The organism is Leptothoe spongobia TAU-MAC 1115 (assembly GCF_018739885.1).
Lineage (GTDB): Bacteria > Cyanobacteriota > Cyanobacteriia > Phormidesmidales > Phormidesmidaceae > Leptothoe > Leptothoe spongobia.
The window spans coordinates 113,697-171,046 of sequence record NZ_JADOES010000001.1; the positions used below are offsets into that span (position 1 = coordinate 113,697).

Annotated in this window: 57 protein-coding genes and 1 pseudogene (2 of these 58 cut by a window edge); 35 read left to right on the forward strand and 23 right to left on the reverse strand. The window is 47.9% G+C overall.

Annotated elements, in window-relative coordinates; translation table 11 throughout:
* Positions 1-92 carry the 5' end (the start) of a Uma2 family endonuclease gene (locus IXB50_RS00590; RefSeq protein ID WP_215606983.1) on the reverse strand. 478 nt of this gene lie to the left of the window's left edge, so 92 of the gene's 570 nt are visible here — the first part of the coding sequence; its start codon is at positions 90-92; the stop codon falls past the left edge of the window.
* A gap of 101 nt (positions 93-193) precedes the next feature.
* Here IXB50_RS00590 and purH point away from each other — a divergent pair, with 101 nt between their 5' ends.
* Positions 194-1,738 (forward strand): bifunctional phosphoribosylaminoimidazolecarboxamide formyltransferase/IMP cyclohydrolase, encoded by a 1,545-nt coding sequence (gene purH, locus IXB50_RS00595; RefSeq protein WP_215606984.1) that lies wholly within the window; start codon positions 194-196, stop codon positions 1,736-1,738.
* 27 nt (positions 1,739-1,765) lie between these two features.
* On the opposite strand, the gene IXB50_RS00600 is transcribed toward purH, so the two are convergent.
* The 3 genes from IXB50_RS00600 to IXB50_RS00610 all read right to left on the reverse strand — a co-directional run bounded on the left by IXB50_RS00600 (position 1,766) and on the right by IXB50_RS00610 (position 4,204).
* Positions 1,766-2,257 carry a DUF2996 domain-containing protein gene (locus tag IXB50_RS00600; RefSeq protein WP_215606985.1) on the reverse strand — a complete coding sequence of 164 codons (492 nt, stop codon included), beginning with the start codon at positions 2,255-2,257 and terminating at the stop codon, positions 1,766-1,768.
* A 178-nt stretch (positions 2,258-2,435) separates the two neighbouring features.
* On the reverse strand, positions 2,436-3,500 hold the full coding sequence (gmd, locus tag IXB50_RS00605) for a GDP-mannose 4,6-dehydratase (RefSeq protein ID WP_215606986.1): 1,065 nt from the start codon (positions 3,498-3,500) through the stop codon (positions 2,436-2,438).
* 419 nt (positions 3,501-3,919) lie between these two features.
* A complete protein-coding gene (locus IXB50_RS00610) occupies positions 3,920-4,204 on the reverse strand; it encodes a hypothetical protein (RefSeq protein ID WP_215606987.1) in 285 nt (94 codons plus the stop codon).
* A 33-nt stretch (positions 4,205-4,237) separates the two neighbouring features.
* On the opposite strand from IXB50_RS00610, the gene IXB50_RS00615 reads away from it, so the two are divergent.
* Positions 4,238-4,816 (forward strand): DUF924 family protein, encoded by a 579-nt coding sequence (locus tag IXB50_RS00615; protein ID WP_215606988.1) that lies wholly within the window; start codon positions 4,238-4,240, stop codon positions 4,814-4,816.
* A gap of 56 nt (positions 4,817-4,872) precedes the next feature.
* Here IXB50_RS00615 and queF read toward each other — a convergent pair whose 3' ends face one another.
* Positions 4,873-5,280 (reverse strand): preQ(1) synthase, encoded by a 408-nt coding sequence (gene queF / locus IXB50_RS00620; protein ID WP_215606989.1) that lies wholly within the window; start codon positions 5,278-5,280, stop codon positions 4,873-4,875.
* A 382-nt stretch (positions 5,281-5,662) separates the two neighbouring features.
* On the opposite strand from queF, the gene IXB50_RS00625 reads away from it, so the two are divergent.
* From IXB50_RS00625 to IXB50_RS00635, 3 genes are all read left to right on the forward strand, one after another.
* The gene (locus IXB50_RS00625; RefSeq protein WP_215606990.1) at positions 5,663-6,232 is read left to right on the forward strand and encodes a hypothetical protein; all 570 of its coding nucleotides are present in this window, start codon (positions 5,663-5,665) and stop codon (positions 6,230-6,232) included.
* Between the two features lie 217 nt (positions 6,233-6,449).
* Positions 6,450-6,788, forward strand: coding sequence for a P-II family nitrogen regulator (locus tag IXB50_RS00630; RefSeq protein ID WP_215606991.1), 339 nt, complete (start codon positions 6,450-6,452; stop codon positions 6,786-6,788).
* A complete protein-coding gene (locus IXB50_RS00635) occupies positions 6,788-8,056 on the forward strand; it encodes a bifunctional folylpolyglutamate synthase/dihydrofolate synthase (RefSeq protein ID WP_215606992.1) in 1,269 nt (422 codons plus the stop codon). Before IXB50_RS00630 ends, IXB50_RS00635 begins: the two co-directional genes overlap by 1 nt.
* A gap of 31 nt (positions 8,057-8,087) precedes the next feature.
* Here the strand turns inward: IXB50_RS00635 and IXB50_RS00640 are convergent, their stop codons facing one another.
* Positions 8,088-9,374 (reverse strand): ABC transporter substrate-binding protein, encoded by a 1,287-nt coding sequence (locus IXB50_RS00640; protein WP_215606993.1) that lies wholly within the window; start codon positions 9,372-9,374, stop codon positions 8,088-8,090.
* A gap of 149 nt (positions 9,375-9,523) precedes the next feature.
* Positions 9,524-10,765, reverse strand: a complete 1,242-nt coding sequence (gene purT, locus IXB50_RS00645) for a formate-dependent phosphoribosylglycinamide formyltransferase (protein ID WP_215606994.1) — start codon at positions 10,763-10,765, stop codon at positions 9,524-9,526.
* Positions 10,766-11,386: 621 nt separating this feature from the next.
* On the opposite strand from purT, the gene pilM reads away from it, so the two are divergent.
* The 6 genes from pilM to IXB50_RS00675 all read left to right on the forward strand — a co-directional run bounded on the left by pilM (position 11,387) and on the right by IXB50_RS00675 (position 18,303).
* The gene (pilM, locus tag IXB50_RS00650; RefSeq protein WP_215606995.1) at positions 11,387-12,490 is read left to right on the forward strand and encodes a type IV pilus assembly protein PilM; all 1,104 of its coding nucleotides are present in this window, start codon (positions 11,387-11,389) and stop codon (positions 12,488-12,490) included.
* 3 nt (positions 12,491-12,493) lie between these two features.
* Positions 12,494-13,276 (forward strand): PilN domain-containing protein, encoded by a 783-nt coding sequence (locus tag IXB50_RS00655; RefSeq protein ID WP_215606996.1) that lies wholly within the window; start codon positions 12,494-12,496, stop codon positions 13,274-13,276.
* Entirely contained in the window at positions 13,276-14,088 is an 813-nt protein-coding gene (locus tag IXB50_RS00660) for a type 4a pilus biogenesis protein PilO (RefSeq protein ID WP_215606997.1), read from the forward strand. The genes IXB50_RS00655 and IXB50_RS00660 overlap by 1 nt, the downstream gene beginning before the upstream one ends.
* 104 nt (positions 14,089-14,192) lie before the next feature.
* The gene (locus IXB50_RS00665; protein WP_215606998.1) at positions 14,193-16,253 is read left to right on the forward strand and encodes an AMIN domain-containing protein; all 2,061 of its coding nucleotides are present in this window, start codon (positions 14,193-14,195) and stop codon (positions 16,251-16,253) included.
* Positions 16,254-16,549: 296 nt separating this feature from the next.
* Positions 16,550-16,846 (forward strand): HU family DNA-binding protein, encoded by a 297-nt coding sequence (locus tag IXB50_RS00670; RefSeq protein WP_326520695.1) that lies wholly within the window; start codon positions 16,550-16,552, stop codon positions 16,844-16,846.
* A 146-nt stretch (positions 16,847-16,992) separates the two neighbouring features.
* A complete protein-coding gene (locus tag IXB50_RS00675) occupies positions 16,993-18,303 on the forward strand; it encodes an FAD-dependent oxidoreductase (RefSeq protein WP_215607000.1) in 1,311 nt (436 codons plus the stop codon).
* Positions 18,304-18,307: 4 nt separating this feature from the next.
* On the opposite strand, the gene dcd is transcribed toward IXB50_RS00675, so the two are convergent.
* Positions 18,308-18,901 carry a dCTP deaminase gene (dcd, locus tag IXB50_RS00680; protein ID WP_215607001.1) on the reverse strand — a complete coding sequence of 198 codons (594 nt, stop codon included), beginning with the start codon at positions 18,899-18,901 and terminating at the stop codon, positions 18,308-18,310.
* Positions 18,902-19,489 (reverse strand): cob(I)yrinic acid a,c-diamide adenosyltransferase, encoded by a 588-nt coding sequence (locus IXB50_RS00685; protein WP_215607002.1) that lies wholly within the window; start codon positions 19,487-19,489, stop codon positions 18,902-18,904.
* Positions 19,490-19,937: 448 nt separating this feature from the next.
* Here IXB50_RS00685 and IXB50_RS00690 point away from each other — a divergent pair, with 448 nt between their 5' ends.
* Together IXB50_RS00690 and IXB50_RS00695 are read left to right on the forward strand one after the other, a co-directional pair.
* Positions 19,938-20,600, forward strand: coding sequence for an HAD family hydrolase (locus IXB50_RS00690; RefSeq protein ID WP_215607003.1), 663 nt, complete (start codon positions 19,938-19,940; stop codon positions 20,598-20,600).
* A gap of 111 nt (positions 20,601-20,711) precedes the next feature.
* Entirely contained in the window at positions 20,712-21,014 is a 303-nt protein-coding gene (locus IXB50_RS00695; protein ID WP_215607004.1) for a ubiquitin carboxyl-terminal hydrolase family protein, read from the forward strand.
* 9 nt (positions 21,015-21,023) lie between these two features.
* Here IXB50_RS00695 and IXB50_RS00700 read toward each other — a convergent pair whose 3' ends face one another.
* Positions 21,024-21,935 (reverse strand): cation diffusion facilitator family transporter, encoded by a 912-nt coding sequence (locus IXB50_RS00700; protein ID WP_215607005.1) that lies wholly within the window; start codon positions 21,933-21,935, stop codon positions 21,024-21,026.
* 571 nt (positions 21,936-22,506) lie between these two features.
* A complete protein-coding gene (locus IXB50_RS00705; protein WP_215607006.1) occupies positions 22,507-23,073 on the reverse strand; it encodes a hypothetical protein in 567 nt (188 codons plus the stop codon).
* 729 nt (positions 23,074-23,802) lie between these two features.
* Here IXB50_RS00705 and IXB50_RS00710 point away from each other — a divergent pair.
* The gene (locus IXB50_RS00710) at positions 23,803-24,507 is read left to right on the forward strand and encodes a Crp/Fnr family transcriptional regulator (protein ID WP_215607007.1); all 705 of its coding nucleotides are present in this window, start codon (positions 23,803-23,805) and stop codon (positions 24,505-24,507) included.
* A gap of 119 nt (positions 24,508-24,626) precedes the next feature.
* Here IXB50_RS00710 and IXB50_RS00715 read toward each other — a convergent pair whose 3' ends face one another.
* From IXB50_RS00715 to IXB50_RS00720, 3 genes and pseudogenes are all read right to left on the reverse strand, one after another.
* A complete protein-coding gene (locus tag IXB50_RS00715; RefSeq protein WP_215607008.1) occupies positions 24,627-26,588 on the reverse strand; it encodes a protein kinase domain-containing protein in 1,962 nt (653 codons plus the stop codon).
* A 30-nt stretch (positions 26,589-26,618) separates the two neighbouring features.
* Positions 26,619-26,723 (reverse strand): annotated as a pseudogene (locus tag IXB50_RS22700) (4-Cys prefix domain-containing protein); the annotation flags it as partial.
* 81 nt (positions 26,724-26,804) lie between these two features.
* Complete coding sequence (locus IXB50_RS00720) at positions 26,805-27,845, reverse strand: LysR family transcriptional regulator (RefSeq protein WP_215607009.1); 1,041 nt, start codon at positions 27,843-27,845, stop codon at positions 26,805-26,807.
* A gap of 338 nt (positions 27,846-28,183) precedes the next feature.
* Here IXB50_RS00720 and IXB50_RS00725 point away from each other — a divergent pair, with 338 nt between their 5' ends.
* The 3 genes from IXB50_RS00725 to hrcA all read left to right on the forward strand — a co-directional run bounded on the left by IXB50_RS00725 (position 28,184) and on the right by hrcA (position 30,960).
* Positions 28,184-29,089 (forward strand): hypothetical protein, encoded by a 906-nt coding sequence (locus tag IXB50_RS00725; protein ID WP_215607010.1) that lies wholly within the window; start codon positions 28,184-28,186, stop codon positions 29,087-29,089.
* Between the two features lie 77 nt (positions 29,090-29,166).
* Positions 29,167-29,646, forward strand: coding sequence for a 2Fe-2S iron-sulfur cluster-binding protein (locus tag IXB50_RS00730; RefSeq protein ID WP_215607011.1), 480 nt, complete (start codon positions 29,167-29,169; stop codon positions 29,644-29,646).
* 225 nt (positions 29,647-29,871) lie between these two features.
* Positions 29,872-30,960 carry a heat-inducible transcriptional repressor HrcA gene (gene hrcA / locus IXB50_RS00735; protein WP_215607012.1) on the forward strand — a complete coding sequence of 363 codons (1,089 nt, stop codon included), beginning with the start codon at positions 29,872-29,874 and terminating at the stop codon, positions 30,958-30,960.
* On the opposite strand, the gene IXB50_RS00740 is transcribed toward hrcA, so the two are convergent.
* Complete coding sequence (locus tag IXB50_RS00740) at positions 30,918-31,520, reverse strand: rhomboid family intramembrane serine protease (RefSeq protein ID WP_215607013.1); 603 nt, start codon at positions 31,518-31,520, stop codon at positions 30,918-30,920. The two genes, hrcA and IXB50_RS00740, sit on opposite strands and share 43 nt — an antisense overlap.
* Positions 31,521-31,719: 199 nt before the next feature.
* On the opposite strand from IXB50_RS00740, the gene IXB50_RS00745 reads away from it, so the two are divergent.
* The gene (locus tag IXB50_RS00745) at positions 31,720-32,277 is read left to right on the forward strand and encodes a DUF4126 domain-containing protein (protein WP_215607014.1); all 558 of its coding nucleotides are present in this window, start codon (positions 31,720-31,722) and stop codon (positions 32,275-32,277) included.
* Between the two features lie 161 nt (positions 32,278-32,438).
* Here IXB50_RS00745 and hemH read toward each other — a convergent pair whose 3' ends face one another.
* Complete coding sequence (gene hemH / locus IXB50_RS00750; protein WP_215607015.1) at positions 32,439-33,602, reverse strand: ferrochelatase; 1,164 nt, start codon at positions 33,600-33,602, stop codon at positions 32,439-32,441.
* A 113-nt stretch (positions 33,603-33,715) separates the two neighbouring features.
* On the opposite strand from hemH, the gene IXB50_RS00755 reads away from it, so the two are divergent.
* Positions 33,716-34,921, forward strand: coding sequence for a site-specific integrase (locus IXB50_RS00755; protein WP_215607016.1), 1,206 nt, complete (start codon positions 33,716-33,718; stop codon positions 34,919-34,921).
* A gap of 38 nt (positions 34,922-34,959) precedes the next feature.
* Here the strand turns inward: IXB50_RS00755 and fabG are convergent, their stop codons facing one another.
* Complete coding sequence (gene fabG, locus IXB50_RS00760) at positions 34,960-35,706, reverse strand: 3-oxoacyl-[acyl-carrier-protein] reductase (RefSeq protein WP_215607017.1); 747 nt, start codon at positions 35,704-35,706, stop codon at positions 34,960-34,962.
* Between the two features lie 243 nt (positions 35,707-35,949).
* On the opposite strand from fabG, the gene trxA reads away from it, so the two are divergent.
* From trxA to IXB50_RS00780, 4 genes are all read left to right on the forward strand, one after another.
* On the forward strand, positions 35,950-36,267 hold the full coding sequence (gene trxA, locus IXB50_RS00765) for a thioredoxin (RefSeq protein WP_215607018.1): 318 nt from the start codon (positions 35,950-35,952) through the stop codon (positions 36,265-36,267).
* A gap of 224 nt (positions 36,268-36,491) precedes the next feature.
* Positions 36,492-36,977 carry a 2-amino-4-hydroxy-6-hydroxymethyldihydropteridine diphosphokinase gene (gene folK, locus IXB50_RS00770; RefSeq protein WP_215607019.1) on the forward strand — a complete coding sequence of 162 codons (486 nt, stop codon included), beginning with the start codon at positions 36,492-36,494 and terminating at the stop codon, positions 36,975-36,977.
* Positions 36,978-37,039: 62 nt separating this feature from the next.
* Positions 37,040-37,600, forward strand: a complete 561-nt coding sequence (locus tag IXB50_RS00775) for an NUDIX hydrolase (RefSeq protein WP_215607020.1) — start codon at positions 37,040-37,042, stop codon at positions 37,598-37,600.
* A gap of 408 nt (positions 37,601-38,008) precedes the next feature.
* Positions 38,009-39,382, forward strand: a complete 1,374-nt coding sequence (locus IXB50_RS00780) for a hypothetical protein (protein ID WP_215607021.1) — start codon at positions 38,009-38,011, stop codon at positions 39,380-39,382.
* 43 nt (positions 39,383-39,425) lie between these two features.
* Here the strand turns inward: IXB50_RS00780 and IXB50_RS00785 are convergent, their stop codons facing one another.
* Together IXB50_RS00785 and IXB50_RS00790 are read right to left on the reverse strand one after the other, a co-directional pair.
* Positions 39,426-40,310, reverse strand: a complete 885-nt coding sequence (locus tag IXB50_RS00785; RefSeq protein WP_215607022.1) for an ATP-grasp domain-containing protein — start codon at positions 40,308-40,310, stop codon at positions 39,426-39,428.
* A gap of 61 nt (positions 40,311-40,371) precedes the next feature.
* Positions 40,372-41,025, reverse strand: a complete 654-nt coding sequence (locus IXB50_RS00790; protein ID WP_215607023.1) for a hypothetical protein — start codon at positions 41,023-41,025, stop codon at positions 40,372-40,374.
* Positions 41,026-41,742: 717 nt separating this feature from the next.
* Here IXB50_RS00790 and IXB50_RS00795 point away from each other — a divergent pair.
* On the forward strand, positions 41,743-42,612 hold the full coding sequence (locus tag IXB50_RS00795) for a hypothetical protein (protein ID WP_215607024.1): 870 nt from the start codon (positions 41,743-41,745) through the stop codon (positions 42,610-42,612).
* 347 nt (positions 42,613-42,959) lie between these two features.
* Here the strand turns inward: IXB50_RS00795 and IXB50_RS00800 are convergent, their stop codons facing one another.
* A complete protein-coding gene (locus tag IXB50_RS00800; protein ID WP_215607025.1) occupies positions 42,960-43,145 on the reverse strand; it encodes a DUF4278 domain-containing protein in 186 nt (61 codons plus the stop codon).
* Between the two features lie 189 nt (positions 43,146-43,334).
* Positions 43,335-45,407, reverse strand: a complete 2,073-nt coding sequence (locus IXB50_RS00805) for a S9 family peptidase (protein WP_215607026.1) — start codon at positions 45,405-45,407, stop codon at positions 43,335-43,337.
* Between the two features lie 110 nt (positions 45,408-45,517).
* On the opposite strand from IXB50_RS00805, the gene IXB50_RS00810 reads away from it, so the two are divergent.
* The 7 genes from IXB50_RS00810 (at position 45,518) to IXB50_RS00840 (ending at position 53,229) form a co-directional block, all read left to right on the forward strand.
* Entirely contained in the window at positions 45,518-46,948 is a 1,431-nt protein-coding gene (locus IXB50_RS00810; protein ID WP_215607027.1) for an FAD-binding domain-containing protein, read from the forward strand.
* A 140-nt stretch (positions 46,949-47,088) separates the two neighbouring features.
* Positions 47,089-48,045 carry a hormogonium polysaccharide biosynthesis glycosyltransferase HpsE gene (gene hpsE / locus IXB50_RS00815; RefSeq protein WP_215607028.1) on the forward strand — a complete coding sequence of 319 codons (957 nt, stop codon included), beginning with the start codon at positions 47,089-47,091 and terminating at the stop codon, positions 48,043-48,045.
* A 131-nt stretch (positions 48,046-48,176) separates the two neighbouring features.
* Positions 48,177-49,856, forward strand: coding sequence for an alkaline phosphatase family protein (locus tag IXB50_RS00820; RefSeq protein ID WP_215607029.1), 1,680 nt, complete (start codon positions 48,177-48,179; stop codon positions 49,854-49,856).
* 180 nt (positions 49,857-50,036) lie between these two features.
* Positions 50,037-50,315 (forward strand): TM2 domain-containing protein, encoded by a 279-nt coding sequence (locus IXB50_RS00825; RefSeq protein WP_215607030.1) that lies wholly within the window; start codon positions 50,037-50,039, stop codon positions 50,313-50,315.
* An 8-nt stretch (positions 50,316-50,323) separates the two neighbouring features.
* A complete protein-coding gene (locus IXB50_RS00830) occupies positions 50,324-50,761 on the forward strand; it encodes a DUF2752 domain-containing protein (RefSeq protein WP_215607031.1) in 438 nt (145 codons plus the stop codon).
* Positions 50,762-51,137: 376 nt separating this feature from the next.
* Positions 51,138-52,442: a leucine-rich repeat-containing protein kinase family protein gene (locus tag IXB50_RS00835; protein WP_246564013.1), complete on the forward strand. Its 1,305-nt coding sequence runs from the start codon at positions 51,138-51,140 to the stop codon at positions 52,440-52,442.
* Positions 52,435-53,229, forward strand: coding sequence for an N-formylglutamate amidohydrolase (locus IXB50_RS00840; RefSeq protein ID WP_215607033.1), 795 nt, complete (start codon positions 52,435-52,437; stop codon positions 53,227-53,229). The genes IXB50_RS00835 and IXB50_RS00840 overlap by 8 nt, the downstream gene beginning before the upstream one ends.
* A 22-nt stretch (positions 53,230-53,251) precedes the next feature.
* On the opposite strand, the gene IXB50_RS00845 is transcribed toward IXB50_RS00840, so the two are convergent.
* Entirely contained in the window at positions 53,252-53,917 is a 666-nt protein-coding gene (locus IXB50_RS00845; RefSeq protein WP_215607034.1) for a class I SAM-dependent methyltransferase, read from the reverse strand.
* A 200-nt stretch (positions 53,918-54,117) separates the two neighbouring features.
* On the opposite strand from IXB50_RS00845, the gene IXB50_RS00850 reads away from it, so the two are divergent.
* Entirely contained in the window at positions 54,118-54,303 is a 186-nt protein-coding gene (locus IXB50_RS00850; protein ID WP_215607035.1) for a hypothetical protein, read from the forward strand.
* A 7-nt stretch (positions 54,304-54,310) separates the two neighbouring features.
* Here IXB50_RS00850 and IXB50_RS00855 read toward each other — a convergent pair whose 3' ends face one another.
* Positions 54,311-54,850, reverse strand: coding sequence for an SRPBCC family protein (locus IXB50_RS00855; protein WP_215607036.1), 540 nt, complete (start codon positions 54,848-54,850; stop codon positions 54,311-54,313).
* A gap of 228 nt (positions 54,851-55,078) precedes the next feature.
* Between IXB50_RS00855 and IXB50_RS00860 the strand changes: the two genes are divergently transcribed.
* The 3 genes from IXB50_RS00860 to IXB50_RS00870 all read left to right on the forward strand — a co-directional run.
* Positions 55,079-55,264 (forward strand): hypothetical protein, encoded by a 186-nt coding sequence (locus IXB50_RS00860; RefSeq protein ID WP_215607037.1) that lies wholly within the window; start codon positions 55,079-55,081, stop codon positions 55,262-55,264.
* Between the two features lie 112 nt (positions 55,265-55,376).
* Entirely contained in the window at positions 55,377-55,871 is a 495-nt protein-coding gene (locus IXB50_RS00865) for a sterol desaturase family protein (protein ID WP_215607038.1), read from the forward strand.
* 181 nt (positions 55,872-56,052) lie between these two features.
* A protein-coding gene (locus tag IXB50_RS00870; protein WP_215607039.1) for an alpha-D-glucose phosphate-specific phosphoglucomutase crosses the window boundary here: on the forward strand, positions 56,053-57,350 show its 5' portion. 337 nt of this gene lie beyond the right edge of the window; the window shows 1,298 of its 1,635 coding nt (coding positions 1-1,298); the start codon lies at positions 56,053-56,055; the stop codon falls past the right edge of the window.

Here is a 57,350-nt window from a genome sequence, read left to right on the forward strand (position 1 = left end):
AGCTCAGTATGCTCGGTTGCAGCGAGAATACCGAGTTCGCTCATACGAGTATATTCATCAACGGTAAAGCGACGGGTTTGACTAGCAACCATTGAGAAATTCATAGCGCAACATATCTATTTTAAGGCTGTTATCTATTTGCCTTCACGTTTTAACCTAGTAAGGTTGAACACCCCAAGAATGTATAAATCCCATGACACGCTTAGCGCTGCTTAGTGCATCTGACAAAACAGGAATTGTTGACCTAGCCAAGGTCCTCACCACAGAGTTCGATTTCGATATTATTAGCAGCGGCGGTACGGCCCGCACCCTCACCGAAGCAGGCATCCCCGTCACCAAGGTATCCGACTACACCGGCTTTCCCGAAATCCTCGGCGGTCGTGTCAAAACCCTCCAACCCCGCATTCACGGTGGCATCCTCGCTCGTACCGATCACCCCGACGACCAAAAAGACCTGGCTGACAATGACATTCGCCCCATCGACCTGGTCGTCGTCAATCTTTACCCCTTTGAGCAGACTATTGCTAAGCCTGACACCCCCCTGACTGACGCCATCGAAAATATCGACATCGGTGGTCCCACCATGCTGCGGTCTGCCGCTAAAAACCATGCCTATCTAACCGTTTTGTGTGCCCCCGCTCAGTATGAAAGCTACCTCAGCGAACTAAGAACTAATAACGGTCAACCTTCCTTAGAATTCCGTGCCCAATGTGCTCGCCAAGTCTTCTGGCACACTGCTACCTACGACCAAGCCATCGCCACCTATCTGACTAAGCAAGCAGGCGGTGCCACCAGTGAGCGCTTTGCCCTGAGCGGCACCCAAAAGCAAACCCTTCGTTATGGCGAAAATCCCCACCAGCCAGCGGTATGGTACCAAACGGGCAATCAGCCCAATGGATGGGCTGCTGCGGAAAAACTCCAGGGTAAAGACCTCAGTTATAACAACTTGGTAGACCTCGAAGCTGCCCGCCGGATCATTGCTGAATTCCCCAGTGAAAATGGTCCTGCCGCTGCTGTGCTCAAGCACACTAACCCTTGTGGTGTTGCGATTGGTCAGTCCATGGCATCTACTTACAAACGCGCCTTCGAAGCTGATAACGTGTCTGCCTTTGGTGGCATCGTTGCCCTCAATCAAGACATTGATGTGGAGACGGCTGAGTCATTAACCCAAACCTTTTTAGAGTGTGTGGTTGCTCCTGGCTGTGCCCCAGCGGCACGGGAAATTCTGGCAAAGAAGAAGAACCTGCGGGTACTGGTATTGCCAGATCTACTGAGTGGCCCTGGTCAAACCATTAGAGCTATTGCTGGGGGTTTTCTCACCCAGACGTCTGACGACTTCCAAGAAGACGTGACCCAGTGGAAAATCGTCACCGAGCGCCAGCCAAGTGCAGCGGAACTGACGGAAATGCTCTTTGCCTGGCGTGTGGCCAAGCATGTGAAGTCCAATGCCATCGTGGTGACCAATGAGAGCACAACGGTAGGGATTGGTGCTGGTCAAATGAATCGTGTAGGTGCGGCCAAGATCGCTCTGGAGCAAGCGGCAGAAAAGGCGGTCGGAGCCACCTTAGCTAGTGATGGATTTTTCCCGTTTGACGACTCGGTAAGAACGGCAGCAGCGGCAGGCATTAAGGCAATTGTCCAGCCGGGAGGCAGTATCCGCGATGAGGATTCGATCAAGGCGGCTAATGAGTTAGGGGTGATTATGGCATTGACGGGGACGCGGCATTTCTTGCATTAGGTTCGTATCTCGTTAGGTGCACCCACGTTAATTACCCTTCAACCATTTCTGACCCTTGAGGCGTCGCAGTACATACAACACCATCAGATCCAGCGTAATGCGGCGCTCATCGCCCATAAACTGTTCGATAGTGCTGGGCGTCGCCCCATTGGTCGCAAATGAATAAATTTTAGGACCGGTAATGCTTTCTTCTAGAAAGGCAATATTGAACTGACGTTTGCCCTGGTCCCAACGACCAATGACCTGGGGATAGCTGTCTTTATCCACGCCAATCACATTGATGGGCTGGGTTTCAAAGGAAATCTGTAAATCATCCAGCCCCTCTTCTTTGGCTAGGGCGGTTTTTACTGCAGGCAAAAAGTGCTGTTCGATAAATTCAGCAAACGGTTTGTCCTCTAACTTGGGCGGTTTCGCTTTTTTCGCTTTTGCCGGTGCCTTAGCAGGAGGCTGATCGGGTTTAGCTGCTTTATCGGCGGGCTGCTTCTCTGCAGGGGCCTTAGGAGTCGACTCGTCTGCCATGCTTGTGTCTGTTTGGTTGAATTTGAAGCGTAAACCACGCTCCAAACAAGGTCCTTCCCATATTAATGGAACACCCCCTTAGAGAACAGCTTCTAAAGGGGGGATTCATGTCTTATTTAGCTAAATCGAATCATGGGTAGCAGGTGGGTAAACCCTGAGCGCTACTCAAGCCCCGTCCCTAGGACATTACGCCAGCAATTGCCTGACGTACGGTTGCGGCATCGTCTTGCTTACTCATGGGAGCTAAACCAATTGCTTCCAAATCGGCATCTACCATCAGTTTGACCAGGCCTTCAAAATTGATAGATGGTTCCCAGCCTAGTTTTGCTTTGGTATGAGTGGGGTCACCAATAAGGATATCGACTTCAGCAGGGCGTAGATAACGCGGGTCAAACTTGACGTAGTCATTCCAGTCGAGGTTGACATAGTTGAAAGCAATATCTAGAAACTCTTTGATCGTGTGAGTTTCGCCTGTGGCCACCACATAGTCACCAGGCTCGTCCTGCTGCAGCATTAGCCACATGGCCCGAACATAGTCTTTGGCATAGCCCCAGTCCCGCTTGGAGTCCAGGTTGCCTAGGTAAAGGGATTGCTGACGACCAGCCACAATACGGGCAACGGCACGGGTGATTTTGCGAGTCACAAAGGTTTCACCACGGCGGGGAGACTCGTGGTTAAACAGGATGCCATTGCAGGCAAACATGTTGTAAGACTCACGATAGTTAACGGTTTGCCAGTGGGCGTAAACCTTAGCACAGGCGTAGGGACTGCGGGGGTAGAAAGGTGTGGTTTCTTTTTGGGGAATTTCTTGAACTTTGCCGTACATTTCGGAAGAGCCAGCTTGGTAGAAGCGGACTTCTGCATCAGTACGCTGCTGATAGTCACGAATGGCTTCCATGAGACGTAAGGCTCCCATGGCTACCGTATCAACGGTGTATTCGGGAGAGTCAAAGCTGACACGAACATGGGACTGAGCGCCAAGATTATAGACTTCATCCGGCTTCACTTGCTCTAGAATGCGTCGCAGCATAGTGCCATCATTGAGGTCGCCGTAATGCAAAAACAAGCGAGCCTCATCACTATGGGGATCGACATAGATGTGATCAATACGATCAGTATTAAATGTTGAGGTGCGACGGATAATACCGTGTACTTCGTAGTCTTTTTCTAATAAAAGTTCTGCAAGATAAGACCCATCCTGGCCAGTAATTCCTGTAATTAGTGCACGCTTAGTTTGCGTCATATTGTCAGCTTCCTTTTCTTTTTCTTCTATATAAAGGGCTAGCTAATAGCCACTATTAACCAAAGATGTATCATTCAAGCTAATGCACCATATTTGATGGGACTGTCATAGGGCTTCTGAAGCCATAAAGTCGAAGCAACCTCTCCTTTATGAAAACTTGCATCAAATCATTTTAATGAGCTCAGTATGACAGTTACGTAAGTTCATCTATGGTCAGTTAAGTCATTGGCTCGTGCGTTTAAGATGCCTTTGCGTCACTATACTTCCCACATTGCCTCACTGTGGCAAAGGTATATTCCGTACTGAACTTTGTTTTTGGGACTTGAATGTATCAGGGATTTTGCATTTAGACTCTACGTTAGCTTTAAAATCCCAGAATGTCTTTAAGTCAGGACGGGACTAACTTTGGCTGGACCTGATTAAGCTCTGCGATCGCGTTCGATATCGTAGATCGCCTTTTCCCAACACCATTGCTCTGAGCGGTCTGGATTTTGAGATCGCACCCGCTCCACCAGGCGACTCGCGACAGCCTGATTACCATTGACTAAACGCATAAGTCGCTGCCGAGTAGCCCGAGGGACTGCCGATGGCCCCGTGGGTAGGGACGGTACCGAAAATCGCAGGGGTAGGCGATATCCTGTCAACCAGCAAAAGACAGCCACCACCAAGACCACAGCAAATATGATTGAAAAGATGGATGACATCGTCTACTCTCCCCGTATTTTCTCTATATGCCGATGGACTTAGTTGATAGCCGTAGCCAGGCAATTTTGGACTTTTGGTTTGGTTCACCCGTAGGCCCTTATCGTCAACAATGGTTTCGCAAGAATTCTGAATTTGACGACCAAATTAAGGTCCAATTTATGGATGTTTACTGGGCTATGCTAGCGTCCTCTCCAGAGAAGTGGCTGAAAACGTCCAAAGCCAGCCTAGCCCGGATTATTGTGTTAGATCAGTTTGCCCGCAATATATTTCGCGGTACACCCCAAAGCTTTGCTGCTGACCCCCAGGCCCTTGCGACGGCAGAAATGGCTATTGAGCAGGGCTATGATGCCCAAATGCTGCCTGTGGAACGCTTCTTTTTATATTTGCCGTTCGAGCATAGTGAGCAACTCCCCCACCAACATCGCTCGGTTGAGTATTTTGAATCGCTGGTGTTAGATCAGCCAGACCTGGCCCACGGTCTAGACTATGCTCGTCGTCATCGAGATGTGATCGCCCAGTTTGGGCGATTTCCCCATCGCAATGAGATTTTGGGACGACAGAGCACTGAAGCTGAGTTAGCATTTCTCAAACAGCCAGGGTCTCGATTCTAGATTTGTAGAGTCGTTCCATGGAACGACTCTACAAATGAAATCCCCATGCAACACCTCTACACCGGTTTTTCATAGTCAATTTCAACCGTCATATGTACATTGCCCCTGGGTTGAAAATCACCCTTGATTTTGAACTTTAGCGGATCGGCCACCGCCAAAAAATCATCCATGATCTGGTTGACCGATTCTTCGTGGGAAATGTAGCGATCGCGATAGCCATTGATATAGAGCTTAATGGCCTTGAGCTCGACTACTTTTTCATTGGGAGTATAGGTAATGTAAATGGTGGCAAAGTCTGGATAGCCAGAGAATGGGCACTTGCAAGTGAATTCTGGCAGCGTGATATTGACGTCATATGGGCGACCGGGACGTGGATTGGGAAATGTAATCAGCTCATTTTCCTCAATTGCACGCTCGCCATACTTAACAGATTCGGTAGTGGTGGGAAAGGGGATGTCGGTCATGGAAAAATCTGGAAAATTAAGTTGATGAAAGTGGGTGGTGATTTTTTAGGAAACAGGGTACAACTAGACGTGCAATTACCTCACAATCTGGATTTGGTTGTGATATGGGCAGTTTGAGCAGCGTCCACCAAGGATGTTAATCAGTTGCCCAAGCGCTGGCGGCCTCACTGCAATCGATCCAATCGCTTAGACAGATTGATTATCAGCCTTTGCCTACTTTGAACTTAGAGTAAGTACTTGACGAATGACGTTGACGTTGCTCTAATTTGAACGACCCGATGGGGCAGTTTCCCGCCTGTTTCCAGACTAGCTGTTAGATCCCTTTGGAAAACAGCATAGGGCAGCTGACTTTTGTTTCTATTGGAGATTTTTGGAACTGCTTATGAATCCTTCCTATAATTCTGACTCGGGGAGAAATCCGATGAGATCAGAGTCCAGCTATTCACCTTCGGTACCGGTATCGGTATATCGCGAGCTAGCAGCCGAATTGCAAGCCACGAAGGCCATGGTGGATTCACTGAGTGCTCAGAATAACCATCTCAATAAACAAAACCATCTTCTCCGTCAAAACATTCATCAGATGGTCCAAGTTGCTTTGCAGCTCGGACATCACGCAGGTGTGGCTCATCCTGCAGAGGCAGAAATGTCTTTCTCAACGCCGCCCTTAGATCTGCAACCTCATCCCCAGACAGAATTGCAATCTATGCAGTCAATGCCTGCAGGAAAAGATGAAACTCATCCCCTACCATCGGCTCCCCAGCGTCCGAGAGCCAAAGCTGCACTATCCAAAGTCTTTACGGAACAATCTGGAGAGAATCGTCGCTATAGCCTCGAATCATCAACGAGTGGCAGTTTGAGTACTCTCTGGCTGGTTGCATCTATTGCCATTATCATTCTGACTGCGTTTGGTGCAGGCTTTTTAATTATGCGTCCCTTGATCAGCGATCGCTAGCGTTGGTCAGGATATCGACATGCCTTACGACATTTCAGGACCTTAATGTGTTGTAAGTCAATCGTCGCTTTGATCAGGTTCTACTCTAAAATTGACTACGCAGCAGATGGATCATACCGTATCAATTGTTACGGCAATTAATCTGCGTAACTCGCTAAACCTTGATATCGTGGTCCAATCTTGTTTATTGGTCCCGTGTGTGGAGCTATAAATTCGCATGAAAAAAATCGAAGCCATTATTCGCCCATTTAAACTTGACGAAGTCAAAATCGCACTCGTGAATGCAGGCGTTGTCGGCATGACGGTGTCGGAGGTGCGAGGATTTGGACGTCAGAAGGGACAAACTGAACGTTATCGCGGGTCAGAGTACACCGTTGAGTTTTTACAAAAGCTCAAGGTTGAAATTGTGGTAGATGATGACCAGGTGGATAACATCGTGGAACAGGTAATTGCTGCTGCCCGTACCGGAGAAATTGGTGACGGTAAGATTTTTGTGACGCCGGTGACTGAGGTTGTGCGTATTCGTACTGGTGAGAAGGATTCGGAAGCAGTTTAGTGTCGTTTGACAAGCTGTTGATTGACGATTTCTTAGCAGGTTATGGCCGGTTTGGTGTCAACCTGGGGCTAGACCGGATCCAACATCTGCTAGAGCGTTTAGGCAATCCTCAGAATCAAGTGCCGATTGTGCATGTGGCTGGCACAAATGGTAAGGGCTCTGTCTGTGCTTATCTGACGTCAGTGTTGTCAGCAGCTGGTTATCGTGTAGGCCGCTATACTTCGCCTCACCTATTGACTTGGAATGAGCGTATCTGTATCGGTCCAAAAGCGATTACGGACGATGAGTTGTGGCGACATTTAATGAGCGTCGCCGCTGCCATTAATGTTGAGACTACAGAAACCCCGACTCAATTCGAGGTATTTACGGCGGCGGCTTGGTCCTATTTTGCAGCTCAGTCTGTAGATATTGCTGTCATTGAAGTGGGATTAGGGGGGCGGTTGGATGCAACTAATGTGTGCCCTGAGCCCCTGGTAACAGCTATTGTCTCCCTGAGTCGCGAGCATTGGCAGCGCTTAGGTCCTACTCTGGCGGATATTGCTAGAGAGAAGGCTGGGGTGATTAAGCCTGGGCGACCCGTGGTGATTGGCCCTCTCCCTAAAACCGCTGACACAGTTGTCCGACAGCGAGCGACAGAGCTAGATGCGCCATTGTATGAGGTGCCTCCTGCCACGACTACTGAGGCAGGACATTTGCTTAGCGGCCTCGATGGTGGTGCGCCCATCGAGTATCGGTCTGGGCTATTGGGAGAGCATCAGCGGGTGAATAGTGGAGTTGCGATCGCTATCCTCCAACTCCTACAACGTCAAGGCTGGCATATCCCGACTGAGGCTATCTCCATCGGTATGGCCTCAACCCAATGGCCAGGACGCCTGCAGTGGCTCACCTGGCAAGGACAACAGCTGCTGATTGATGGGGCTCACAACCCCGCTGCGGCTCAAATGCTACGCCGCTACGTCGACCAGCTCCCCCAGCCTGTGACCTGGTTAATGGGGATGCTAGCGACCAAAGACCATAATGAAGTTTTTGCCGCACTGTTACGTCCAGGCGATACTTTGCATTTAGTCCCTGTCCCTGGCCATCAAACAGCAGAAACAGGTGAGTTGGCACAACTAGCGCTCACCGTTTGTCCAGAACTAACAGGTTGTTATACCTACAAAACCTTTGATGCAGCACTCACTGCAGTGGCGAGAATGGATTCCGCCACAAAGGTTCTTTGTGGTTCTCTGTACCTAATTGGGGATTTTCTAGCGCGGCTTAACGGATAATTATTCGGGAGGTCGCCCTCATCCTCCAAAGTTATCGGTTGTTCCATTCTTCGGCGGCATCAGCCACGGCTACGTCTACAGTTTTGTCGCCAAGCATGGCCGCCTGCAGATTGTCGTAAATTGCTTTTTGTAGCTTTTTCACATCCTCAAGTGCAGGAATTAAAACCTCTGCATCAGCTAACTGACTGGCACTGACAGCGCGAGCGACCTCTATGGGCGTAGCCCCCTCAGGAGCCTCGGTCAACGTGCTATCGGCAGCGGCGGCTGTTGATGGCAGTACCTTAGCAGCTTGGGCAAAGGTCACCTGATTCTCATTGTTGGTGATATACAAGGCAAACTTGACCGCTGATTCGGGGACATCCGTGGAACGAGGGACCACCAAATTCATGGCGGCCACATTCTTCTTCCCAGTCTCTCCCGTAATTTGGGGCGCAGTCTTGGTCGCAACGGCAATATCCGGTGCGTTGTTAGCAATGTTGTCGAGAGCTTCAGCTCCAGAGGCCAAAAAGACCGTTTCTCCGGCCTGATAGAGCTCAATGGCGCGACGATGTCCCTGGGTCAGCACTTCACGGGGTAACAGTTCTTGCTGATAGAGATCGGTCCAATATTGAAAAACAGCTCGACCTTCAGGGTTATTAAAGGCTGCATTCCCCTCTGCATCTACGAGGGGAACCCCCATCTGAATAAAGGACTGTAGAACATCAGCAGCATCTTCGGGAACAAAGCTCACAAAAAAGGCGTATTTGCCAGTTTTCTCCTTGATTTGTTTCGCGGCGTCGGCCAGTTCAGCATAGGTGCTGGGGGGAGCACTGAGGCCTGCTTGGTCTAACAGCTCGGTATTAAACAAGGTTACTCTTGTGGTCAAATACCAAGGAAAGCCAAAGCTATCTCCATTAAGCGTTGTTGCTTGCCAAATTTTAGGTAAGTAGATGGCCTGTTCTTCAGGACTAAGCTGATCGTCTAGAGATAACCAGGCATTGCGACTGGCTAGCTGGGAGGCGAAGTCAGGGTTGAGGTTGACCACATCGGGAGCGGTTCCAGCTGAAACCGCCGTCAAAATTTTGCTCTGCATGTCAGCCCACGGCACATCGACCCAGACCACATCCACATCTGGGTTAGCTGCTTCAAAATCAGCAATCAGTTGGTTGAAATAGTCGGTGAATTTTGGCTGCAACTGCATGGTCCAAAATTCTACTTCCTGCTTTCCTCCAGTGTTAGAGCCATTACCACCGCCACACCCTGCCACCGCAAATAGCAGCCCAGCCGCAGCCCAGGATGCCATTCGTGATAAAAAACGCCGACGTTGAAACAGTTTCATGATGTTTTTCGCTTGCCAAGAAAATATGTCTAGGGGTATGTTCCGCCACTTTAGACCAAGACGGTCGTAAGTGGGGCTTTCTCCAAAGGAGCCACGACGGGAACGACTTCGCCCAGCCCGCGATTGGCATTAGCTGAGCGGAGTCAAAGCTATTGCACCGTTACCCGAACGGCACAATCCCTTGCCCTTGCCCGCGCCTCCTCAATGGTATCTCCCACGGCCAGGGCTACACCCATGCGACGATTCTTGTGGGCCCGAGGTTTACCAAACAGTCGCAGCTTGCTGCCAGGGACAGTCAGAGCCTCTGCCACCCCGGTAAATGTAGGGCTATTGCTAACTTCACTGGCCAGAATCACGGCTGAGGCACCGGGGCGCATTTGTTCAATCTCGCCAACGGGCAGACCTGAGATTGCCCGTACATGGAGTTCAAATTCCGACATATTTTGACTCACCATGGTGACCATGCCGGTGTCGTGGGGACGGGGACTGACTTCGCTAAAGTAAACGGTTTGCGATTGACTAGGAGCACCGGTAATAAACAGCTCCACACCAAACAGCCCCACTCCACCCAGGGCATCAGTAATCGCCTTAGCAATCTCTTGACACTTAGCCAGGGTAGTTGAGTTGAGGGCACAGGGTTGCCACGACTCACGGTAGTCGCCATCCTCTTGGCGGTGGCCAATGGGGGGACAGAAGTGAGTGATAGGTTGGGCCTCAGGCAGCTGTGGATGAGACCGCACCGTTAACAGGGTGATTTCGGTGTCAAATTCTACAAAGCCTTCGACAATGACTCGCTGATCCTTGCCACGTCCGGCTTCGAAGGCATAGGTCCAGGCGGCCTCAACATCTTCAGCCGTTTTGACCAGGCTTTGTCCTTTGCCGGAGGAACTCATAACCGGTTTGACAACACAGGGGAGACCGATGGTTGCGATCGCATCTCGATATTCTGACTCTGTCGCTGCAAATCGATAGGGCGAGGTAGGTAATCCCAACTCCTCAGCTGCCAACCGACGAATTCCCTCACGATCCATCGTGAGCCGCGTTGCTAAGGCTGTAGGAATAACTGTCCAGCCCTCCGCTTCTAGCTCAATCAAGGTTTCTGTTGCCAAGGCCTCTACCTCCGGCACGATCAGGTCGGGACGTTCTTGTTCCACCACATGCTTGAGGGCTTGACCATCCAACATGCTGAGCACGTGGGAGCGGTGGGCTATCTGCATGGCAGGTGCATTGGCATACGCATCTACTGCAATCACTTCAATGCCTAAACGCATTGCTTCTAGGGCTACTTCACGCCCTAATTCACCAGACCCTAACAGCAGCAGGCGTTTACCACCACTCGACAGAGGGGTACCCCAGGCGACATTGCTCGGCTGATTTGCCACTTTTGCCATAATTACTCAAAAAAAAACCAACTTTTTTTAGAAATCGTGTGATCAATTTAGCCAATTGCGTGTAATATCGCTCGTAAAAAATCACTTACTTTCTCTCTTGAGGCGATTTTCCTTTTCGTGAGTTGAGGGTGATTGGGTTAAAAGCCGATGTATAAATTAAGGCCTAAGCTAAAGCATTCAAGGGAGTTAAAATCTGCAATGAAATGATTTAGATGGAATTTAAAAGCATGCCAATCAAAAACTTTCAGTTATTGAAGCAGTTAACAATCTGCAATGAAATGATTTGAGCTGGGTGTAAAAACGGTCCATGCTTAAACGTTTAGTTTCAAAGGGACCCTGACTACAGCTGGTTTTTCACTCTTGCAAGGTGGCCAAAAAATCAATTCAAAATGGTGTATGTTTTTTCATCTTTTTAGGGCAGTATTGACACCAACCTCTCTATGCTTTGGCGATAGCTGGCCATTCCTGCACAAATTGTGTACGATGCGTGAGCAAAAATTCATATCAAAGTATTAGTCTCCGCCAAACTAAAGAATTGGGCTCTGCTTAATTTAAATTGCTTGGCTCTGCCTCATGCAAATTGCCTTCCACAACCGGATAACATTTTGACCGGATAACGCTGTGAATAGTTTAAAGTCGCTATTTTCAAGAAAAGCCCCAGGCGTTGGTGTTGAACTCACGCCCGAACGGGTCAACGTAGCCCGCTTGCGGAAGCAAGGGCAGAAGTTAAAATTAGAAACTCTCGCCTCTGCTGAGATTCCAGAAGGCATTTTTGAGGAGGGTCAAATCATTGATACGGCAGCGATGGCTGATGCCATTCGGTCTGCTTTGACAGAAAGCAAGTTAAGGGTGAAACGGGCCACGACGGCTGTTCCTGGTCGGGCAATTACGCGGGTAATTCCGGTACCAGCAGAGTTAGACGATAACGAACTGCGTGAGATGGTACTCAACCAGGAAGCCAGTCTATATCTGCCGTTTCCTCGAGAAGAAGCTGATGTGGATTATCAAAAGCTGGGCTTCTTTGTCGATGAGGATGGGATTGAGAAAGTTCAGGTGTTGTTGGTGGCAGTCAAAAAAGAGGTCACCGATGCTTACATGGAAACATTTCAGCAGGCTGGCCTCAATCTAGATGTGGTTGAGACCAGCAGCTTTGCGCTGATTCGAACCATCCGTGAGCAGTTGCGACAGTTCACTCCCCAAGAAGCGGCTGCCATTGTTGATATTCAGTTTGAGAGTACCGAAATCTCAATTGTTGTTGACGGCATTCCCCATTTCTCCCGGACAGTTCCTATTGGGACGTTTCAGATTCAAAGCGCACTCAGTCGCGCGATGAATTTACCCCCAACTCGCAATACAGAATTGCTGCAAGGGATGACTGTACCGGCAACGCCGATGGATAGTATGGGGGCTCCCCAGATGGCTGGTGGGACTAACCCAGGTACAGCGGCCATGCTCAGAGTATTGGGTGAGCTATCCGATGAGCTCCGACGCTCCATTGACTTTTACTTAAATCAGGGAGAAGACATGGAGGTTGCCCAGCTGCTATTGGCAGGGCCAGGCAGTGCCATTGGTCAACTGGATGAGTTCTTTGCCCAACGGTTGAGTTTGCCAGCTAGCCCGATCGATCCGATTGAGGCGCTATCGCTGGAGTTGGGTGATGATATTGCCGAAGCTCAGCGTCCTGGGTTAGCAACAGTTCTTGGATTGGGTCTGCGGGAGGTTTAGAACATGTACAGCATTGATATCAACTTTCTCAATGATCGTGAAGAGCGGCCTGTATTGGCAACTCAATCGTCGGCTGTTGTTAGGCAGTCAACTAGCGATCGCACTCCCATTGCCATTGGTGTTGGGGTTTTGGTAGCCGCGTTAGCCGGTGTAGGTGGATTTTTTGGATTCCTTAAATATCAAGAATCTACTTTACAGACAAAACAGGCTGAGCTGGATGCTCAACTCACTGAGCTACAGGCAAAGCTAGCCCAAGTCGAGCAGATCAAAGCAGAAACAGAAGCAGCGCGCTCAGAAAGCCGTGCTTTAGCAGGAGTCTTTACTAAGATTCGACCCTGGTCAGCCATAGTGAAGGATATCCAAAATCGAATCCCGACCCGAGCTCAGTTGTCACAAGTCAGTCAGACCGGTGGCGAAGCAATCACTCCCCCCGGAGGGGAAGCTCCTGTAGCGCCTGAAGCAGGGGGCATTAGCATTAATGGCACGGCCTGTTCTTTTGACGATGTCAATGATTTTCTTCTGACACTCAAAAACTCCCCCTTCCTAGAGAGTGAAACCGTTAAATTAAATACCTCCACTCTGGGCGGTGATGTCTTGGGTCGTTGTCCAGGCGAAGCTCAGCGTGACGAGCCCACTCAGCTAGTCGACTATACGATCGCTGGCAATATCAAAAGTGTATCTACCGAACAGTTTGATCGTCTACTTGCTGAACTGGAAAATCAGCAAGCGTCTGTAGGTCTTTCCTCTAGGTTAAAAGCCCTTTTAGAAACAGGAGTGCTCGAATAATGACATTAAGCGGAGACTTTATCCCAGCCGAAGATGACCTGTATGATGAGCCGTCAAATCCTGTTGTCTTTGGTATTGAGCTAACCCCCAAAGTGTTAGGCATTTTGGCTGCGTTAGCTGGTATAGGTTTAGCTATATTCTTGTTTCAACGATTTGTACAGCCTGTACGGCAAAGCAATCAAGAACTGAGAACCGATATTGCTGAGAAAGAACAACAGCTAGCTAACCAAGCGGAACGACTAGAGGAAATTGCCAACCTTGAGGAAGAACGCGATGCCGCCCTGGTACAGCGTCGTAATGTCTACTCCTTATTTGCGGATGAGTCCTCTATGGATACCCTGCTACTAGATATCAATCAGCGGATCAAAAATAGCAATGCTTCGATCGGTGCTGCCCGTAACCAGATTAAGGCTCGGGGTATTCCTCCAATTTTGATTGAGGCTCAGCTGAAAAGATTTGACCCCGCTGGAGAAGTTATTGTCCAAGACGGTAGTCTAGGCGCAGAGGTTGACGGTAAGCTCAAGCGTCAAACCTACAGTGTTGATTTTTCGGGCGATTTTGCTCAGACTCAGTCGATCCTGGGCAATATTGAGCGATTAGAGCCTTTGCTATTGCTCAAAGATTTTTCTCTCTCATCATCTGAGGCTGTGACTGAAACCGTTCTTAACAACCAAGGTCAAGTGGTGGGGCAGCCAAAACAGCAAATAACCTCAACATTTGCCGTGGATGCGCTAATTCCCACTGGTGATCCCTCGGTTCCACCGGTGATAGCTCCACCGCCTCCGCCGGCTGAGGGTGAAGCAGCCCAATAGGCAAAATATAAACAGCCCATAACGTTTGTAACCCCTGTCCCCAATTTCCCGAGATTTTATTCCCCAGGCATTGACGTACGCTAATTAAGATTAAGGAGTGAACTGTGAAACGCTTTTTCAAACTTGGAAGTTTAATTGTTGGCGGAGCGCTGAGCGTCCTCACAGCCCAGTCTGCTGAAGCCGCTGCTACAGCCATTCAGGATGTTGAACTCAAAGCAACTAAAACTGGTATGGAGCTGCTGCTTTCAACCAAAGGCGGTGACACTCCTCAGATCTTTGCTGTCCGGCGAGACAATCTTCTGCAGGCAGATATTACGAATACTCAGTTAGCGTTACCCCGGAGTAAGGCTTACAACAAGCAAAGCCCTGATCCTGCTATTCAGTCGATTCAATTAGAAACCCTGAATGAGAATACGGTGCGATTGACAATTAAGGGGGCGGACAAAGCTCCAGTTGCCGATTTGCAGAAGGTCAATGGTCAGGGATTACTGGTTAGTTTGGATACTCGACCAAATGCTACTCCACAGCCAAGTGAGCTTCCTGATGCCATTGAAACAGTAACTGACGAATCACTGTTGCCAGCTCACATTGCTCAGGCAGACACAGACACAGATACACCGGATGTCCTGGTTCCTAACCCTGAAGTGATTATTGACGGTAATCCAGTGGCAGCTCCTTCGTTAAATGGCGCACCCCCGTTTTTACCCCAGGCTGTTCCGCCACCAGTAGGTGATATTGCTGTATCTGAAATTGGTGCGAGTTTAGATGTGATTGACTTGGGTACGGCTGAGCGTGTGCCTCGGTTGGTCCTGAGGGATGCAACTGCTCGTGAGGCATTATCCTTGTTGGCTCGTGCTGCTGGGCTTAACCTGGCATTTACTGAAGCAGGTGCTGGTGGAGAAGGGGCTGCTGCTGTCGATACCCAGATCACCTTGGACATTGAAGATGAGCCCGTGCAAAATGTTTTCAATTATGTCTTACAAATCTCTGGATTGGAGGCAAATCGTATCGGTCGGACGATTTTTGTCGGTCCTCGATTGCCCCAATCTGCACGTAATTTGACCGTGCGCAGTGTTCGTCTGAATCAGGTGGATGTAGCCAGTGCCGTGAACTTCTTAGTGTTCATGGGAGCTGAAAGTGCATTTACCGACGTGCAAGAAATTGAAACAGTTGAATCAACGATCGATGTGGGTGAAGAAGTCGAACAAGTTGAAAGAACTGAGCTAGAGACAAGCATTGAAATCTTGCGGGCTGATTATGAGGATTCACCGCCTCTATTGCGGGGATTGCAGGTGATTGGTGATGCTCGTACGAGTTCTGTAACGCTAGTGGGTACGCCTCGTCAAGTTGAAATTGCGACAACGCAGCTCGTGCAGCTGGATCTACGTCGGCGTCAGGTTGCTGTTAATGTCCGTGTGATCGATGTGAATCTTTCAGCGATGGAGCGATTTGACACTAGCTTTTCCTTTGGTGTCGATGACACCTTTGCTGACCAAACGAATGGGCTTCTAACGCTGGCCTTTAATAATAACCCTTTGAATGTTGCGAGAAACTTTATTGCAGCTCTTGAGGCCACCATTACCAATGGTAATTCCAAGATAATTACCGATCCAACACTGATTATTCAAGAAGGCCAGGACGCCTCAGTTAACTTAGTTGAGGAGGTCATTAACGAAAGTGTGACTAACGCTGTCATTAGTGATAGTGGCGTCGTCACTAATGAAAGAGCGGTTCAATTGGTAGATGTAGGACTGACTCTGGCGGTTAATGTTGATCGCATCGATGATAATGGCTTTGTGTCTTTGTCTGTTGCACCCACCATTTCTTCTCCAGGAGCACAATTTGATTTAGGCGGAAATGATTTTGTAATTCCAATTTCCACCCGAGCATTATCCTCCGGCCAAATTCGGGTGCGTGATGGTCAAACTCTAGTTCTGTCTGGGATTATCCAGGACACCGATGCTACCAGTATTCGCAAGGTGCCAATCTTAGGCGATTTGCCGATCATTGGTGCGCTGTTCCGTGACACTGATACTACGAATGAGCGTCAAGAATTGATTGTCCTGTTGACGCCTCAAGTTTTGGATGACTCAGATCAAAGTATCTATGGCTATAGCTACACACCTGGGGAAGATGTGCGAGAGCTATTGGGAGAAGATGAGTAATTTTCGTTAGTCTCCGTAACATTTAAAAAATCCTCTGAAACTCTTTTATAGAAGGGCTTTCAGAGGATTTTTCATGAGATATCATACCTTGACTAAGGATAGATCCTATGAACTTTCCTAAAAATCGCTGAAATCCATATAAATTCAATGTTTTATAGATCCATACGGGTAAAGCACCCCTTAGAATAGTGCAGAGAAAACATGAGGCTTCAAGGGTTTCAGCGATTTGTTGAGATTTTCCTTATGTTTCTTTAACGATTTGTCCAACGGTGGGCATAGTTCATTCATTGGTTTTAATCTGCGAGGAGACAAAGATGAATAAAGGTGAACTTGTGGACAAGGTGTCTGAAAAAGCCTCTGTTACTAAAAAACAGGCTGACGCAGTCATTTCTGCAGCAATTGAGTCCATTATGGAAGCGGTTTCTAGTGGGGATAAAGTGACGCTGGTTGGGTTTGGTTCCTTTGAGCCCCGCCATCGTAAAGAGCGTGAAGGTCGTAATCCTAAAACTGGGGATACCATGGTTATCCCAGCTACGACTGTGCCCGCTTTTTCCGCCGGTAAGTTATTTAAGGAAATGGTTGCTAAGAAATAATCAAGTTTATCCCTAATTCAAAATAGGTAGTGTCGCTGTGGCACTTAAGTATCAAAGGTTTTCTCTCGGACTATCCTGGATGATGGCCTCGATTTACTTCTAGCTGTAGCGGCACTACTTTATAGTTTTTATATTAATTCAAGGGGTTGCCTGACCATAGTACGGATTACGATTTAGCAATTCTAGGTGGCAGTATAGGCAGTCGTCTGGCTGCCTATACTGCTGTTCGTAGAGGTGCCCGTGTTGCTCTGATCTCCCAAGCCTGGCGAGACAATGATGTAACTCGGCATCTCTGGCATGCTCTTCACAGTGCCAACCTCAAGGAAGATTTAGGAACATGGCCCACCCTGCGCGATTGGGTTGGTTTCCAGTGTGAGCATACTGAACTGTCTCCAACGATCCTCAGAACCCAAGGGATCGACGTGATTCTTGAACCTGCTAGGTTTATAGGGAATCTGAAGCTAAAGCTAGCTAGCCGATACCTCAAAGCCAGTCGTTATTTACTGACCGACGGATATGGTATGTCAACATCTGGCATGCTTCAAAATAACTGGTTATGTCATCGACTGATGCAGCTTGATGCAATTCCGCAACGAATTGCTTTGGTTGGTCATGGAGCTATGGCTGTTGAATGGGCCTATGCCCTGAGTCGTTTCGCTACGGTAACGCTGATTCTACTGGAGCAGGTGCTTTTACCAGCAGAGGATCACGATATTCAACGACTCGTTAGTGCGCAACTGAAAAGCTTGAGCATAAACATAGTGCATACCAAGGAGTGTCTGAGGGATGGTGTTATTCCAAACGATGATGCTGATCTTTTCGTGGTAGTGCCTCAACCTTTTGCTTGGGAAACTTTGGGGCTAGAAAATCTCGGCATTATGACCGGAAAGCCCATAGCTACAAATCGATATTTGCAAACAAACTGCTCCCAAATCTACGTGAGCGGTGGCAGTCTGGGGGGAGAAAATCGGACTGAGTTAACTCAGCAAGAAACGATGATTGCCCTAGAAAATGCACTTTTTGGACGACGGCACGCCATGGACTATCGGCAGGCATTTTATGGGATTAATCTACTGTCACCCATCGGTCATTGGGGCCTGACTGAGCGCCAAGCGAAAGAACACTATGGCGCTGCTGCAGTAGAGGTAGTTCAGGCATCTTGCTTGCCAGAGATGGCTAAGCATCCAGCCCAGACTAATTTCTGCAAACTCATTACCCACGGATCACGAATTGTAGGTGTACACCTGATGGGGGAGGAGGCAGCTACTGTCGTTGCGACTTTGGGAAACCAACCAACGATGGGAACGCTGAGTCGACAAATAGCTAGGGTTATACCTGGCACACTGTTCGATGCTATCTATCAGGCCGCTGACCAATGGAAAAGCCGTCACTGGAATGAAGGGCAATGGCGGCGAGATTGGGCAGAAAATTGGTTTAATCTGCGGCGATCAATCTAGGAAATCAAACCTTGGCTAGGGTAACAACTTCTGGTTGATCCTGATACTTACCCTGACGGGTTTCGTAGCTCACTTGGCAGGGATCACCCTCTAAAAATAACAGCTGCACCACCCCCTCACTGGCATAGATACGACAGTCAGCACTAGAAGAGTTAGAAAATTCCAGGGTCAGGTAACCACGCCAACCTGCTTCAGCTGGCGTGAGGTTAGCGATAATGCCACAGCGGGCATAAGTACTTTTACCAATGCAAATAGTAGTGATGTTCTCGGGAATGGCCAGACGTTCTAAGGCAACCCCTAATCCATAGGAGTGAGCTGGCAAAATAAAGTAGCTGCCATTCTCATCGGTACGTAGTTGGGTCGGCTCTAAATTTTCTGGATTGAAGTGTTTGGGATCGATGACAGTGCCAGGTATGTGGCGAAAGATTCGAAACTCTTTAGGGGATAGACGAATATCGTAACCAAAGGAGGATAGACCATAGCTAATCACAGGTACACTGCTGCCACTGAGTTCTATTCTCCTGACTAAGGCAGGCTCAAAGGGAGCAATCATCCCTTCATTGGCCATTGTATGGATCCATGCATCATTTTTGATCATTTAGGGCAAAAACTCGCGACGGAACTCGGTGACCTGATCGGCCATCGATAGGATTGAATAGGGCATTTTGGGCCCTGTCAAAATGATATCCATTTGAGAAGGACGCTGTTCAAGTAGTTCAAGTACTTCAGTCTCGGGAATCAGTCCGTAATCAATGGCAAGACTCAACTCGTCCAACATCACGAGGCTATACTTGTCATCCTGTACAACTGATTTGACGTAGTCCCACAGTTCATTCACAGCGGCTTGGGCATCATCGGTGTTTTCAAAGATGCAGCCAGAATACCCGCAGCGTACCCAGTCTAAATTTTGACCCATTTGAGTCATATGCTCCGGCCCCTGATCAATTCCGCCTTTAAGAAACTGAGCCACTAGCACTGACATACCCTGATCGGCAGAGCGTAGGGCTTGAACCATCACATTAGTGAAAAAACTACGATGAACAGAGGTAAACACCTGTAGCGAGCCTTCAATGGCTTGTAAAAATGGGTGACGATCTCCTTTAGCAATTCTGGGCCTGGGATCAGAGGCAGCGGGTATTCGAGATAGACGACGGGGATTGTGATTTACCCTCAGCTGTTGAACCATAAAACGCTATATCTAGTAGCAGTTTATTCATTAGCGCCCTAAATATAGCGCATACGTCGATAAATATATCGCATACATGTCAGATTTAGTCAGCGGCTTAACATGATGATTTTTACACCATGGATATTGCCCAACAATATTATTTATTTATAGGTAATAGCCCTATAAATAAATACAACCACCGTAAAATCTTGTCCTGAAATCTTACACAGGATGAAACAAAGCTGAGGAGGCTAGAGCGACGATTGTAACTATTGTGAAAGTTGCGATCGCAACAACCACACCCACTTTGTCTGCTTTAACCCGTTTTTTCATAGAGCACCTCATCGGCACTGGTCAATAGGCCATCGTCCCATCGCGGAGCTTTAGGATAGCACTGACACAACTATCAACCACCAAAGCAGGCTATGGTCAAAAAGTGACATCATTTCTTAAGAAACTCTACCCCATGCTAAAAGCGGTTGTATTTGATCTGGACGGCACCCTTGCTCATACTGATCCAATTCACTTTCAAGTGTGGCAAACGTTGCTAGCTCCCCATGGTCATAGTGTGGATCAGGTATTTTACGACCGATTTATCAGCGGTCGTCTTAACCCTGATATTGTGCGAGACCTGCTGCCTCAGTTTTCCGTGGATGAGGGCATAGCCTTTAGCGCTGACAAAGAAGCTGAGTTTCGAGCATTGGCCGCTAACCAACTGCAACGTATGCCAGGCCTGACCGATTTCTTGCATCATATTGAGCATCAGGGATATGCCATTGCCCTGGTTACCAATGCTCCTCGTCCCAATACAGAGTTTATGCTTAAGACCTTGGCCTTAAGCAATATTTTTGAGCCGGTGATCATCGCTGATGATTTGCCTAGGGGAAAACCCGATCCTCTGCCATACCAAACGGCTTTAGATCAGCTGGAATTACAACCAAGCGAAGCGCTTGTGTTTGAGGATTCTCCCACTGGAGTCAAGGCAGCTGTAGCTGCAGGCATTCCTACAATTGGAGTAACATCCACCCATAGTGACGCTACTCTCTGTGACTTTGGAGCGCTATTCACAATTCCCGACTTTACCGATAGTCGATTGTTGACCTATATCACCAAGCAGGTGCTAGCTTGAAGAATAGGGGATGCTTATATTTGAGCCATAACATCTTTGTCATGGTTGGAGAGTTGCAAGAATTCGGCAAACTCTTAAATGTTAAGAATGGATTAGTTTCAAGTTTCAATCATGAGCAATGCTGCTGACGATCAGCCTCAAACCGTTCAGGACCGTCTGGCCAGTTTACGTCACCTAGCCCAAGCCTTTCCGAAAGAGCAGCGTGAGGATGTGCTGCTCGAACTTGATGATCTCAGCTCAGACCTACAGGCCAACACCGATGGTTCCAGTATCCAAACCCTACACCAACGGTTAAAGCGTTTAGCCGCCATTGCCATGATGGCTCGCATGTTTGCGTCCAATAATCAGCAGGCAATTGAGGAATTTGCGAATCATTTGGTGGAGTTGACAAATGCGACGAAGATCGAAAAGTAGTCGGTGGGACTAATAATAATTTCGTACCGGTAATGAATAGTCTTGCTCTACCCAAATTTGGGCGCTGACGGGTCCGTAATGATGCCGTAAAGCACTTTCTACCCGTTCTCCAATGGTGCGGGCCATGCCGAGAAATTCTGGGTGGACAGCTAGATAGAGCTCGATCCAGACTTGACGCCCGACCATGCCACGTGAACGAATACGGTTGCAACGAGTGACGCCTTCGACGGTGGTGACAACCTGAGCGATAGCCTCGGGGGCAATGGCAGTGGGCCGTAGCAACATGGGCAGTTGTGTATTAAGGACACGCCAGAAACTGTGGAGGGTGAGTATAGTCAGTGCGATCGCAATCAGCGGATCGAGCCAGGTATGACCGCGCCAAATACCCACCAAACCCAGCAACATTGCCATACTCAGCCAGCCATCACTCAACACATGTTGGGTAGTGAGCTTGAGTCCCACACTAGGCAAATATCGACCTTGGTAAGACACCAGTAGTGCCAACGTCAAGGCAATGGCTACCATAGCCGCCATTAGCTGCATGAGGGCAACCGTGACTTCCACCGGAAAGGGTAATGTGCTTCCCTTCATCGCCGCTTCGAATTGACCTACGGTGACGATCAAAATGCTGACTCCAAAGAATCCCAATAGGGCGGCTAAGATCAAGGCCCCACCGACCTCTCCTCGACCATGGCCCCATATTTCTCGGCCCAGGGGACGTTGGGATGATGCCACTGCAGTCAAACTCAGCGTCGTGCTAAAAACATCGATTAGTGTGTGTAAGGATTCTGCTAACAGGCAAAGCGATTGACTGGCCCAACCAGCCGTTACCTCAATTGTCAAAATCACCAAGTTAGCCCACAACATCATGAGCAACAGGCGATAGCATGTTTGCCGTTGTTGCCCAGCGTCTATGACCATGGGGGAATCAACCAGAGCATATTCAATGACATATCCCGGCCAAGGGACGTATCCCTGCCAAGGGACGTATCCCTGCCAAGGGACATGTCCCTGCTAAAAAGACGCGTCCCCTGCCAAGGGACCATAGCACGGTGAGCAGATTGTCATCAAAACTAGTGGAGAAATAAAAAAATGCTGATTTTAGTTAGTTACCAGCGTAAATGTAAGTATGCTTGAAATTCAGAGCCGGTTGCCCCCAGTTTTTGTTCAGGCTTACCAGGTAGAATCTGTCGCCCCATGGATGAACCTGTCATACATAAGCATTTCTAACAGAGCGATCACCCTCTAAATTAGTAATAGCAAAATCTTGTTGGCGATAGGTGTCTATTTGGAGTGGATGCTGCCTATCGATGCCTGCAGGCATTAGTGCGCCGAGAAAGCATTGTCAAAAAATTTAAAAGCAGAAAGGGTACCGACGACTGGCCGTGTTTCGTCTCGGTACCCTTACTGGTTCGCTCCTCACACACATCTATGAGTTTAGGGCATATTGCGGAATTTGTCAGCCCCGTTCCAAATTTCTATGTCTAAACAATCAAAAATGCGCTGCCATGTGATAGCTCAACCTCTCATGTAGCAGTTGTTTTAGGACAATTTGAGTCGGTGCTAGCCAATGGTTGATTTCTTTAGCTGCTGGTGAGGCTGGTCTGGTTATGGCAGTGCATTGCTCTAATGCTTGTATCAATTGGTTCGCTTGCTGCAAGAGCTGGGGTGGTTTGGCCTCGTCCCAGCGATCGCAAATATCCAACAAGCCATGAATCAATGTGTGTAGGTGAGGGGATGGCACTTGAAACCCCGTAGAAAAAACATTATTTGCTTCCATGGAAGCAATCTGGTCGTGCGTTTCCCACAGACCCATCTGATGATGTAAGTTTTGCCATCGACAGCAAAGCTCATATCCAGACTGCAATTTCCATAGATTTTCAACCGATATAGGCAATGGCAGCTTATGCTCTGATGTCACCTCAAGAGTTGGCAGTGACTGTTGAATTAGACGCTGTCGCCATTGCTCGATTCCATACTGAGAAATGACAAACTCTAGCCAGCCATCATCATTCGTACGAATACTTGACCATATTGGCTGCATTGTTTGATTTTGCAAAAAAGCCAATATCCTAGATGCAATTTCACCGACAGGTTGCTGCCAGATTTTTTCTAACTTCAGTGGAATTGCAGAAACATATGTAACCGTTTCTCTACAATGAATTTTTTTTAAGGGAATATTCTGATGACAAATATGTGTGGTTTTACCGATGCTTAATAAAACTGCTGAATATCTAAGAGGAGTATGAAGGTTTGACGTAGATAATTCTTGATTGATGTGATTAAGAACTTCAATCGAGGAAGCTAAGTCAGACATTAATGTCCGTTTTAACGAAACCATGTCATATTTGTATTAACTGGGTAAATGTACAGAGCTTGCTCTGTTCACCCCTTTTTTTGACTGCAATATAGATTTCAGGTTGGATTGTAAAAATCCATATTGGATTTCAATAATCCACTTCAACAAAAGCTGAAGTAAATATAAAGAAGTCAATTTCGGGATGCCAATCAGATCAGTCGTTTGTATTAATGTACTTGATGTATTTGTTTCGTATACTGATCGTGGTTTTACGGTTGACAGATACAAAGGCTCCTTAGCTGTTGACATAGGGCATTTAAGATATTTCTTTTTAATTTTCATAACTGACTGCTTGCAGGGCGCATCGAGGGCTGGGGTTTTCTTACAATCGAAAGCTTTCCAGACTATTTGTTTTGGCTAAAAACTCTATGGCTTGACACTAGGTAAATGACACTATCTGAACTATCGACAACTTCCAGCACCTTTTCCATGTCCTCATCTATCCCAGCAGATGATGCTCGGCCATTTCATGTATGGCAACGGATTCTTGATTGGGCTCAAGAGCACTACCGATGTCGGACGTTTAGCAAGGATGAGCGGATTCCGACACGTCCGGGACTGCTTTATCTAGTGCAGCAGGGAGCTGTGCGTTTGGTGGGGAGTGCTCAGGTTAGCGCCACGCTCAAGCAGCAAAAGAGTTCTTCGGCTAGAGTGCCTTTGGTTGCAGCAGAGGAGGCATTTCTGGGGTTTGTTGGAGCGGGACAACCCTTCGAGATTGTGGCCCAGCCGCCATTTACTCTCCAGAGCTTTTCCCATGTGGATCAAACTACGATTGTCTGGCTCTACTGGAATGACTTGGATACCTGGCCTCATTTCCGTCGTGAGGTGTTAGATGCATTTCGTCGTCAGCATCAGCGTAAATTGTTATGGTTAAGTACCCTGGGGCAACGCCGCACTATCGATCGTCTGTTGGGCTTTTTAACTCTGCTTGTGGATGAGTACGGTGAACCTTATGACCATGGTTATTATCTGCCTTTTCCACTAACCCATGCTCAAATTGGTAGCGCCATCGGCTCTACTCGCGTGACGGTTACTCGTCTAATGGGTAAATTACGTCAGCGTGGTTTGATTCAAAGCCATGGTGAGAATCTCATCAGTATTCCGTTTGGTTCTAGTCTCAAGCAGCAGGGATAAGGTAGAAAATTCTTCAAAAAAGGAATCGATAAATTCTAAAGAGACTGTAGAGACCTTGCAGGCAAGGTCTCTACAGTCTCTTTAAAGGGTGTTGTGTGTCGAATACATATCTTGCCAAACTACCTGAGTCGGGCAAACCCTACGGCAGCTAAGGTTGATTGTCCTTCTTCCGATAAAATCAGCTGCGCATAGGCTCGACCAATGGGAGCATCGGCATTACTCACGATATAAATCTTACGTGTCAGAGGGTAGTCCCCAGAGGCAAAGCCATCAAGGTTTGGTTGATTGCGCTGCCTGGGACAGTTCTGCAAATCAATGTAAGGAGGCTGATAAGGAGGCTGTTGATCGATAGAGATGGGCTTGACTGTGCATTGGGCAACGACTTCTGGTGCTGATGCAAAATAGATAGAGCCTGGGGTATTTGCCGTTAGTCGCAAGGCTTCGGTTGTATTAACGCTGCGCTGTACATTGCTGGCTAATGCTTCGCCATTGAGTATGGTCTTACTAAAGAAGCTGACGGTGCCGCCTATATCATTGCGAGAAATGGGGACAATGGGCAAATCAGGTCCACCCACTTGCTGCCAGTTATCGATCCGCCCGGTGTAAATATTCCGCAATTCCGTCTGACTGATATTCGCAATCGATAGTTCTGGATGGGTGACAATAGCCACCCCCTCGATGGCGACAGGAAATTCTTCTAAGGTAATGCCCTGCTGTTTGGCTTGTCGTTTTTCTTCTGAGGTCAGGGGACGGGATGTTTGAGCAAAATCTAACTCACCATTGAGCAGCATTTGGATCCCCGCAGATGATCCAGCGGATTGATTAGTGGGAGCTTGATAAATCAACTCTAGTCCTGGAATGACTTGCTGCAATCTAGGATCAATTACGCCTCGAATGGGAGCCCAAGTTGTACTGCCTCCATATCTATATTGTCCGGGGAGGATTTCCACATCCTGAAAGTTACTAACTGGCGTAATGCCTGATAGCTGCGGTGTACCAATACCAAATAAGCCTTCTTGTTTGATGAGCCAGCTTCCCCCTCCTAGCACAGCTGCCAATAAGACTAACCCCAGCATCCAGGGACGTAAAAAGCCTAGTTTGGGCTGTCGAGTTGCAATTGGTTTGGGGGAGGAAGATTTAGCCATAGGCGGAGACGGTGCTGCTGCTATGGGTGCGGAGGTCGAAGGAGCTACGGGGATAGGCGGCGGTGGAGCTGCAGTTGGAAGTGGGCTAGGGATTGATGATTGTTGTGGCTGAGAGAGATTGGGAGTAGAGGGGCCAACCATGAGGGCTTTTAATGTATCTTCAGCATTGCTGTATCGGTCTTGAGGACTAGCGTTGAGCAGTTTATTGAGTACGGTGGCTAGATGGCTATCTTGCAGGGTGACGTGATTTTGCCAGAGCCAACGATTGCTATAGCTATCAAATAGCTCCGTGGTTTCTTTCCCAGTTAGCAAAACAATGCAGGTGACGGCTAAGGAGTAGAGATCAGATGCAGGAAAAACCTGACCACCGGTCACTTGCTCCGGTGGAGCATAGCCTGTGGTGTAAATACCGGTTGATTGGGTAGCTGCAGCCCCAGTGACCTGTTTAACTGCGCCAAAATCCAAGAGATATAGCTGATTATCAACCGTCTTCATGATGTTAGACGGTTTGATATCGCGATGAATTGCCCCGTTACTGTGGACAAACTCTAGAACTTGTAAAATGGAAACCAGAATAGCTTTGACGGCCCCCTCAGGGAGTGTGTCTCGTCGTTCTAGGATTTGCTCTAGGTCTTCTCCATCAATGAATTCTTGGACTAAGTAAAAGTATTCTTCGTCCTTGCCTGATGAGGGTGATTTCACCACGATGGGGAAATAGGCAAAGAGATCGGGGATTTGAGGATGCTGATTACCCAGGCGTTCTAGGACTTCTGCTTCTCGGGCAAACAACTGCTGGGCGATCTGGAGTTGTTGTTGATTGAGCTGGGCTGAGGGTTGGAATAATTTAACGACACAGGGCCTCAGAGCAGGAGTATCGCGATCGCACGCATAAAATGCAGAGCCAAAACCACCCTGTCCCAAAAGTCGCTGGGGCAAATAGCGCCCCCTTAGCATTAACGGCATCCCACAGTTTGTACAAAACAACTGCGAGACTGTTCGAATTGAATCCTTTAGATTTGGATGAGGATTAACTGGCCGAGAACATCCAGGCCGAGTACAGTGTAATTGCATGGAGCAACAACGTGACGACGCATTAAAGTGGCAACGCCTAAGAATAAGCTAGCAACGCCTAAAAGTAAGCCTACCTGAAGCTTAGCCGTTCTCTTCCACGTTTTTCTTATCCATGGGCTGCCCATTAGCAGTGGGCTTAGCAGGAGGGGGTGGATTGCCACCATTTTTCTTGCGATCTGGCCGATGGTCAAAGTCAATTTCCCGCTTAGTAAACTGGGGCAAAATTTCTTTTGTAAATGCACCTGCCGCAGTCGATCGGTAACGGTTGGGGTTAAAAATAACTGACAACGTACGTTTGACCACCACCGAATCAATCTTGGCGCGATGCAGCACCCCCATCTGGAGTTCTTTCTCAATAGCTGAGATCGATACAAAGGCCACCCCCAGCCCTGATTGAACAGCGTTTTTGATAGCCTCGATAGAATTCAATTCCATCTCGATGCGTAGTCTTCGAGTTTCGATACCACAGCGTGTCAACACCTGGTCAATCACCTTTCGAATTGTGGACTGAGAATCCAGGGAAATAAACTTGAGCTTGTAGAGATCCTCTCGCTGAATAGCCTGGCTACTTGCTAATGGATGAAATACTGGCATAATCAAGGCCAATTCATCTTCGGCGTAGGGAATAATTTCTAACGAATCCTGTAGCTCTGACGGTACTTCCCCACCGATAATCGCTAGATCAATTTGGCCGTTGCCCACACTCCAAGAGGTGCGACGGGTAGAATGGACGTGAAGCTGTACAGCTACATCGGGATAACGCTGACGAAACAAGCCAATCATCCTTGGCAGCAAATAGGTACCCGTAGTTTGACTGGCTCCGACAATGAGGGTGCCACCTTGTAGTTTTTGTAGATCCTCGATGGCACGACACGTTTCCTGACACAAACTAAGGATGCGATCGCCATATTCCAAAAGCAGATAACCAGCCTCTGTCAGCTGAGCCCGTCTACCCCCACGATCAAACAGCGGCACATCTAACTGGCGCTCTAAGTTTTGTACCTGTAGACTCACGGCAGGCTGAGATACGTAAAGGCTATCGGCAGCTCGCTTAAAACTACCCTCCGCAGCAATCGCCTTTAGAATGCGCAGTTGATCTAACGTAAACGGGAGGTCAGACATAACGGTTAGGGTATCAACGCCAGTATTTTAAGCAAAACCCTTGGCACGATTGAGTAGGAACTATGGGAAAAACATCTGTACGTAATCAGATAGAGTAACCCTGTTGCTACCGAACAAGCAGACTAGCAAACGTGCTAGCACGTTAGAGTCTACATGATGTGTAGTTTCATCATTCCTTATGAAGGGAGAATAACTCAAAACGTTCACTAAGTAATCGTTTGTGAGGAAATCTTTGAGAGAAAGCAATCGATTCACCGCTGTTGATATAAGGGCAGCCTAATTCGTGGTTTATTTGCCGTTGCTGATTTAGCAGATATCCCGGTCTGTTGAGATGCTATTTGTCCAATCCCATCCATCTTGATCCTCAGCAACATGGTTTAACCTTGCCTGCGTCCAGCCTGAATGTGTGCGGTAGTGGTCACTATCAGCTTCAACTTGGATGTGGTTTATGTCATACCTGCTCTAACTCTATTTATATGCAGTGCCAGTTGATCCAAAACTTTCTAAATCTGCCCGGTATTATTGGCTTCAGCTTAATGCCTTTGGACCAAGAGGAATCCTTGGGCAATGCTTACAGTGTTGGGTTTGCTCAAGGCAATGGACCTGAACAACAACCTATGTTGATCCAAGGCATTCAGCAGATTATTGGGACCACACCTGCATTTTTAGAATTTTGTGAGTTTCAATTTGGACCATACCAGGTGGAGTTGCATAAAGTAGAGAGTGACGCTGTGTTGCTTATTCTTAGTGAAGGTCAGCTTTCCAGCCAATATTCCAAGGCCGTCAGCGAACTCATGCAGTTTATCAAAGCTGACTATTCAGCTCTGGTTGAAAGCATTCAAGCGATCAAGACTGAGGGGGAGGAAACACGTTTTCCATCCTCAGCCCATCTGCCCAAGGCCAATCTGGCCGATATTGTCGCTGCGATGAATAGCTTAAGTCAGGTAACGATTCGATATCTGGGGACACAGTTGGTGGCTAATCATTGGCGTACGCTGCAAAGTGTAGCTTCAATGAGTATATTTTCCATTGGTAATGATGGCACCATCAGTGTTGCAGATATGGAACGTCAGCTATCCCCAGAGCAATTGGCGGATGTACGACTATGGACTCAACGGTTTCACCAACGATGCACCCGTATTATTCGGGACTACGATGGATTAGTTGAGCAGACATTGCCTGAACAGTATTGGCAGCTGCTATTCGGAGAGGAGGAGCAAGGGGCTAACTCAGAGTCCATTTAAGTTTCGACTAAGCCACTGCCCTAGGTTGAAATGTTGATGGAGTTCTCGATATTTAGATACTTAAGACACTTATTTCTATGGTGAAAACAGTTCGCTTAGAACCTATTGCCCAGGAAAGTGCCGTTGAAACAAACGGCAATCTGTTATCAGTGTTATTACATCAGGAGCTGACGGTCTTAAAAGAATGCGGTGGGCGAGGGATGTGTGCCACCTGTCATGTCTATGTGAACGATGGTATGGGCTCACTCACACCTATCAGTCGACGGGAACAGCGTACGCTGGCAATCATCACATCTTGCAAAGGAAATTCCCGTCTAGCTTGCCAGGCTAGGGTAATGGGTAACGGGGTGATTGTAGAGGTCCCCCCCGGTATGTATGTAAACTCCATTAAAGATATTGAGTCATTAATTGGTCGACGGGCTGCTCAAGATCTGTTACATCCATTGACGGGTAAGGTTTTGGTAGAACAAGGCAAGCTTATCACCCGATCCATGATGCGTCAGATTGAAAATAGTAAGGACCTCAATTTGAATGACTACTTCAAACACAGCAATTAACTCCTGACCGGATGACATGTAGAAAGTAGGTACAGGTCAGAGGAGGGATATATTAAATAACGCGATCGCGTGCACGGATGTCAGGGAAAAATGCGAAAAAATCAGAAACACGGTCAATCGCAATTCGTAACGATATATTTACACTTCAAGTCTTCAAAGACTTTTTTGTAAATGCAATCTAATATCTTTATTAAAAGATTTTGACTACTTGCGTTTTTCATATTGATGGCTGTTGAGCAATCTATTGGTCTGAATTCCCGTCAGCAACAAGTGATGCGTGCAACGGTGCGTCACTATGTATCGACAGCGGAACCGGTTGGTTCAAAGGCACTTTTGGAAGCCTTTGATCTAAATGTCAGTGCGGCCACCATTCGCAATGTGATGGGGGCATTGGAACGATCGGGTTTTTTATATCAGCCCCATACCTCAGCGGGACGGGTGCCCTCTGATTCTGGGTATAGGCTCTATGTGGACGAGCTGATTAAACCGTCTAAACCGACGGCCCAACGGATTGATCGGTTATTGACTCAGCAGCTTAATTGGCAAGGATGGAGTGTAGAGGCTTTACTACAAGAAGCAGCTCAAATATTGGCTCACCTCAGTGGCTACGTGGCGCTTGTAACCATGCCACGGTCAGAAAACATGATGGTCAAACATTTGCAACTTGTGCCCATTTCAACGGAGCAAGTGTTGTTGGTAGTGGTGCTGGATGGTTACGGCACTGAATCCATAGTGGTACGTTTGCCCAGGGGCACTACTGGTGTAGGGACTACCCAAGATGATGGAGTGCTTGAACGCGAGTTGCAAATTCTATCTAACTTTTTGACGACACAGCTATGTGGTAGACCGCTATCTGAAATTTCAAGTCTAGATTGGGATGAGGTGGATACTGCAGAACATCATGTATTGGCGCTATGCCAGGCAATTGATGATTTGACCCAGCGCAAGCGTCAGCCTCAGACCCACATTCTGGTTACGGGGGTGACCGATGTGCTCAATCAACCGGAGTTTGCGGAGCAAAGTCAACTGCGTAATCTGGTGGCCCTATTAGCCGATGGTCGAGAACAGCTATGGCCCTTGATGTGCTCGGATGATAGCTACCCACTCAAAATTTGGATTGGAGAGGAAAACCCTCTGGAACCAATGCAAGGCTGTGCGTTGATTTCAGCCACCTACAACCGAGACTCAATGCCGCTGGGTAGCGTTGGTGTGATGGGACCGACGCGGATGCTCTATGAAAATACGATTGCTGCGGTTGAGGCTACCTCCAGCTATCTGTCAGAGATTATGTCAGGTTTGGATGTCAACCAGTAGGCCGCAATAATGCCACTGATAAAGCCAAATAGGTGGCTTTCCCAGGAAATCCCTGGTTGGCTGGGAAAGACTCCCCAGAACATCGCGCCATAGGTGATCAAGACAAATAAGGAAATTGCGATCGCACCCATCGTCCGCTCAAAATAGCCCCGCGCTACCAGAAATCCCAGATAGCCAAAGATAAGACCACTAGCACCAATATGTACTGAGCCACCCCGAGCAAGTAGCCATGTGCTAGCTCCGCCCAGAAGTGTAATCATGACGGTGGCCATCAACCATGTCCCCATAGAACGCATCATTACCCACCAGCTCAGGGTTAGCAACGGCACTGTATTGGCAATTAAATGTCTGAAGCCACCGTGCAGTAAGGGTGCCAGGGGTATGCCCCACAACCCACTCAGAGAACGCGGACGAATACCGTATCCATCGAGACGGCCTCCAAACATTAAAAAATCTATAATCTCAATAGACCATAGGGATATCAAAACGATACTCAACAGCTGAAATCGAGCAATAGTCGCAGATTTCAGCTCAGATAGTAAAGGGCGATCAGATGACATATATCGAGATGGCATGAACTTAAGAATTGGGCAGCCTATTGAAAATAAGAGCCTGGCAACAGCTGCTAGCTCTAGGGTAAGCCAACTGCTCTAAAGTTGCCTTTGCTCGTCCTTCAAGATTGCATTTCTACCAGCCCTTACCTGCATCACCCTTGTTTATTTCAAGTTTGGTTCCTTTCTCTCCATTGATATAAACGACGTGATCATTCCAGAACTGCTTGCAGTACTTTCAATTTCGGCCGCTACCGGTCTACGTCTAGCGTTGCCATTGTTGCTCATTGGTCTGTTTTCAGGCGAGCAACTGTGGTCAACGGTGCCAATTTTGGCGAATATCCCCCAGGTATTGGTGGTGATTATCCTGGTGATTTGGTCGTTGCTGGAGCTGACAATTTCAAAAGATCGGGTCAGTCGTCGCTTTTTGCAAAGTGCAGAGTTATTTGTTAGTCCGTTTGTCGGAACAATTGCTGGACTTGCGATCGCGCGTTTTGCCAATATTTCCGACAGCTGGCTACTTGCCCTCTTAGCGATGACGGGTGGGGCACTAGCCCTGGTGATCCAAATGGTACAAGTGGGCTGGCTGTATCGCTTTAACAGCCCACCTGTCTGGTTCATGTTTTTCGAAGATGCGCTGTGTGTATGCCTAGTTTTCTTTGCATTTGATGCTCCTGAACAGGGAGGGCTGATTGCCCTATTTTTACTTTGGATTGCCATCCGCAGTTCAGTGGTCTGGCGACAATGGCAGACGAAAAAGAGATAAGCAAAAATTAGGCATTGCTACTCCCCGTTATCAGCTCAGCTACCAAATTCAGAAAAATAACGATTGTAATAGTTAGGTTTATTCTGTAAATCAGCAATAACCAAAAAGGTGTGGCTTCAACTTCGTTGAAGCCACACCTTTTTATTCACTCGATAACTTAACTACATCAGCCCCGCAATATGCAATGGGCCGTGACCACTGACCATTTCTAACAGGAGTGCGAGAAAGCCCACCATGGCGAGGCGGCCATTCCAGACCTCAGCAAAAGGTGTTAGCCCCCAAGCAGACTTGTCCTGAGGGTAAATCCGTACCTGCTTTTGTAACTGGGCGGCATCGGAAAATAGTTTACGGGGAGATTCCAGTGCATTGACCACCATGTTACCCATATCTTCAATAAATACAGGGTAGGTATTAAGGGCAGGGACTCGGTGAAATCCTTTGATCCCAGCCTCTTCGGCTAGCTCACGATACTCAATATCGATTTCTTGCAATGTTTCAATATGCTCAGACACAAAGCTAATGGGGACAACTACCAGATCATCCACACCCTTTTCCGCTAACTCTTTAATCGCGTCTTCGGTATAAGGTTGCAACCATTCGACAGGACCCACTCGACTTTGGTAAGCGAGGGTAAAGTCATTGGGGCGATTGACTGCTTGCATGATTAAGTCAACGCAGTGCTCCATCTCCTTCTGATAAGGATCACCTGCCTCTTCGACATAGCTGACCGGTACACCATGGGCACTAAAGAAAATGTGACCACCATCTGGGTTTGGTAATTTATCGATGGTTTGAATAATCAGGTCCGCCATGGCTCTCACATAACCAGGGCTGTTGTACCAAGATGGAATCAGAGTGTAGTCAATCTTCTGAAGAGCGGGATCATCTTGCCAGAGCTTATCTAATAAGCGAAAGCTGGAACCACTGGTACTGATAGAAAACTGGGGATATAGAGGCAGAATAACTAGCTCTTCGATGCCGTCTTGCTTAATTTGGGCAACGGCTTCTTCGGTGAAGGGATACCAATAACGCATGCCAATGTAAATTTTGACATCGCGTCCGAGATTTTGCAGGTATTCTTTAAGGGCCGTCCCCTGTTCCTCGGTGATGCGCCGTAGAGGAGAGCCACCGCCAATTTCCTTATAATTGTCTTGGGACTTGCTGGCCCGACTCGTAGAAATTAACCAGGCTAGTGGCTTTTGTAGCCAAGGAAATGGGAGTCGGATAATCTCTGGGTCAGCAAACAGGTTGAACAGAAAAGGACGTACGTCCTCTAGCTGCTCGGGACCTCCAAGATTAAGTAATAAGACTCCAGTACGACCCATGACGGCGCTTTTACCTTTTAAACGAAGTTTTAATGATCTTGACTTATCGTAACAACTAACTCCTCCTATAGGCATACAAGATTTATAGAAGTTGAGAATTTTTTTCATTTAGTATGGCTGAGTTGGCAGCTAAACATCCTCTCGATAAGTCGTTAAGCCAGGTCAATCAACGCCTGAAGGCAGCCCAGCTGGGACTTCAAATCGAGCGGCGTGGTGATCGGCTAAATCTACGGGGGACATTGCCACCAAGGCCTGGAAGTCCAAAACTACGCCCCTATCAACAGCGGGTGCCGCTCAAGTTGCCCGCGACCAAGGCTGGTCTGAAGCAATGTGAGCAAACGGCTAAAATTATTGCAGCCCAGCTCCTACAAAATATTTTTGACTGGCGCGACTACCTTGGTCCTGTAGCTGGTCTGCGGATGGCAGGAGCTGATCTATCGGCTCAGATCGATGCCTTTGAGCGTCATTTCTTTGAAACACGCCGTTCTGATTCATCCGCTGCGTCTATTCAAACCACCTGGAAAAAAGCTTACGTCCCCTACTTGCGAAAGCTACATGCCACAGCAGAACGTCACAATAGCCTGAGCTTGCCCGAAGCGATCTATGCCACGGTGCAAAGTACTAAGGCCAATTCTCGTAGTCGTCAGATCTGCTGCACTGCCCTGGCGGCCCTAGCTGAGTTTCTAAATCTAGATTTACCGACGGATTTGAAATCCTTTTGGGGCAACTATGGCAACAGTCAAACTCAGCTCAGAAATCTGCCCTCCGATGATCAGATCGTCGAAATCTATGACAGTCTCAAAAATCCTCGCTGGCGATATGTCTATGGCATGATGGCTACCTATGGGTTGCGTAATCATGAGGTGTTCTTTTGCGATGCTCCTCGGGAGCGGCTTCGCCAACGCGCCGACTCATTAGAACCCACATCCCATGCCGAAATCATTGTCCACGAAACTACCAAAACTGGACGCCATGAAGTTTGGCCCTTTTACCCCGAATGGGTCGAGCGCTTTGACCTCGCCAATGGCGAACTGCCTCAGATCAATACGGATCTAGATACCACTACACTGCAGCGCGTGGGCCAGCAAGTCACCACCCAGTTTCGCCGCTACAAAATCCCGTTTTCCCCCTATGATCTCCGTCATGCTTGGGCCGTACGCACTATATTAATAGGCCTACCCGATGCCGTCGCCGCCAGAATGATGGGTCATTCGGTGCAGGTACACAATCGCACCTATCACCGTTGGATGACCCACCGCGATCAGCAAGCGGCAGTGCAAGCGGCGTTGGCGAAGAATAAAATTTCTGCCCCTATGTAGGGGTGTTGCATGGAACGCGCCTACAAATCGAATTGACGCTACATCACCATGCCGCCATCAACATTCATCACCTGGCCGGTAATATATGCTGCCGCCGGATCTGCGGCCAAAAAACGAATCAAGCCCGCAACTTCACTCGCCTGACCATAGCGACCTAGGGGAATATACTTCAGAATTTCCTCAGTGTTAGAGAGTTCATTGGTCATATCGGTTTCAATAAAACCAGGAGCAACGGCATTAACCGTCACATTACGACCGGCCATTTCCTTGGCAACCGTCTTAGTAAAGCCGATGACACCTGCCTTGGCGGCACTATAGTTGGCCTGACCGGGATTACCCATCAAACCTGCCACGGATGAAATATTAATAATGCGCCCCGAGCGCTGCTTAAGCATGATTTTGGCCACGGCGCGGGTGCAGAGAAATACGCCAGTGAGGTTAAGGTCAATGACCGCTTGCCAGTCAGCGGGCTTCATTCTCAAGAGCAAGGTGTCGCGGGTAATGCCAGCGTTATTAACCAATACGTCGATGCGGCCAAATTTATCCTTCGTTGCCTTGATCAGTGCATCGACCTGATCCTCTTGGGAGACATCGGCCTGGAGGGCAATGGCTGTGCCACCAGAATTCGTGATTTCAGCCACAACTTCGTCGGCTGCCGCACTAGAGCGAGCATAGTTCACCACAACACTGGCTCCTTCTGCGGCGAGGGCGAGCGCAGCTGCTTTACCAATGCCACGGGATGAACCGGTAATAATAGCGACCTGATCTTGCATTGCTCCAGTCATGGTGAAGGGTAAATGGTTAACAGCTCGATCACTCTATTATTTTTGGGGGGTGGGGATCAATGTGGAATCAAGTGAATAGTGAATAGTGAGTGGAATCAAGTGAGTGGTGAATAGTGAGTGGTGAATGGAGAGGGGGCTCTCCTTCGTGAATCCTTATAAAAATGCCAAGAAATAGTTTAAACAGCCACCATTTTGATGGGGCTCGCTTAGCATGTAGGCTGAACCCATCCTGGATTTAGGACAATGGCTGTTAAACAAAAATTTTCCAGTTTTCAAGAGATGTTAGAAGAGGCTGATAAGCCCATCTTGGTCGACTTTTATGCAGTTTGGTGTGGCCCCTGTCAGCTAATGGCAAGCGTATTAGAGCAAGTCAAAGCAAAGCAGCAGGATCAGCTACAAATCGTCAAGATTGATACAGATAAGTATCCCAACCTGGCATCGCAGTACCAGATCCATGCACTACCGACGATGGTTTTGTTTAAGAATGGTCAGGTTGTGGACCGAATTGAAGGGGCTATGTCAGCTGATAAGTTGATTGAGCGGCTGCAGCCAAATTTATAATGACTATTTGGTCGAGCTTGTAACTGAGCTATTGCTTGCAAAGCGAGCGATGCCCTAGATGGAATTAGAAAAATATAGAAGCTAGACATCAGGAGCTGACTGATGGGTATCTCGCTATTTCTGATTTCTTGATCAGGGATCATGTTTCCCTTTGGATAGGTAGTTGCAACGGTTATGATTGAGAGTCCTCAGGTATTGCCTGGGGATGTGACTGGCTGAACGGTATGGAAACGGCATGTGCCATTGCCCTTGGGAGTAACCTTGGGGATTCAGAGCAAACGATTGAAACGACATTGGCACGGCTTGATCAAATAGATGGTATGCGGGTGGGGGCGCGATCTCGACTCTACAAAACAGCACCTGTCGGTCCTCCCCAACCCGACTACATCAATGCCTGCGCTATTGTCCAAACGACCCTCAGTCCCGCTCAGATGCTGCAAGTTCTGCTGGCAATCGAAGCTAGCTTTGGCCGAATTCGTCGTGAACGTTGGGGGCCACGAACTTTAGATCTGGACCTGTTGCTCTATGGCGATCGAGTGATCGATACCCCCACCTTAACGTTGCCCCATCCGCGAATGCATGAGCGCGCATTCGTACTGGTTCCCCTAGCGGAAATTGCACCCGACTGGCAGCATCCGGTAAGCCAACGCACAGTTGCAGAGTTACTGAGACAGGTGGATCCATCTGGTGTATATCCATTGGTGGCTTGAAGTTACCGACGAGATGGCAATCCTGTAGTACTCTAAGTCCCGTTACTCAAAGCCTCTGCCCTATGTCTCTTGGTCTAGAACCTCCTCAGCTCCTCAAGCAATGTTTATTTTATGCTGGACGTAAATTTGACTTTGAAGTCAATCGTCTGCGTTTACCCAATCAGGTTGAAGGGCAATGGGAATGTATTCGCCATCCCGGTGGTGCGATGGCTGTACCGATCACCCCTGAAGGTCAGCTAGTATTAGTGCGGCAGTATCGCTTTGCGGTACAAGGTAGACTGCTAGAGTTTCCGGCAGGGACCATTGAGGTAGACGAGGAGCCCTTTACAACTATTCAGCGAGAGATTGAAGAAGAAACTGGTTACAGTGCAAAAGAGTGGATAAATCTTGGCAAATTTCCACTCGCGCCAGGCTATTCGGACGAGTTTATCTTTGCGTTTCTGGCGAGCGATTTGGAAAAGCTAGACATTGCACCGGAGCAGGATGACGACGAAGATATTGAAGTTGTCTTGATGACGCCGGACGAATTTGAAAAAGCAGTGCTTGATGGTGAGGGGATAGATGCCAAGTCCATTGCCGGATACTTTATGGCAAAGCCATTTTTAAGTAAGCTTGCAGGGTAACTTTACACCCATAGTTCCAGTTGACAATCGTGGTGATTGCCAGGTTGCACAGAGAATAACGGCTATGGACGATGTAATGGGCTGATTTCAGCCTGAGTAGATCAGCAATGCCAAGCATAAACAGCTGCTCAGCTCCGTAATCTAAATTAGCAACGATGTTTTTTGTTGATATGGCAAAGGATATCTCTTGTAGATATCCTTTGCTGTTTTTTCGGCGTTGATGATTTAGAAGATGAACCGATCTGCTAGAAGTGGCCATAATCGCGGCACCTTTTAGACAAAATCATCCCAAGAATCAGCAACGCCGTTTTTTTAGGGGGCTGATGGCAAATGAGCTTGGGCACTATCGTATCTACTCGTTGGAATAAATCACTCACAATATTTTCTCTCTTTTTTCTTTTATGCGCTTTGTTGACAACCCTAAAGGTTGCCAGTTGGAATGATGCGTCAAGGATGGCCTTGATTCAATCTCTGGTAGAGCATAGAACATTTATTATTGATGACTCTATTTTCTCCAGAACAGGCGATAAGGTCTTTTTCAATCAGCATTTCTATTCTGACAAGCCGCCCATATTGGCTATCCTTGCATCACCGATTTACTTTGTCTTATATCGATTAGGCATCTCTTTGGCAAGCCAGGAATGGCTGGCCTACTATCTGATCACATTACTATCTATCGGCATTTTGTCTGCCCTGGGACTAGCCGTTTTTAGAAAAATCATCAAAGACTTTTGTCTGGCCAGTGATGAATGGTCAGATCTGGTGACGTTTATTGTCGGGACTGGTACCCTGCTCTTACCCTACTCTTTGCTTTTCAATAATCATGCGCCCAGTGGAGTTCTGATACTGATAGGGTTTTATTTTCTGCTTGACTTTAGGAGAACAGTCAAACTTAAACAGGCTGTCTATGCTGGCCTGGTTTTCTCATTGGCTGGTGGCATCGATATTACTCAGTTTTTATTCCTGCCATTTGTCTTTATTCTCTTTGCTATCCGGTCGCTCAAAGCTGGGCTAACCTTTGCGATCGCTTGTCTTCCTATAATTGCCCTATATCTCTTTTTGAATCTGCATACGTCTGGCAGCTTTCTGCCTCCGGCGATGAACGCATCCTTGTGGGACTATCCAGGTTCTGCCTTTGGACCAGAGAATTTGTCAGCGTTGGCTAAGCATGACAGCATTGCAAATGTATTGTTTTATGCCTTTCATATGTTAATTGGAAATCGAGGCTTGCTTTCCCATACGCCTCTGTTATTGCTTGCCATTCTTGGCTTGGGGGCTACATTTAAGGCAAATTGGCGATTTCGCTATAAAACAGAATATATCTGCCTATTATTTGTATGTCTGCTCTATGTGGGTATCTATATATACAAGTCTATCAACTATAGCGGTTGGGCATATGGCGTGCGGTGGTTTGTTTCACCTATATTCTTTCTGTGCCTCTCGATCGCATGGCTAGAAAATGCGGTTAGATCATCTCGGCTCATGAGACTATTCTTTGTTGGGCTTACGTGCCTGTCAATTTTGATCTCCTTGATCGGTACGTACAAACCATTTACCCCACTGCCCTATGTTGATGCAGATTCTAAAGGGCGCTTGCATCCAGTGAATACTATTGTTGTCGGTGCACACCTGATTATGCAGGATCTGTATAATCCATCAATTCCAGACCGAAGTAAGAGAGAACTCTTTTTGGGGGCCAGATTGATCATAGGAACAGTTGCCATATATTCCCTATTTTTCAAATTGATGAAAAACTTATCACCATTGCCCCATAAGGATTAATACACCATCTTTACATCCATTGATATAAGAAATTCAACAGCTTTTAACCGTTTACCAGTTCCCGTACCATTGCTTCACATAGGGCTCCATTAGCGACCTGATCAAATCGAGCAAACATGGGTGAGCTATTTAGCTCTAAGAAAATCAGTTTTTTCGTTTTGGGATCAGTTTTGAAGTCTGCTGCACCAAAGTTCATCTTCAATGCGGTCATGAGTGCCCTGAGTGCGCCTACTTCAGGCGGAACCGTATCTAACAGCAACAGTTCTGCATCTTGTTTGATGCGATAATCGAGTGAGTTGCTGCGCACTTCAAAGGCAAAGGCGTAGTTACCAACAATGTAAATCCGAACTTCAGGGGCTACTAATTTGTTTTGGACGATGGCGGGTGTCGCAGTGCAGCCTGTGTGAAATTCAACCGAGTGCATTAGTTGTTCTAAGGGATAACAATAGTCTCCTCCTGCGACCGGCTTAGCTATTGCTCCTCCAGCATCAATCTCCCGCAACCGAGATTCTTCATTAGTAATACAGGTCCAAGGAATCGATAACCCCAGCTGGTGCGCCAGCATGAGCATGGCAGGCTTATTCCCCACAGCTGGCAGCTGATCTCGATTAAATAAATGAATATCTGGCTGGGATAGTAACCATCCATAAATGGTTTGATACCATCCTGTAGCCCGCTGAGATACTTCAGGACGAGAGTCACCTTGGAAAACGTCATAGCGAATAAATGCTCCTGATGGTTTAATTGTTTGATTGTTTACAGTGGGGGTGCTATCCGCTATCCGCCATGAGAAAGCTGGACTTTCCTGTTGATTCTGGCGAATGTCACAGACAGAGACCCCCATATTTTCAGCTGTTTTAGCTAATCGTGTCAGGTTAGGGTCGGATGTTCCCCCTGCGATGAGCAATGGTTTCTTATTAGGCAGCATCTTTGTTCATAGTGACGGCAAGGGGCATCCCAGAGCTATTAGGTGATTTTTGAGCAGCTCCTTAGTAGCGACCAAATGGACCACCCCAGATGGGTGGTCGTGGATTATCCACTCTTGGATCGGTCATCGGCTCTTCTTCGCCGATGGCTAAAGTGGTTATTGGTGGGCCTTCTTCTCCCAATGCCAGAGTGGTGAAAGGTGGATTTTCTTCGCCAAAGGCGCGAGTTGAGGGTACGGGTCCCTCTTCTCCTAGGGCTTCGGTGGTTAGGGGAGGACCTTCTTCGCCCAGAGCGCGAGTTGAGGGGAAAGGATCTTCTTCACCGATGGCAAAGGTAGTAAAGGTGGGGCCTTCTTCGCCGATGGCTAGAGTAGTGATGGGGCCTGGAGAATTAGGCGATGGAGTGATAAATTCGGACGCATGGACGGTAATGCTATTGATCCGTCCTGAGACAATGACTGCATCTGCGCCAGTGCTGGGGGCAACTTCTATGGATGCGGAGATGGGTGTGAGAACTGGCAGGGCAATGCCTGTAGGTCTATCGGCATCAAAGCTGAAGTCTAGAACAGCGTCTTCAGGTGCTGGGTCCACTGAGTTGTTGAGACGTGGGTTTGTCCAACCTGAGCTGGCGGCAAATCCGGATGCTTGAATGCATAGTCTCAAAGGGGATTCACTGTGTTTGATGACAGTAACCTGAGTGACCTGAAAGATTTTCATACTTGTCCTCCACGAAATATGATTGTCTAGCTAATCGATATCGACGCAGCCTAAATTTGAGCAACGTTGCAGTGAGTAATGAAAGTGTTGAATTATAGGCCTATTGGATATGTCTTATTACTGCCTCAGACTTGGCAAGTCGTGAGATTTAGAAGATGTGACCAATAGATGCTGGTTAAGAGCGTATTTTAGTTTGTTTTGGCTGGTGAGCACCCTAAGCACAGGATATAAAAAGGCTCTTCCTGGGACTAGTACCCTGCTGGGTACTCTTCTATTGGGTATAAACTACCTGAGTGGAGAACAAAATAGCCTCGCGTAGTAGTCAGCTGGATTTTGAGACGACCAGTGTTGAATCAGCTGTATTTAATCCGTTTAATTTTGTGTAGATCGATGAGTTGTTCTAGATAAATCTAATTGGTTTCACCACGGAACTTGATGTATTCATTGAATACCTGCTGAATTTTGGTTCCATACTGTGTAGCTACTGAATCCATTGGGTAATGCCTCCTTATCTGGGTCAAAGGTGAGTAGTCGGACAAGTTGATCTTCTAGCAAAATTTGACCAGTTTCTTCTGAACTAATGTTTTCTGAAACACTTTGTGGTTTCGTTCGTCAATTTCTACAGACAGGCTAATTGCCTGTTTTTCAGGGGCTGCGCTGACTATGTTCAGATACATCTACTACTTATCTGACTAGCATCACTATGACGATTCACGTATGCAAATTGTTAAGCAAACCTCCTCAGAGCTGTCCCTGAGGAACCAGCCCTCACGCCTAAGTAAAGGATTTATTGGCCTTTGGGCCTTATTATTTTCAGGCATTCCTCTGGTAATCATGGGGGCTTGGATCTATAACCTGGGTGTGACCCAGCTCAGCTGTCAGCGAGTAGAGCCTAGCCAGGTGATGTGCGATCGCACCCAAACCCGACTCCTTGGCTTTATGCCCGGTCCCACCAGCACCTTCGACCAAGTCACCGCCGCTACCATGAAAACCTCCGCCGGTGCTGATAGCGATGGCGTCCGCACCGTGGATCATTGGGTTGTGCTACAAACCAGCAACGGTGAAGCCACCTACATCGAAGACCCCATTCGCATCAACGGACGCAAAGGGTCACCTGACGAAATGCAGGCCATCACGGACCAGATCAACGAGTTCCTCGCCTCTGATCAAGCCAGCGTATCGATGCAGCGAGATCTACGCTTTCGCCTTGGCAATAGCATTTTTCCCCTAGGATTCATGGGGCTGTTTGTACTGATTGGAAGCACCGTCGTTTACTTCTCCTTTCGCTCAGAGGAGCTGGTGTTTGACAAAAACACACGACAGTTTCGCTGCAGTCGTCAAACCCTCTTGGGTAGCAAAACCTGGCAGTGCCCCCTCAACGAAATTCAGGATGTCATCGTAGATGTCCAAATTGATAGCGATGGTGACCCTACCTATGCTCTCAAATTAATACCTCAGCAGGGCAAGAGGGCGCTGATTCCTGGTTCTAAAAGCCATGTGGAAGCTGCCTGCAATACGATTCGCAATTTTCTACAGAGCAGTTCACCTATTGGATTGGAGGGCTATGCTGGGTCAGCTCAGGCCTAATCAAAAACTGACGGAAAAATATAAATGACCCAGCATCATACCAAATCTGAATTGCTCAACCCCGATTCAATGTGCGTTTTTTTAGACTAAACCACGTCCAAGTTGAAACCTGTAGTTTCTCCCATGGTAAAACTCCGGTTCTGGACGTGGACAAGGTTTAAGTGACCATAAAAAGAGTCTCCTTCTCCAATTAGAAAAAGAGACTTATTGATAGAAGATACTTTGTTTCTACTTGAAATAAAACGTTGACGCCACACGAACAAGGTTACGCATCAAGATACTTGCTTACCCCATGATACTGGCTAACAAATTCATGGGGCGTAGATCATATCCATCAGACTCAATGCCTAGACATCGTGATTGTACTTAACGCCACGGTAGGTAAGCTGTACACGCTGATGGGGATGGCTAGGCACCTTAAACGCCTTACGCTTCAAGGGAGCCCCACGGTACGTGCCAATGTTTTCAGTATCAGTCACTTGAATATTTTCGAAGTGCGCTTCGTAGTTTGCGCCAAGAAATGACAGTTTCATGCTGGTTCCTCCAAATGTGTAGATGCGCTGACCGAAACTCGTGACTAAGGAAATAGTTGCTAAAGTTTCCCGTCAAAAACATCAAAACTGTGTAATTGAATACAGTTTATATTTTATGGAGGTGTATTAAAGCGAAGTTAGCAAAGCTTAAAGTAATAGTTAATCTTTGTTTAACTATTGGGCTCTAGCTCAGTGATCCGCGTTGGCCAGTCCCAGGCTATCGAGCATAAAGGTATATTCAAAGGCCGTTTCTTCGAGCCAGCCGTAGCGTCCAGAAGCTCCGCCGTGACCAGCATCCATATTGGTTTTGAGGAGTAGCCGGTTCTGGTCAGTTTTTAGGGCCCGCAGTTTTGCCGTCCACTTGGCAGGTTCCCAATACGATACGCGGGGATCGTTCAGACCTCCGGTAATCAATAGGTCTGGGTAATCCTGGGCAGTGACATTGTCATAGGGGGAGTAGGACTTCATGTAGTCGTAGAATGCTTTCTCATTGGGGTTGCCCCATTCGTCCCACTCCATAACTGATAACGGTAGGCTAGGGTCCAGGATCGTGGTGACGACATCGACAAAGGGGACAGCTGCGATCGCAACCTTAAATAATTCAGGCCGCATATTGAGCACTGCCCCCATCAATAGTCCCCCAGCACTACCGCCATAGATTGCCAGTTTGTCTGCATGGGTCCATTGGTGCTCGATGAGATACTCAGCACAGGCAATAAAGTCTGTAAATGTATTCTTTTTGTAGAGAAACTTGCCGTCCTCATACCAGGGACGACCCATCTCGCCACCGCCGCGAATGTGGGCAATCCCATAGACCATGCCCCGATCCAATAGCGATAGGCGAATAGAAGAAAAGGACGCGGCAGAGGGGTACCCATAGGAACCATAGGCATAGAGCAGTAGCGGGTTGGTACCATTGCGCTTTAGCCCCTTTTTGTACACCAAGGAGATAGGGACTTGGGTGCCGTCTGGAGCAGTTGCCATCAGCCATTCGCTCTGGTATTGGTTGCGATCATAGCCTCCAACCACAGGCATCTCTTTCTTTAGCTCGCGCTCGTGGGTATCCATATCATGGTCAAACACTGACGATGGCGTGATCAATGAGGTATAGCTAAATCGGAGAATTTTGTTATCAAACTCTGGCATAGCCCCAGCCCAGACTGAGTAGGTGGGTTCTGGAAAGTCTAAGTTAGTTTCTTGGCCTGTGGAAAGTTTCTGGATGCGAATAGTGGGCAGACCTCCCTGACGCTCGTAGATAACCAGGTGATCGATAAAGACACTAATGCCCTTGAGCTGCACATCAGAACGATGGGGGATGACGGTTTTCCAGTTCTCTTTCCCTAAGGCATTAACCGGTGTCACCATTAGTTTAGAGTTGATGGCATCTTCGTTGGTGACAATGTAAAACCGGTCGGAGTCTTTGTCATTTCCAGGATGGTGAGAGATGGAATATTCCACCCCATGCTGCCGTGGAGCAACTATTTGAAAGTCTCCGTCGGGATGGTTAGCATCGAGAATATGAATCTCAGATGTGATCTTACTGTTGATTGAAATCAGCACATAGGCTTCACTGCGAGTGCCCCCCAAGGAGACATAAAAGGCTTCATCGGTTTCCTCGTAGATGAGCTGGTCGTTGCCAGGGTCTTCGCCGAGTCGATGTTTCCAGACCTGATAGGGGCGATGGGCGTCATCTAAACGGGTGTAAAACACCGTACGATTGTCATTGGCCCAGATCACTTCACTCATATCTTCAATCTCTTCTGGAAAGAGTTTGCCCGTAGTCAGGTCTTTGAAGACCAGGTTGCAACGTTCTGATCCATTGGTATCAGTGGCATAAGCGATTAGTTGATGATTGAGGCTGGTTTCATAGTCCCCCAGAGCAAAGAAATCATGACCTTTGGCTAGTTCATTTTCATCCAGCAAAATCTCTTCGGTGGCATCCAGGCTCCCTTGCTTGCGACATAGAATGCGATAAGCCTTACCCTCTTCGGTGCGGCTGTAATAGAAATAGTCACCGTCCTTGGTCGGAACCGACAGATCGGTTTCCTGGATACGGCCCAGCATTTCATCGTATAGAGCTTTCTGGAAGTCCTGAGTATGTGCTGTCTGAGCGGCGGCGTAGTCGTTTTCAGCCTTGAGGTAGTCCAGGGTTAAGGGGGAGTTGCGATCGCGTAGCCAATAATAATCATCAATGCGAATATCCCCATGTTTTTCCAGGGTTTTCGGCTGCTTTTTAGCGATGGGTGCTCCAGACTGACTCAAAACCGTTAGCTCCTTTAGAGGGGGGTTTTTCTAGAATACTGAGCCAGTGACTTATTGGGGGAATAAAAACATTTATACTAGTCAGACTTCACCCATCCTTCTCAACCCCCATGACTGATCTGATCCTGTTTTGGCATCGTCGTGACCTGCGTATCAGTGATAATCTGGGCCTTGCCTCTGCTCGGGAACGCAGTCCTAAGGTAGTGGGTATTTTTTGCTTAGACCCTGGCATTTTGGCGGCGGACGATGTGGCTCCGGCTCGGGTGACGTATATGATTGGCTGTTTGTCTCAGCTCCAAGCACGCTACCGAGCTGCAGGTAGTGAACTCCTTATTCTCAAAGGCAACCCAACTCAGCAAATTCCTCAGGTAGCTGTGGCCCTGGATGCCACAGCCGTTTACTGGAATCGGGATGTGGAGCCTTACTCCCGTGAGCGTGATAACGCTGTGGCTGCGGCCCTCGCGCAACAGGGCATCGAAATGCGGACTAAAACCTGGGACCAGCTGCTCCATGCTCCAGGGGATGTACTGACGGGGGCCGGTAAACCCTATACGGTTTATGGTCCTTTTTGGCGCAACTGGCAGAAATCGACCAAGCTGGCTCCTGTAGATACGTTGCAAGATGCGATGGGGCTGAGCGAGTCAGAACGGGAATCGGTGAATGCGATCGCACTCCCCACAGCGCAGGATCTGGGCTTTGGGTGGGAGGCTCCCCTGCCATTAGAGCCAGGAGAGCTGGCGGCCCAAGAGCAGCTAGCTACGTTTGGACACCAGGCCATTGAGGCCTATGACGAGCAGCGCAATTTTCCGGCTGTAACCGGCACCTCGTTGCTGAGTGCCGCGCTCAAGTTTGGTGCGGTGGGTATCCGTGAGGTGTGGCAGACGGCTGTAACCGCCTATGATGCCTGTCGCAGTGATGAAGCCCGCATCAATGTACAAACCTGGATGCAGGAGCTAGCCTGGCGAGAGTTTTATCAGCATGTGATGTTCTTCTTTCCGGAACTGGCCCATGGCCCCTACCGTGATGCCTGGAAAGACTTTCCCTGGGAGAATGACAGCGCTAAGTTTACGGCCTGGTGTGAGGGGCGAACGGGTTATCCCATCGTCGATGCGGCGATGCGTCAACTAAACGAAACCGGGTGGATGCACAATCGCTGTCGCATGATTGTGGCCAGCTTTCTCACTAAAGATCTGATTATTGACTGGCGCTGGGGTGAAAAGTACTTTATGCAAACGTTGGTGGATGGAGATCTCAGTGCTAACAACGGTGGCTGGCAGTGGAGTGCCTCCAGCGGCATGGACCCTAAACCCTTGAGAATCTTTAATCCAGCTAGCCAGGCGAAGAAGTTTGACGCCGATGCGGAATATATTCGCCAATGGGTGCCCGAGATTCGTCATGTGGATACGGGGGCTTTAGTGACCGGTAAACTCTCTCCTTTGGATTTAGAGAGTACTGGTTATGCATCACCTATTGTTGATCATAAAAAACAACAGGCTCTCTTTAAAGAACTCTACAGGGCACAAAAAGCCAAATTGGGCTAATTGTCGCATCTGGATATATCGGAGCTTGCTTACTGTTTTAACATCATCTGACCAAGACTATGCAAAGTTAGTCCAATATGCGAGCAATCTCGTTATAGTACTCGTCTACTTAGCCGGGTAAACTTTGTGTCAGTAGCCAAATGATTGATTTCACTGTTGCGATTCCCACATACAACGGATCAAAACGGTTGCCTCAACTGCTTGAGAAACTGCGATCGCAAACAGGAACAGAACATTTTTCCTGGGCGATTCTTGTCGTGGACAACAATAGTACAGACAATACCAAGGATGTCATTCGCCTTGCCCAAGCCCATTGGCCGAAAGACTCTCCTGCTCTAGACTATGTTTTTGAAAGCAAACAAGGTGCTGCCTTTGCCCGGATTACGGCCATGGAGCGAGCCGAAAGTGAATGGGTGAGCTTTCTGGATGATGATGTTCTTCCGGCTGCTGATTGGCTTGCCCAAGCCTATGCATTTGCCCAAGAACATCCTGATGCAGGGGCCTACGGTGGACAGATCCACGCTAACTTTGAAGTTGAACCTCCCCCAAACTTCTCTAGAATCCAGTCTTTCCTCGCTATTCGAGAACGGGGACCGACCCCTCACCGCTACGACCCCAACAACCTGGTGCTGCCACCCTCTGCAGCCTGGGTGATTAGTAAGCGCGCCTGGCAAGATAATGTCCCCCTTCATCCCAAGCTAGGCGGACGGACCCAGGACTCTATGGTGCAAGGCGATGATTATGCACCTCTTCTCTATATGCACCGTACCAACTGGGAGATTTGGTACAACCCCGATATGCATGTATTTCACCAAATCCCTAAGTCCAGGCTAGATCGTACCTATCTCACCACCCTGAGTCGAGGCTGTGGTCTTTGCATTTGCCAACTGAGAATGATCAATGCCCAAATTTGGCAAAAACCATTTCTCTTTACCAAGCTCCTCCTTAGCAATCTACGTCGAGTAATACTGCATTGGATCAAGTATCGCCATCTCATACAAACGGATTTGGTGGCTGCTTGTGAGATGGAATTTTTTGTCGGGAGCTTTGTTAGCCCATTTTATTATTTGAAAACCTCGCTATTGTTCCGAAAATAAATGGATCAGAACTGAAATAATCAAATCCATTTTTATGTAAGAACAAGTCAGTGTTCTTGCGGTGCATAAGAACTGACTATATTTACACGTTGAGAGTGTAAAAACCTGCCTACCATTACCTTATATGAAATGTGCGAAATCCTGTTATTGCCATTGGTCTAGATGCAGCCGATCCTAACTTGTTGGATCAATGGATGGCTGCAGGTAAATTAAAAAATCTCAGTCGGTTAAGACAGCAAGGGGCCTACGGGCATCTCAGCAACACAGTAAACTATAATCAAACTGTCACCGAAACGTCTGCCACCGAACGGCTATGGGTGATGTTTGGTACCGGTTGCCAACCCGATAAAACAGGCTATTGGTCTCCGATTCGCTACTCAGTCAATGACTACAGCATTAGCCATGACACCGTTGATGGAGCCTATGACTTTAATGAATATCCTCCTTTTTACGCATTAGGTAAAGACTATAAAGTTGCGGCCTTTGATGTTCCTGTCTCTCGGCTATCTGAGGATGTCCATGGCATGCAAATTTTAGGATGGGGTGGTCATGCTCCCCATACACCTAGCCATTCTCAGCCTCCAGAACTCTTTCCCCAGCTAATTGAGCACTATGGAAAGAATCCTATTTTGCATCAGGATTATGGCTGTTGGTGGGATACAGCCTATGTTCAACGCATTAAATCAGGTCTGAACTCTAGCATTGCAACGCGAGCAAAGATTTGCCAAGATCTTCTCACTCAAGAGCCCTGGGATCTATTTCTCACTGTATTTGGAGAAAGCCACACTGCATCCCATGATTTGTGGCATCTGAGCCAGTCGGATAATCCACTCTATCCCTACAAAAGTGGGCCTGACGATCCGATGTTAACGGCTTTTGAAGCCATGGACCAAGCTATTGGTGATATTGTGGCAGCCGCCCCAGATCATGCCAATATCATCATTTTTTCTGTCCATGGTATGGGCAACAATGTCACCGACATGTATAGCATGGCGTTCTTGCCTGAGCTTCTTTACCGCCATAGCTTCCCTGGTAAATATGGTATTGCTAAAGGAAACATAGGGGGTCCATGCCCACCCATGCGGGTTAATCCCAAACGCAAAAGTTGGTCCGGCGAAGTCTGGCAACAACGCTATGACTCCAACCCGATCAAACGCTTGCTTATGCCCTGGATACCTAGCAAGTTTGATCATTATCTCAATGGCGGGCCTACACCTGCGCTCGCCTCGCCCTATGAATTGAGAAAACAAGGCGTAGCCCTCAACTGGATGCCTGCCATGTGGTATAGCCCCCTATGGGCACAAATGAAAGCCTTTGCATTGCCTGCATTTGCGGCTGGACACATTCGGATTAACCTCAAGGGTAGAGAGGCACAAGGCATCGTCGATGTCGCTGACTATGACGATGTCTGTGATCAGATTACTCAGTCGCTTTATCAGCTAAAGCACGGGAGAACGGGACAGCCAATTGTAAAAGATGTGGTCCGAACACGCAGCCAAACAAATGCTATCAGCTGTCAGGCTCAGCTTCCCGATGCCGATCTGGTCGTCATTTGGCACGATCAGCCTAGCGATGTGATCGATAGCCCCGAATTTGGCAGAATTGGCCCCCTGACCTATTACCGTAGCGGTGGTCATCGATCAGACGGTTTTTTACTGGCTAAGGGGCCCAACATCAAACCAGCTTCTACCATTGACCATGCTCGGACTGTCGATATTGGTCCCACCATCAGGGAACTCATGGGGGCCTCTGCCCTATACCCATGTGATGGCCATTCTCTCTTCTCCCCCTCTACCTCAGCAAAGGCGTGAAAATTGATGGTATATAACGTTTTTTCCCAGGCCATCCGGATTTTGAACAAGCTGTCTTGATTAAATCTTTATGACAAGGTTTTTCTATTTCTAAAGTTGGGCAAATTGAAAGATAAGTCGTCAATATATGTAGCGACGACTGGCATGATAGACATTGCACTTAGAAGGGAATGAAGCGACATGACTAATTCTGGTGGAACTGATGGCGCGGATAAGAAGGTTGTGGCTGGGATCTTAGGTATCTTGCTAGGTGCCTTTGGCGTACACAAGTTCTATTTGGGCTATACCAACGAGGGCATCATTATGCTGCTGGTTTGCTTGATTGGCGGTACTGTAACCTGCGGTATAGGGGCTGCTGTGGTTGGTGTCATCGGTCTAGTTGAGGGGATTCTGTACCTGACTAAATCGGATGAAGAGTTTGTCAGTACCTACGTTACAGGTAGAAAGCCCTGGTTCTAAGGCGGATCATGGCAAAGCCGTCGGTTTATTTACGGGTCGGTCTATTAGGGGCGCTATGTACACCGCTCCTGATTGTTGTGCTCCATGGATTGGGGTATGAGGTCAAGCTGTGGGGATGTCCGCTCAAGGCGTTGGTGGGCATTCCCTGCCCGACGTGGGGGATGACACGGGCGGTGTTTGCGATCGCAAATACCCAGTGGTCTACAGCCATCCACTATCATCTCCTCGCCCCCCTTGTCGTCATCCTATGGGCTGTCGCCATTATCCAAATCAGCCTGGAGTTACTTACCAAACGTGTTTGGAGCCGATGGTGGCAACGCCGTAGCCTCTGGCTTAGTGGACTGATCTTGATGTTCGGGTACCACAGCTATCGACTTTATGGCCTGTGGTCCTCAGGCAACCTGGCTGCAGATATGCAACACTCATTTTTAAGCCACCTCATGTAGGGATGGGCATGAAAAGAAGGGAAACTAGCTTCAAAGTCCTCATTAGCAAAATTACTAATTACAATGCGTAACCGTAGGCTCCCCCTCAAAGCAGGGCTGGCTATAGCAGGTTTAACCTACTGCCAGATCTTTGCCCATATAGAGATCAATCCCTTTCTTAAAAACTATTTGATCCTAGTGCCCATACAGCTAGGAGTACTGATGTATTTTGGCTACGCCTATTGGAGTGGTAAATATAAGCAACCGTAAGCATGGCGATTGGTCCCTAGCGAAACGTTTCGGATAGGGTGACAAGTAGCAAGTAGTGAGTAGTGAATCGTGTTTGTTTTAAACTACTCATTATATGAAGCCCTTAAGCTTAAACTTAGATACTTCCATGGGAGAACCCCGCCTCAAGTTATCTCAAAATTTAACTGAGTTTCCCCTAGAGATTCTAGAGCTAGCGGACTCATTAGAGATTTTAGACCTTTCCAATAATCAGCTCACCACCTTACCCCAAGAATTTTCCCAGTTCAAGAAACTTAGGGTTGCATTCTTCAATAACAACCAATTTGAAGAGTTGCCAGAGGTATTGGCCGCTTGCCCAAATCTCTCCATGGTCAGCTTTAAGAGCAATAAGATTCAGGCGATTAGCGCAGCAGCGTTGTCTCCCAACCTGCGTTGGTTGATTCTCACTAATAACCAACTGACAACACTGCCGAAAGCCATTGGAAATCTGACCAAATTGCAAAAATTCATGCTGGCTGGCAATCGGCTTAAGACGCTACCTGAAGAGCTTGCTAACTGCAAAAACTTAGAATTGATTCGCCTGGCAGCTAATCAGCTAGAAACTCTGCCATCATGGCTTTTAACGCTACCTCGACTAACCTGGCTAGCCTATGCAGGGAATCCTCTCTGCAAAATGATAGACGCCCCCAGTAATGTATCTCTTACCGCTATTGATCCGGCTGAACTACAGCTGGGGGAAGTTTTAGGGCAGGGAGCATCTGGTGTAATTTATAAGGGGCTGTGGAAGCCTGGGGCCACAACTGGAGGCATTCAAGAAGTGGCCGTGAAACTTTTTAAGGGGGAGATGACTAGCGATGGGTTGCCCTTAGATGAAATGCAAGCTTGCATTGCCGCAGGGGGCCATCCCAACTTGGTCAACGTGTTAGGCAAATTAAGTCAGTCCATCGAAGGCAAAGCTGGACTCGTTTTTTCCTTTATTACCCCTGAGTATGGCAATCTGGGGGGTCCTCCCAGCTTAGAGTCTTGTACCCGTGATACCTACAGTGATGACACCAAATTTACGCTGCCAGTAATTTTAGAAATTGCTCAGGGAATTGCATCGGTTGTGGCCCATCTCCATACCCGAGGGATCATGCATGGCGATCTCTATGCTCATAATATTTTGGTCAACAATCAGGGCAGGAGTATCCTAGGTGATTTTGGTGCAGCATCTATTTATGACTTGGGTGATCGTGAGACTGGAGAATCCTTGCAACAACTTGAGTCACGAGCCTTCGGCTGTTTGCTAGAAGACTTATTGAATCGCTATATTTCTGACAATAAAGAGGCTGATTTGCAAGTCTTTCAGCATTTGCGTCAACTACAACAGCATTGCATGTCACCCATAACCAACGATAGACCTCTTTTCAATGAGATTTGTCAACGTCTGACAGAGGTATTAGCGCTTGTTTGAAACTGCTCCCTTCCGAGTTTATCCCCCTACGGTCAAGCCATGTCCGATTGTGGCGAGTATTCCCCACAGTGGTTTGGTTATTCCAGATGGCATTATCAACGCGCTTAATGCAACCTACCAGAACTTTCTTCCCCATCAAGACTGGCATTTGGACAAGTTCTATGATGGGTTGCCAAACCTGGGGATTACCGTGTTGGTAGCTGCGTACAGCCGCTATGTAGTGGATCTCAATCGAGCCGCCAAGGCTCCCTTTTTGGGAAGCTTTTGGCAAGCGGCAGTACCACGGCAAACGGCCTATAATAAACCGCTGTATCGTATCACTCCATCCAGGCAGACGATTCAAGATCGGATTACTCAGGTATACCAGCCCTATCATCAGGCGTTAGAGCGTCTTCTCCAGGAGACAGTTGACCAATTTGGCTATGCGTATCTGTTAGATCTACACAGTTTCGCAGGGCCTATTCAAGATCAGGTATGTTTAGGCAACGGCAATGGCCAAACCTGTTCTGACGTGTTGATATCCACTGTGGACTCGGCTTTCTCATCCCAGGGATATCAAGTCGCTCGCAATCATGTGTTTAATGGTGGGTACATTACTCGTCATTATGGTGCTATGCCTGGTGTGGAATCGTTGCAGATTGAGTTTCGGTATCACAATTATTTGAATCACGACCAGCTTGAACAAGACGACATCCCAGATTGGGACGTACCTGAATTTCACCAGGCAAAACAAAACGTTCAGCCAGTATTTAACCATATTGTGACCATGCTCTCAGACAACGCCTAGCGTTTGAGTTGAGCCTAATGATTCAACGCTTCATCGCTAACATTAATCCATCTGCAATGGGCACCAAACTCATTGACACCCGCTGATCAGCATGGATTTTTTGATTTAGGGCATGGATGTGTTTCGTGCGATTATCCTGTTGGGCCGTTGGCTCAGCCACTCGTCCTGACCACAGCACATTGTCCACTGCCATTAATCCACCCGGACGTAATAGCTGTAACGCTCGCTCATAATAGTTGTCGTAGTTGCTCTTATCCGCATCAATAAAAGCAAAGTCAAAACTGTTGCTATGGCCTTCAGTAATGAGTTGGTCAAGCGTGTCTAACGCGGGAGCAATGCGTAAGTCCACTTTGTGAGCCACACCAGCCTTCTCCCAGTACTTACGGGCCATGGCTGTATACTCATCGCTAATGTCACAGGCAATCAACTGCCCATCTTCAGGGAGGGCCATGGCAACGATCAGCGAACTATAACCAGTGAATACGCCTATTTCCAGGGCTTTCTTTACACCCAATAGCTGCACCAGTAACCCCATAAACTGCCCTTGCTCCGGCGCGATCTGCATCACAGCTCTAGGGTGCTGAGCATTTTCTTCTCTCAACTGTTGCAACAACTTGCTATCGCGGACACCAACGGAAAGCATATAGTTGTATAAATCTTCCGTGAGACTGAGAACTTGAGTAGACATGGGGAGAGGTTTGAATGATGAGTTCTTCGTATTGAGTTAGTAGACCTGAGTTTGTTTACTAACCCCCAGGAATTGTAAAGCCGAGACCTCACAACTCAACGGTAAAAACTTAAAACTCTATAGATGTCTCCTGAAATGCCAATACTAAAGTAATTTGACGGTTTGCTAATCTAAGAGATGGATCTGGTGAGGAATACCGAATGGATATCACCCAGGTGGTACAAGTATCTGCCCGTGTCGGGTGGATTATTGAAATTAGCCAGCAGGATAATGGCTATCGCTATTGGGTGATTAACCGTGAGTTGGATGTTCTTAGTGATGGACAGATATACGCTACCAGCAGTGCCGCTTTAGCAGCAGGACGCCTATTTGTGGAGAGAAGTTAAACCACTTTTAGGGCTGGCACAATACCCGACGCATTGTTTTCATATTGCCTGGGAGGTCAATCCGCATAGCCTGCTCCAGCAGAAATTTTGGAGCTGGAATCATGGGTGTGGCTTTGACAGAGTACGTCAGTAGGGTACCGTCACCAAAATCTTCGAGCACAAGGTCAGCGGCAAAGTCAGCAAAGGTACCTCGCTCTAGCCGAAACTGAATGCTTTGGTGCAGATGCTCAACGACGTGGAGGTAAATCTCTACTTGGGCTGTGAAAAGGAGAAAAGCCTTGCGTGCAGCCTGGTATAGCTTTCGAGTGATGCGCTTCGATTGCTGCTTAACGTGCTGTTTGACGGAGGCTTCTAGCTCACGGCTTTGGGTGATATCGGGAAAGTAATGGACCCAACGGCTGTAGTCGGTGAGCTGTTCCCAGAGTTGCGATCGCACTAACGGTACATACATTTGAGCCGTAACAGCAGCTCCTTGGCCAGCATGGTTATCAGTGGCAATGAGGACGTCGCCGCGCAGCAATGCCGCTTGTTGTGTCGTCGAAACCATAGGATAAATAGAAAAAAATCTAAATGTACTTAATAAAACATCGGAAGATTTTAAAATCCCCGAAAATCCCTGAATCATTGAGACTGTGCACTAGCTTGCCCATTTTCACGGATTCGTTGCCATTATTAACCAGGGAGAGTAAGACTAGTGTCAAGCAAGCACATTTTTGAGTAAAACCTTAGTAAACCTTGTTGTTCCCTAAGAATTTATACCTAATCAGTTGCCCCAATGACTAATCGTTTTCGTTTGCGCCCAATCACTCAACTATTGCTAGCCACCATGGCTATGACGGCCATTGTCTGGATTCTTCGTGGGACTGGGCTGCTGTCGTTTTTGCCAGGGATTATTATTTGGTTATTGCTCTTAAGTTGCTTTGCGATCGCACTCTTTAGCAGCGTGCAATCAACCCGTTAGAGAGTACAGGTATGACGAAATGATTGCAATACTAAACCATTTCTAAACTAAATATTAAATTTGCCTTAAATCTTGCCTGCTAATTTGCCGAGGAGTTGTTAGGCAATTGGCAATGGAACTATTACATATACTGAGCATCTCCCTGTTGCTATTACTGCTCGGGGACTTTATCGCGACCTTTGTCTACCATGTACCCGAGCACGTGTTTGGGCACTACCACAGCATTGTGCACCATAGCCCCAATCGTAGCTTTGTCAGCTATGCCTGGCGTCAGCATTGTCCCCAGGCGTTACTGCCTGGTTTCTTAGGAGCACTGCCCTATCTGATGTGGGTGCCATTTCTATGGCTGCTATCCCCCCCAGGGACAGTGCTCGGTTTGCTATTAGCAGAGTTGCATGTCCTCTGGCGGCATCAGTTTAACCCTGACTATTGCACTCCCAAGCTGATTAAAAATCTATGTCGCTGGCTATGCATCACCACACCGGAGCGTCACCGACTGCATCACAGAAATGCCAATCTGGCCTATGGTGACGTGTTTACCTTCTATGGCAAACCAGCCCAGTACTGGCTCACATTTCTACGGCAGCTAAAACGCCAGTGGGTCTAGCCAATTTTTTGAACACGTCTGTAGGGGCATCCCCTAATGGATGCTCCCGCATTAAAGGTGTTTACAGAGGCATAAACCGAAACATCACTAGTTTCATTCCGTCAATCACGTGGCAGCCGCAGGCATACTGTTAAGCTTTATAAAGATGAATCGGCATGCCGACGCAGAGATAAGGAGTATCATGGCCATCCAAACGGTTTCGACAACGCCTTTTTCAGACCAAAAACCGGGGACATCCGGGTTAAGAAAACAAGTTGCTGTTTTTCAGAAAGCCAATTATTTAGAAAATTTTGTTCAATCTATTTTTGATAGTTTGGACGGTTATCAGGGGCAGACCCTGGTGGTCGGTGGAGATGGTCGCTTCTACAATCGTCAAGCAATCCAGGTCATCTTAAAGATGGCCGCCGCCAGTGGTTTTGGTAAGGTGCTTGTGGGTCAGGGTGGCATTTTCTCTACACCAGCGGTATCTTGCATCATTCGCAAGTATGGAGCCTTTGGTGGCATTATCCTCTCTGCTAGCCACAATCCCGGCGGCCCCGATGGTGATTTTGGCATTAAGTACAACACTGGCAACGGTGGTCCAGCCCCCGAAAAGGTGACTAGCGCCATCTTTGAACGGAGCAAGGTCATCGATGAGTACCAGATTTTAGAGGCTGAGGACGTTAACCTGGACCGAGTCGGTACAACCACCCTCGGCAATATGACCGTTGAGGTGCTGGATGCGGTCAATGACTATGCCGCTCTGATGGAAACGCTGTTCGACTTTGAGCAAATTCGTCAGCTGCTGACATCTGGCAGTTTCAACATGTGTATGGATTCGCTCCATGCGGTTACCGGCCCCTATGCCAAGGCTATTTTTGAAGGGCTGCTGGGTGCGCCCCAGGGCACTGTACAAAATGGTGAACCCCTAGAAGATTTTGGCGGTGGTCACCCGGACCCTAACCTGGTCTATGCCCATGACCTGGTAAAGGTGATGTTTGGGGTCAATGCTCCTAGTTTTGGGGCAGCCTCTGATGGTGATGGAGATCGCAACATGATCGTGGGTAGTAACTTCTTCGTTACCCCCAGTGACAGTTTGGCCATCTTGGCTGCCAATGCCACACTGGTTCCCGGTTATCGCAGTGGTATTGCGGGCGTCGCTCGCTCCATGCCCACCAGTCAGGCCGTTGACCGCGTTGCCGAAAAGCTCGGCATCGACTGCTATGAAACTCCCACTGGTTGGAAGTTCTTTGGCAACCTGTTGGATGCTGACAAAGCCACCCTCTGCGGTGAAGAAAGCTTTGGTACCGGTTCCAACCATGTCCGAGAAAAGGACGGTCTCTGGGCAGTCTTGTTCTGGCTCAATGTTTTAGCAGTGAAGGGACAGTCGGTAGAAGCGATTGTTAAAGACCACTGGGCCACTTACGGTCGTAACTACTACAGCCGCCATGACTTTGAAGGAGTGGAAACAGCTGCGGCTAATCAATTGATGGATGGGTT

What these genes read in the sequence shown, in the direction of transcription:
- IXB50_RS00785 (WP_215607022.1), bottom strand. Translation starts at nt 40,310, where the DNA reads ATGCTGCCTAATAAGAAACCATTGCTCATCGCAGGGGGAACATCCGAC.
- IXB50_RS00860 (WP_215607037.1), top strand. Translation starts at nt 55,079, where the DNA reads ATGACTAATCGTTTTCGTTTGCGCCCAATCACTCAACTATTGCTAGCC.
- purT (WP_215606994.1), bottom strand. Translation starts at nt 10,765, where the DNA reads ATGGCAAAAGTGGCAAATCAGCCGAGCAATGTCGCCTGGGGTACCCCT.
- IXB50_RS00625 (WP_215606990.1), top strand. Translation starts at nt 5,663, where the DNA reads ATGAATCCTTCCTATAATTCTGACTCGGGGAGAAATCCGATGAGATCA.
- hrcA (WP_215607012.1), top strand. Translation starts at nt 29,872, where the DNA reads ATGGCTGTTGAGCAATCTATTGGTCTGAATTCCCGTCAGCAACAAGTG.
- IXB50_RS00825 (WP_215607030.1), top strand. Translation starts at nt 50,037, where the DNA reads ATGACTAATTCTGGTGGAACTGATGGCGCGGATAAGAAGGTTGTGGCT.
- IXB50_RS00630 (WP_215606991.1), top strand. Translation starts at nt 6,450, where the DNA reads ATGAAAAAAATCGAAGCCATTATTCGCCCATTTAAACTTGACGAAGTC.
- IXB50_RS00690 (WP_215607003.1), top strand. Translation starts at nt 19,938, where the DNA reads ATGCTAAAAGCGGTTGTATTTGATCTGGACGGCACCCTTGCTCATACT.
- IXB50_RS00850 (WP_215607035.1), top strand. Translation starts at nt 54,118, where the DNA reads ATGGATATCACCCAGGTGGTACAAGTATCTGCCCGTGTCGGGTGGATT.
- IXB50_RS00660 (WP_215606997.1), top strand. Translation starts at nt 13,276, where the DNA reads ATGACATTAAGCGGAGACTTTATCCCAGCCGAAGATGACCTGTATGAT.
- IXB50_RS00810 (WP_215607027.1), top strand. Translation starts at nt 45,518, where the DNA reads ATGACTGATCTGATCCTGTTTTGGCATCGTCGTGACCTGCGTATCAGT.
- gmd (WP_215606986.1), bottom strand. Translation starts at nt 3,500, where the DNA reads ATGACGCAAACTAAGCGTGCACTAATTACAGGAATTACTGGCCAGGAT.
- hemH (WP_215607015.1), bottom strand. Translation starts at nt 33,602, where the DNA reads ATGGGTCGTACTGGAGTCTTATTACTTAATCTTGGAGGTCCCGAGCAG.
- IXB50_RS00685 (WP_215607002.1), bottom strand. Translation starts at nt 19,489, where the DNA reads ATGGTTCAACAGCTGAGGGTAAATCACAATCCCCGTCGTCTATCTCGA.
- IXB50_RS00640 (WP_215606993.1), bottom strand. Translation starts at nt 9,374, where the DNA reads ATGAAACTGTTTCAACGTCGGCGTTTTTTATCACGAATGGCATCCTGG.
- IXB50_RS00800 (WP_215607025.1), bottom strand. Translation starts at nt 43,145, where the DNA reads ATGAAACTGTCATTTCTTGGCGCAAACTACGAAGCGCACTTCGAAAAT.
- queF (WP_215606989.1), bottom strand. Translation starts at nt 5,280, where the DNA reads ATGACCGACATCCCCTTTCCCACCACTACCGAATCTGTTAAGTATGGC.
- fabG (WP_215607017.1), bottom strand. Translation starts at nt 35,706, where the DNA reads ATGACTGGAGCAATGCAAGATCAGGTCGCTATTATTACCGGTTCATCC.
- IXB50_RS00790 (WP_215607023.1), bottom strand. Translation starts at nt 41,025, where the DNA reads ATGAAAATCTTTCAGGTCACTCAGGTTACTGTCATCAAACACAGTGAA.
- IXB50_RS00775 (WP_215607020.1), top strand. Translation starts at nt 37,040, where the DNA reads ATGTCTCTTGGTCTAGAACCTCCTCAGCTCCTCAAGCAATGTTTATTT.
- IXB50_RS00655 (WP_215606996.1), top strand. Translation starts at nt 12,494, where the DNA reads ATGTACAGCATTGATATCAACTTTCTCAATGATCGTGAAGAGCGGCCT.
- IXB50_RS00835 (WP_246564013.1), top strand. Translation starts at nt 51,138, where the DNA reads ATGGGAGAACCCCGCCTCAAGTTATCTCAAAATTTAACTGAGTTTCCC.
- folK (WP_215607019.1), top strand. Translation starts at nt 36,492, where the DNA reads ATGGAAACGGCATGTGCCATTGCCCTTGGGAGTAACCTTGGGGATTCA.
- trxA (WP_215607018.1), top strand. Translation starts at nt 35,950, where the DNA reads ATGGCTGTTAAACAAAAATTTTCCAGTTTTCAAGAGATGTTAGAAGAG.
- IXB50_RS00700 (WP_215607005.1), bottom strand. Translation starts at nt 21,935, where the DNA reads ATGGTCATAGACGCTGGGCAACAACGGCAAACATGCTATCGCCTGTTG.
- IXB50_RS00730 (WP_215607011.1), top strand. Translation starts at nt 29,167, where the DNA reads ATGGTGAAAACAGTTCGCTTAGAACCTATTGCCCAGGAAAGTGCCGTT.
- IXB50_RS00830 (WP_215607031.1), top strand. Translation starts at nt 50,324, where the DNA reads ATGGCAAAGCCGTCGGTTTATTTACGGGTCGGTCTATTAGGGGCGCTA.
- IXB50_RS00695 (WP_215607004.1), top strand. Translation starts at nt 20,712, where the DNA reads ATGAGCAATGCTGCTGACGATCAGCCTCAAACCGTTCAGGACCGTCTG.
- IXB50_RS00720 (WP_215607009.1), bottom strand. Translation starts at nt 27,845, where the DNA reads ATGTCTGACCTCCCGTTTACGTTAGATCAACTGCGCATTCTAAAGGCG.
- IXB50_RS00600 (WP_215606985.1), bottom strand. Translation starts at nt 2,257, where the DNA reads ATGGCAGACGAGTCGACTCCTAAGGCCCCTGCAGAGAAGCAGCCCGCC.
- IXB50_RS00795 (WP_215607024.1), top strand. Translation starts at nt 41,743, where the DNA reads ATGCAAATTGTTAAGCAAACCTCCTCAGAGCTGTCCCTGAGGAACCAG.
- IXB50_RS00610 (WP_215606987.1), bottom strand. Translation starts at nt 4,204, where the DNA reads ATGTCATCCATCTTTTCAATCATATTTGCTGTGGTCTTGGTGGTGGCT.
- IXB50_RS00855 (WP_215607036.1), bottom strand. Translation starts at nt 54,850, where the DNA reads ATGGTTTCGACGACACAACAAGCGGCATTGCTGCGCGGCGACGTCCTC.
- IXB50_RS00865 (WP_215607038.1), top strand. Translation starts at nt 55,377, where the DNA reads ATGGAACTATTACATATACTGAGCATCTCCCTGTTGCTATTACTGCTC.
- purH (WP_215606984.1), top strand. Translation starts at nt 194, where the DNA reads ATGACACGCTTAGCGCTGCTTAGTGCATCTGACAAAACAGGAATTGTT.
- dcd (WP_215607001.1), bottom strand. Translation starts at nt 18,901, where the DNA reads ATGATCAAAAATGATGCATGGATCCATACAATGGCCAATGAAGGGATG.
- IXB50_RS00740 (WP_215607013.1), bottom strand. Translation starts at nt 31,520, where the DNA reads ATGTCATCTGATCGCCCTTTACTATCTGAGCTGAAATCTGCGACTATT.
- hpsE (WP_215607028.1), top strand. Translation starts at nt 47,089, where the DNA reads ATGATTGATTTCACTGTTGCGATTCCCACATACAACGGATCAAAACGG.
- IXB50_RS00710 (WP_215607007.1), top strand. Translation starts at nt 23,803, where the DNA reads ATGTCCTCATCTATCCCAGCAGATGATGCTCGGCCATTTCATGTATGG.
- IXB50_RS00755 (WP_215607016.1), top strand. Translation starts at nt 33,716, where the DNA reads ATGGCTGAGTTGGCAGCTAAACATCCTCTCGATAAGTCGTTAAGCCAG.
- IXB50_RS00615 (WP_215606988.1), top strand. Translation starts at nt 4,238, where the DNA reads ATGGACTTAGTTGATAGCCGTAGCCAGGCAATTTTGGACTTTTGGTTT.
- IXB50_RS00845 (WP_215607034.1), bottom strand. Translation starts at nt 53,917, where the DNA reads ATGTCTACTCAAGTTCTCAGTCTCACGGAAGATTTATACAACTATATG.